The organism is Pantoea sp. ARC270, from assembly GCF_003236725.1.
Classification (GTDB): Bacteria; Pseudomonadota; Gammaproteobacteria; order Enterobacterales; family Enterobacteriaceae; genus Pantoea; species Pantoea anthophila.
The window spans coordinates 1-57,671 of sequence record NZ_PUGA01000020.1; the positions used below are offsets into that span (position 1 = coordinate 1).

At 59.4% G+C, this 57,671-nt stretch carries 53 protein-coding genes (1 of these 53 running past the window's edge); 44 read left to right on the forward strand and 9 right to left on the reverse strand.

Annotated features, from left to right (window positions below; genetic code table 11):
* The first annotated feature begins 834 nt into the window (after window positions 1-834).
* The 24 genes from cbl (at window position 835) to CKF42_RS10920 (ending at window position 30,304) form a co-directional block, all read left to right on the forward strand.
* Window positions 835-1,794, forward strand: a complete 960-nt coding sequence (gene cbl, locus CKF42_RS10810) for an HTH-type transcriptional regulator Cbl (RefSeq protein WP_009089396.1) — start codon at window positions 835-837, stop codon at window positions 1,792-1,794.
* Window positions 1,795-1,954: 160 nt separating this feature from the next.
* Window positions 1,955-3,412 carry an NAD-dependent succinate-semialdehyde dehydrogenase gene (locus tag CKF42_RS10815; RefSeq protein ID WP_111208170.1) on the forward strand — a complete coding sequence of 486 codons (1,458 nt, stop codon included), beginning with the start codon at window positions 1,955-1,957 and terminating at the stop codon, window positions 3,410-3,412.
* A 118-nt stretch (window positions 3,413-3,530) separates the two neighbouring features.
* Window positions 3,531-3,776: a hypothetical protein gene (locus tag CKF42_RS21065; RefSeq protein ID WP_146239933.1), complete on the forward strand. Its 246-nt coding sequence runs from the start codon at window positions 3,531-3,533 to the stop codon at window positions 3,774-3,776.
* An 80-nt stretch (window positions 3,777-3,856) separates the two neighbouring features.
* Complete coding sequence (locus CKF42_RS10820; protein WP_111208171.1) at window positions 3,857-5,326, forward strand: aldehyde dehydrogenase; 1,470 nt, start codon at window positions 3,857-3,859, stop codon at window positions 5,324-5,326.
* 28 nt (window positions 5,327-5,354) lie between these two features.
* Entirely contained in the window at window positions 5,355-6,023 is a 669-nt protein-coding gene (locus CKF42_RS10825; protein ID WP_046102145.1) for a haloacid dehalogenase type II, read from the forward strand.
* 9 nt (window positions 6,024-6,032) lie between these two features.
* Window positions 6,033-7,310, forward strand: coding sequence for an FAD-binding oxidoreductase (locus CKF42_RS10830; RefSeq protein WP_111208172.1), 1,278 nt, complete (start codon window positions 6,033-6,035; stop codon window positions 7,308-7,310).
* Between the two features lie 81 nt (window positions 7,311-7,391).
* Window positions 7,392-8,999, forward strand: a complete 1,608-nt coding sequence (locus CKF42_RS10835; RefSeq protein ID WP_111208173.1) for an ABC transporter substrate-binding protein — start codon at window positions 7,392-7,394, stop codon at window positions 8,997-8,999.
* Window positions 9,000-9,026: 27 nt separating this feature from the next.
* Window positions 9,027-9,983, forward strand: coding sequence for an ABC transporter permease (locus CKF42_RS10840; RefSeq protein ID WP_009089409.1), 957 nt, complete (start codon window positions 9,027-9,029; stop codon window positions 9,981-9,983).
* Window positions 9,980-10,831, forward strand: a complete 852-nt coding sequence (locus CKF42_RS10845) for an ABC transporter permease (RefSeq protein WP_009089410.1) — start codon at window positions 9,980-9,982, stop codon at window positions 10,829-10,831. Before CKF42_RS10840 ends, CKF42_RS10845 begins: the two co-directional genes overlap by 4 nt.
* The gene (locus CKF42_RS10850; RefSeq protein ID WP_111208174.1) at window positions 10,828-12,492 is read left to right on the forward strand and encodes an ABC transporter ATP-binding protein; all 1,665 of its coding nucleotides are present in this window, start codon (window positions 10,828-10,830) and stop codon (window positions 12,490-12,492) included. The genes CKF42_RS10845 and CKF42_RS10850 overlap by 4 nt, the downstream gene beginning before the upstream one ends.
* Before the next feature lie 56 nt (window positions 12,493-12,548).
* A complete protein-coding gene (locus CKF42_RS10855; RefSeq protein WP_046102142.1) occupies window positions 12,549-13,880 on the forward strand; it encodes an FAD-binding oxidoreductase in 1,332 nt (443 codons plus the stop codon).
* Between the two features lie 10 nt (window positions 13,881-13,890).
* The gene (locus tag CKF42_RS10860) at window positions 13,891-14,733 is read left to right on the forward strand and encodes a GNAT family N-acetyltransferase (protein WP_058958296.1); all 843 of its coding nucleotides are present in this window, start codon (window positions 13,891-13,893) and stop codon (window positions 14,731-14,733) included.
* A complete protein-coding gene (locus CKF42_RS10865; protein WP_046102140.1) occupies window positions 14,733-15,659 on the forward strand; it encodes a glyoxylate/hydroxypyruvate reductase A in 927 nt (308 codons plus the stop codon). Before CKF42_RS10860 ends, CKF42_RS10865 begins: the two co-directional genes overlap by 1 nt.
* A 1-nt stretch (window position 15,660) precedes the next feature.
* Window positions 15,661-16,794 (forward strand): M20 aminoacylase family protein, encoded by a 1,134-nt coding sequence (locus CKF42_RS10870; protein WP_046102139.1) that lies wholly within the window; start codon window positions 15,661-15,663, stop codon window positions 16,792-16,794.
* Between the two features lie 113 nt (window positions 16,795-16,907).
* Complete coding sequence (gene gabT / locus CKF42_RS10875) at window positions 16,908-18,224, forward strand: 4-aminobutyrate--2-oxoglutarate transaminase (RefSeq protein ID WP_009089421.1); 1,317 nt, start codon at window positions 16,908-16,910, stop codon at window positions 18,222-18,224.
* A 208-nt stretch (window positions 18,225-18,432) separates the two neighbouring features.
* Window positions 18,433-18,945, forward strand: coding sequence for an Lrp/AsnC family transcriptional regulator (locus CKF42_RS10880; protein WP_009089422.1), 513 nt, complete (start codon window positions 18,433-18,435; stop codon window positions 18,943-18,945).
* A 293-nt stretch (window positions 18,946-19,238) separates the two neighbouring features.
* Complete coding sequence (locus CKF42_RS10885; RefSeq protein ID WP_111208175.1) at window positions 19,239-19,685, forward strand: GNAT family N-acetyltransferase; 447 nt, start codon at window positions 19,239-19,241, stop codon at window positions 19,683-19,685.
* A gap of 18 nt (window positions 19,686-19,703) precedes the next feature.
* Window positions 19,704-21,749 carry a hydantoinase/oxoprolinase family protein gene (locus CKF42_RS10890; protein WP_111208176.1) on the forward strand — a complete coding sequence of 682 codons (2,046 nt, stop codon included), beginning with the start codon at window positions 19,704-19,706 and terminating at the stop codon, window positions 21,747-21,749.
* Between the two features lies 1 nt (window position 21,750).
* Window positions 21,751-23,709: a hydantoinase B/oxoprolinase family protein gene (locus CKF42_RS10895; protein WP_111208177.1), complete on the forward strand. Its 1,959-nt coding sequence runs from the start codon at window positions 21,751-21,753 to the stop codon at window positions 23,707-23,709.
* A 62-nt stretch (window positions 23,710-23,771) separates the two neighbouring features.
* The gene (locus CKF42_RS10900; RefSeq protein WP_111208178.1) at window positions 23,772-25,559 is read left to right on the forward strand and encodes a thiamine pyrophosphate-requiring protein; all 1,788 of its coding nucleotides are present in this window, start codon (window positions 23,772-23,774) and stop codon (window positions 25,557-25,559) included.
* 96 nt (window positions 25,560-25,655) lie between these two features.
* Window positions 25,656-26,504 (forward strand): oxidoreductase, encoded by an 849-nt coding sequence (locus tag CKF42_RS10905; RefSeq protein WP_009089430.1) that lies wholly within the window; start codon window positions 25,656-25,658, stop codon window positions 26,502-26,504.
* Window positions 26,505-26,887: 383 nt separating this feature from the next.
* Entirely contained in the window at window positions 26,888-28,324 is a 1,437-nt protein-coding gene (locus CKF42_RS10910) for an amidase (RefSeq protein ID WP_111208179.1), read from the forward strand.
* Window positions 28,321-29,637, forward strand: a complete 1,317-nt coding sequence (locus CKF42_RS10915) for a cytosine permease (RefSeq protein WP_009089438.1) — start codon at window positions 28,321-28,323, stop codon at window positions 29,635-29,637. The genes CKF42_RS10910 and CKF42_RS10915 overlap by 4 nt, the downstream gene beginning before the upstream one ends.
* Window positions 29,618-30,304, forward strand: a complete 687-nt coding sequence (locus tag CKF42_RS10920; RefSeq protein WP_111208180.1) for a cysteine hydrolase family protein — start codon at window positions 29,618-29,620, stop codon at window positions 30,302-30,304. Before CKF42_RS10915 ends, CKF42_RS10920 begins: the two co-directional genes overlap by 20 nt.
* Window positions 30,305-30,366: 62 nt before the next feature.
* On the opposite strand, the gene CKF42_RS10925 is transcribed toward CKF42_RS10920, so the two are convergent.
* Window positions 30,367-32,553 (reverse strand): bifunctional diguanylate cyclase/phosphodiesterase, encoded by a 2,187-nt coding sequence (locus CKF42_RS10925; protein ID WP_111208181.1) that lies wholly within the window; start codon window positions 32,551-32,553, stop codon window positions 30,367-30,369.
* 394 nt (window positions 32,554-32,947) lie between these two features.
* On the opposite strand from CKF42_RS10925, the gene CKF42_RS10930 reads away from it, so the two are divergent.
* The 3 genes from CKF42_RS10930 to CKF42_RS10940 all read left to right on the forward strand — a co-directional run bounded on the left by CKF42_RS10930 (window position 32,948) and on the right by CKF42_RS10940 (window position 38,600).
* Complete coding sequence (locus CKF42_RS10930; protein WP_058957638.1) at window positions 32,948-34,060, forward strand: mechanosensitive ion channel family protein; 1,113 nt, start codon at window positions 32,948-32,950, stop codon at window positions 34,058-34,060.
* A 618-nt stretch (window positions 34,061-34,678) separates the two neighbouring features.
* Complete coding sequence (locus CKF42_RS10935; RefSeq protein ID WP_111208182.1) at window positions 34,679-36,238, forward strand: methyl-accepting chemotaxis protein; 1,560 nt, start codon at window positions 34,679-34,681, stop codon at window positions 36,236-36,238.
* A 760-nt stretch (window positions 36,239-36,998) separates the two neighbouring features.
* A complete protein-coding gene (locus CKF42_RS10940) occupies window positions 36,999-38,600 on the forward strand; it encodes a methyl-accepting chemotaxis protein (RefSeq protein ID WP_111208183.1) in 1,602 nt (533 codons plus the stop codon).
* Here CKF42_RS10940 and CKF42_RS21070 read toward each other — a convergent pair.
* The 3 genes from CKF42_RS21070 to CKF42_RS10950 all read right to left on the reverse strand — a co-directional run bounded on the left by CKF42_RS21070 (window position 38,530) and on the right by CKF42_RS10950 (window position 40,182).
* A complete protein-coding gene (locus CKF42_RS21070; protein WP_146239934.1) occupies window positions 38,530-39,024 on the reverse strand; it encodes a hypothetical protein in 495 nt (164 codons plus the stop codon). The two genes, CKF42_RS10940 and CKF42_RS21070, sit on opposite strands and share 71 nt — an antisense overlap.
* 407 nt (window positions 39,025-39,431) lie before the next feature.
* Window positions 39,432-39,704, reverse strand: a complete 273-nt coding sequence (locus CKF42_RS10945; RefSeq protein ID WP_111208184.1) for a hypothetical protein — start codon at window positions 39,702-39,704, stop codon at window positions 39,432-39,434.
* A complete protein-coding gene (locus tag CKF42_RS10950) occupies window positions 39,682-40,182 on the reverse strand; it encodes a DUF2778 domain-containing protein (protein ID WP_233501038.1) in 501 nt (166 codons plus the stop codon). The genes CKF42_RS10945 and CKF42_RS10950 overlap by 23 nt, the downstream gene beginning before the upstream one ends.
* Before the next feature lie 516 nt (window positions 40,183-40,698).
* Here CKF42_RS10950 and CKF42_RS10955 point away from each other — a divergent pair.
* Window positions 40,699-41,040 carry a hypothetical protein gene (locus CKF42_RS10955; protein ID WP_111208185.1) on the forward strand — a complete coding sequence of 114 codons (342 nt, stop codon included), beginning with the start codon at window positions 40,699-40,701 and terminating at the stop codon, window positions 41,038-41,040.
* Between the two features lie 269 nt (window positions 41,041-41,309).
* Here CKF42_RS10955 and CKF42_RS10960 read toward each other — a convergent pair whose 3' ends face one another.
* Window positions 41,310-42,050 carry an SDR family oxidoreductase gene (locus CKF42_RS10960; RefSeq protein ID WP_111208186.1) on the reverse strand — a complete coding sequence of 247 codons (741 nt, stop codon included), beginning with the start codon at window positions 42,048-42,050 and terminating at the stop codon, window positions 41,310-41,312.
* Window positions 42,051-42,432: 382 nt separating this feature from the next.
* On the opposite strand from CKF42_RS10960, the gene CKF42_RS10965 reads away from it, so the two are divergent.
* Window positions 42,433-42,723, forward strand: a complete 291-nt coding sequence (locus CKF42_RS10965) for a Bor family protein (RefSeq protein WP_058957645.1) — start codon at window positions 42,433-42,435, stop codon at window positions 42,721-42,723.
* Between the two features lie 130 nt (window positions 42,724-42,853).
* On the opposite strand, the gene CKF42_RS10970 is transcribed toward CKF42_RS10965, so the two are convergent.
* The 3 genes from CKF42_RS10970 to CKF42_RS10980 form a co-directional block, all read right to left on the reverse strand.
* Complete coding sequence (locus CKF42_RS10970) at window positions 42,854-43,162, reverse strand: chorismate mutase (RefSeq protein ID WP_111208187.1); 309 nt, start codon at window positions 43,160-43,162, stop codon at window positions 42,854-42,856.
* Window positions 43,163-43,284: 122 nt separating this feature from the next.
* Window positions 43,285-44,100, reverse strand: a complete 816-nt coding sequence (locus CKF42_RS10975; RefSeq protein WP_009089456.1) for a hypothetical protein — start codon at window positions 44,098-44,100, stop codon at window positions 43,285-43,287.
* 170 nt (window positions 44,101-44,270) lie between these two features.
* Entirely contained in the window at window positions 44,271-45,146 is an 876-nt protein-coding gene (locus CKF42_RS10980; protein ID WP_111208188.1) for a LysR substrate-binding domain-containing protein, read from the reverse strand.
* 102 nt (window positions 45,147-45,248) lie between these two features.
* Here CKF42_RS10980 and CKF42_RS10985 point away from each other — a divergent pair, with 102 nt between their 5' ends.
* The 15 genes from CKF42_RS10985 (at window position 45,249) to phnE (CKF42_RS11055) (ending at window position 57,324) form a co-directional block, all read left to right on the forward strand.
* On the forward strand, window positions 45,249-45,953 hold the full coding sequence (locus tag CKF42_RS10985; protein WP_046102127.1) for an SDR family oxidoreductase: 705 nt from the start codon (window positions 45,249-45,251) through the stop codon (window positions 45,951-45,953).
* A 133-nt stretch (window positions 45,954-46,086) separates the two neighbouring features.
* Window positions 46,087-46,800 carry a phosphonate metabolism transcriptional regulator PhnF gene (gene phnF / locus CKF42_RS10990; RefSeq protein WP_009089462.1) on the forward strand — a complete coding sequence of 238 codons (714 nt, stop codon included), beginning with the start codon at window positions 46,087-46,089 and terminating at the stop codon, window positions 46,798-46,800.
* Window positions 46,800-47,246 (forward strand): phosphonate C-P lyase system protein PhnG, encoded by a 447-nt coding sequence (phnG, locus tag CKF42_RS10995; RefSeq protein WP_111208189.1) that lies wholly within the window; start codon window positions 46,800-46,802, stop codon window positions 47,244-47,246. Before phnF ends, phnG begins: the two co-directional genes overlap by 1 nt.
* Complete coding sequence (gene phnH / locus CKF42_RS11000) at window positions 47,246-47,821, forward strand: phosphonate C-P lyase system protein PhnH (protein WP_009089466.1); 576 nt, start codon at window positions 47,246-47,248, stop codon at window positions 47,819-47,821. The genes phnG and phnH overlap by 1 nt, the downstream gene beginning before the upstream one ends.
* The gene (locus CKF42_RS11005; RefSeq protein ID WP_111208190.1) at window positions 47,821-48,897 is read left to right on the forward strand and encodes a carbon-phosphorus lyase complex subunit PhnI; all 1,077 of its coding nucleotides are present in this window, start codon (window positions 47,821-47,823) and stop codon (window positions 48,895-48,897) included. Before phnH ends, CKF42_RS11005 begins: the two co-directional genes overlap by 1 nt.
* On the forward strand, window positions 48,890-49,738 hold the full coding sequence (locus tag CKF42_RS11010) for an alpha-D-ribose 1-methylphosphonate 5-phosphate C-P-lyase PhnJ (RefSeq protein ID WP_009089470.1): 849 nt from the start codon (window positions 48,890-48,892) through the stop codon (window positions 49,736-49,738). The genes CKF42_RS11005 and CKF42_RS11010 overlap by 8 nt, the downstream gene beginning before the upstream one ends.
* Window positions 49,728-50,489, forward strand: coding sequence for a phosphonate C-P lyase system protein PhnK (phnK, locus tag CKF42_RS11015; RefSeq protein WP_058957653.1), 762 nt, complete (start codon window positions 49,728-49,730; stop codon window positions 50,487-50,489). The genes CKF42_RS11010 and phnK overlap by 11 nt, the downstream gene beginning before the upstream one ends.
* Window positions 50,490-51,203: a phosphonate C-P lyase system protein PhnL gene (gene phnL, locus CKF42_RS11020; RefSeq protein ID WP_111208191.1), complete on the forward strand. Its 714-nt coding sequence runs from the start codon at window positions 50,490-50,492 to the stop codon at window positions 51,201-51,203.
* Entirely contained in the window at window positions 51,200-52,336 is a 1,137-nt protein-coding gene (gene phnM, locus CKF42_RS11025; protein WP_111208192.1) for an alpha-D-ribose 1-methylphosphonate 5-triphosphate diphosphatase, read from the forward strand. The genes phnL and phnM overlap by 4 nt, the downstream gene beginning before the upstream one ends.
* Window positions 52,336-52,872 carry a ribose 1,5-bisphosphokinase gene (gene phnN / locus CKF42_RS11030; protein ID WP_111208193.1) on the forward strand — a complete coding sequence of 179 codons (537 nt, stop codon included), beginning with the start codon at window positions 52,336-52,338 and terminating at the stop codon, window positions 52,870-52,872. The genes phnM and phnN overlap by 1 nt, the downstream gene beginning before the upstream one ends.
* Window positions 52,869-53,639 carry a phosphonate metabolism protein PhnP gene (phnP, locus tag CKF42_RS11035; protein WP_111208194.1) on the forward strand — a complete coding sequence of 257 codons (771 nt, stop codon included), beginning with the start codon at window positions 52,869-52,871 and terminating at the stop codon, window positions 53,637-53,639. The genes phnN and phnP overlap by 4 nt, the downstream gene beginning before the upstream one ends.
* Before the next feature lie 79 nt (window positions 53,640-53,718).
* The gene (gene phnC / locus CKF42_RS11040) at window positions 53,719-54,549 is read left to right on the forward strand and encodes a phosphonate ABC transporter ATP-binding protein (RefSeq protein ID WP_009089482.1); all 831 of its coding nucleotides are present in this window, start codon (window positions 53,719-53,721) and stop codon (window positions 54,547-54,549) included.
* Between the two features lie 26 nt (window positions 54,550-54,575).
* Window positions 54,576-55,502, forward strand: coding sequence for a phosphonate ABC transporter substrate-binding protein (phnD, locus tag CKF42_RS11045; RefSeq protein ID WP_009089484.1), 927 nt, complete (start codon window positions 54,576-54,578; stop codon window positions 55,500-55,502).
* Between the two features lie 80 nt (window positions 55,503-55,582).
* Window positions 55,583-56,443, forward strand: coding sequence for a phosphonate ABC transporter, permease protein PhnE (gene phnE / locus CKF42_RS11050; protein WP_111208195.1), 861 nt, complete (start codon window positions 55,583-55,585; stop codon window positions 56,441-56,443).
* Window positions 56,440-57,324, forward strand: a complete 885-nt coding sequence (gene phnE / locus CKF42_RS11055) for a phosphonate ABC transporter, permease protein PhnE (protein ID WP_111208196.1) — start codon at window positions 56,440-56,442, stop codon at window positions 57,322-57,324. Before phnE (CKF42_RS11050) ends, phnE (CKF42_RS11055) begins: the two co-directional genes overlap by 4 nt.
* On the opposite strand, the gene CKF42_RS11060 is transcribed toward phnE (CKF42_RS11055), so the two are convergent.
* A protein-coding gene (locus CKF42_RS11060; RefSeq protein WP_111208197.1) for an ATP-binding protein crosses the window boundary here: on the reverse strand, window positions 57,278-57,671 show its end. The gene runs 2,210 nt beyond the window's last position; 394 of the gene's 2,604 nt are visible here — the last part of the coding sequence; its start codon lies off the right edge, out of view; its stop codon occupies window positions 57,278-57,280. The genes phnE (CKF42_RS11055) and CKF42_RS11060 overlap by 47 nt on opposite strands.

Below are 57,671 nucleotides of genomic sequence, written 5' to 3' on the forward strand. Positions count from 1 at the left end.
CCCCTTAACAATCCCGGCGTCCGGCAGCCTCCGCGCCCCGCGTTGCGGGGTGCCTTCGTCACGCCCTGCGGCCGACGGACCGTCCGGACTCGCCATCCCTGGCTCGTGCCGTCCTTTCGCCGACGTCCTGTCGGCTCATCCTGGCCTCCGGTTGTTCCTCAGCGCGTCGGATGCCTCTCCCACACCCCCGTCTTTGATATCTTCGTTTTTCCTGAATGGAGCGTTGTCTGCTGGCCTGAAGGCTAAGGCAGTCTCATTAACTCACCGCAATAAAAGAGCCACATTAAGAGAAGAGATAACAGCGGGGGAGGGAGGCCGTCTGAGCCGCTGAGCGGATGAGGGATTTCAGGACGAGCGACAGGGATGTCGCGAAGAGGCAGGGTCGCGCCAGGGATGGCGCGTCCTGCCGGTCCGTGAGAAATCCGGAAGAAGCGAAGGGACCGCGAAGCGGCGGTGAGGCAGGCCGGAGCCCGGGGTCAAGGGGGCGCGGCGACTGGCGCCCCCTTGTCGGTCGCCTGCAGAGGCGAAGCTGAAACTGCCCAACCTGTTGGGCGAACGAAACCTGCTCAGACTCAACCCGCGCAGCGAACCCCATTAGTCCCAGCTACCCGGCGAACGAAACCTGCTCATATCCCGTTCGCTGCGCGACCCCACCACGCAACGAACACCACTAAAACCCGCCCTGCCAGGCCAATCTTCTCACCGCATTCACGCACCGAACAACCCCACCCCTTTATTCCCTAAAGTCATAAAGCCAAATTTTTTAGTATTTCCCGTTATCAATAATAGTTCTTACCATCACAGAATCAGATTATGTAAAGGGAGGTAAATACCGTGAATTTCCAGCAGCTTAAAATCATCCGCGAGGCGGCCCGCTGTGAATTTAATTTAACGGAAGTCGCTAACACGCTTTTTACCTCCCAGTCGGGTGTGAGTCGGCATATCCGGGATCTGGAAGATGAACTTGGCGTGGAGATCTTTATCCGCCGCGGTAAACGTCTGCTGGGGATGACCGAGCCGGGTAAGGCGCTGCTGACCATTGCCGAACGCATCCTGGATGAAGCGGGCAAAGTCCGCCGCCTGGCCGATGTGTTTACCAATGAAACCAGCGGTATCCTCACGATCGCCACCACCCATACTCAGGCGCGCTACAGCCTGCCGAAGATCATCAAAGCGTTTCGCCAGCTCTATCCGAATGTCCGGCTGGAACTCAATCAGGGCTCCCCACAGGAGATTGTATCGATGCTGCTGGCGGGGGAGGCGGATGTCGGCATCGCCAGTGAGATGCTGGTTAACAACAGCAGCCTGGCGGCCTTTCCCTGGTTCAGCTGGCACCACGCCTTACTGGTGCCGAAAGGGCATGAGCTGGTGCAGAACCAGCCCGTTTCGCTGAGCACCCTCAGCCGCCATCCCCTTATTACCTACCGGCAGGGCATTACCGGCCGTTCCCGGGTGGATCGCGCCTTCCAGAGCGCCGGTCTGAAACCGGACATCGTACTCAGCGCTCAGGACTCCGACGTGGTGAAAACCTACGTTAAGCTCGGATTAGGCGTCGGGATTCTGGCCGACCAGGCGTGTGAAACCGAAGAGAGTGAAGAGCTGGTGCGCATTGATGCCACCCATCTGTTCGATGCCAGTACCGTCTGGCTCGGCCTGAAGCGCGGTCAGCTGCAACGCAACTATGTCTGGCAGTTTCTGGAACTCTGCAACGCCAACCTGTCACTGGAGGAGATCAAGCGTCAGGCGCTCTCGTACAGCAGCGACGACGAGCCGGTTATCGACTTCCAGATTTAATCACTCCGCGCATCCGCCTGGATGCGCCGGGTTTCCCCCACGGCATAAAATTTCGAAAGCCTGCTTAAAACCTCTTCGCCAGCCTCTCTCTCACCCTGAAACAACATCCTGCACTCACCGGGCGCGATAAAGTGGAAGCAGCTCACTACAGGGGGATGTTATGTCGCAACTTCAACTCAACGACAGCGATCTGCTGCGCCAGCAGGCGCTGTTTGCCGGATGCTGGCAGGATGCGCAGCAGGGGGCCACGCTGCCGGTTACCAATCCCGCCACGGGTGAAACCCTAGCGACGATCCCGGCGCTGGGATATGCCGAAACGGAGCAGGCCATTGCTTTTGCGGAAACGGTACGCATCAGCTGGGGCAGGACGCCCAATGCCAGCCGTGCCGCGCTGCTGGAGAAGTGGCATCAGCTGATTATTGAGAATGCCGATGACCTGGCAATCATCATGACCGCCGAACAGGGTAAACCGCTGGCAGAAGCCAGAGGTGAAGTGCTGTACGGGGCCAGCTTTGTGAAATGGTTCGCCGAAGAGGCGCGCCGCATTTATGGCGATACCATTCCCGCGCCCAGCGATGACCGCCGCATTCTGGTGCTGAAACAGCCGGTCGGCGTGGCCGCCGCGATTACGCCGTGGAATTTCCCGATTGCGATGATCACCCGCAAGGTAGCGCCTGCGCTGGCGGCTGGCTGTCCAATCATCGTCAAACCTTCAGAACTGACGCCGCTCTCCGCGCTGGCGCTGGCCGTGCTGGCAGAGCGCGCCGGTTTCCCGTCCGGGGTATTACAGGTATTAACCGGCCTGCCCACGGAGATTGGCGCGGCCCTGACCGGGAGCCGCACGGTGCGCAAAATCTCCTTTACCGGCTCTACCCGGATCGGGCAGTTACTGATGCAGCAGAGCGCCGACAGCATCAAACGTCTGAGTCTGGAGCTGGGCGGAAACGCACCGCTGATTGTCTTTGAGGATGCCGATATCGAGGTTGCGGTGGCCGGGGTCATGCTCAGCAAATTTCGCAACGCCGGACAGACCTGCGTCTGCGCCAACCGTATTCTGGTGCAGCGCAGCATCTATGCGCGCTTTACCGCACGACTGCTGGAGGCGGTCGCCACGCTGAAAGTGGGCGATGGTTTTGCGCCTGACAGCACCATCGGCCCGCTCATCAATGACCGCGCGGTGGAAAAAGTGAATGGTCACATTGATGATGCGCTGAGCCAGGGCGCCACCCTGCTGACCGGCGGCATCAGCCAGGGCAACGGCACCTTTGTACAGCCTACGGTTCTGGGGGAGGTGACCGACTCGATGCGCATCGCACATGAGGAGACCTTTGGCCCGGTCGCACCGCTGTTTATTTTTGACAGTGAAGAGGAGGCGATCGCCATGGCGAATAACACGCCCTATGGTCTGGGGGCCTACTTCTTCACCGAGAACAACCGGCGGGCGTGGCGGGTCGCGGAAGCGCTGGAGTTCGGGATGGTCGGCTTCAATACCGGTGCGATCTCACTGGAAGTGGCTCCCTTTGGCGGCGTGAAACTCTCCGGCATTGGCCGGGAAGGATCACGTTACGGCATTGACGAATATCTGGAACAAAAAACGTTTCATATCGGCAGTCTGTGAATAAAGAGTAATTAAACGCCAGCCGGGTCATCCGGCTGGCGTTTTTTTTGGCGGCGATTCCGGATAATTTTTTTGGCGTCAACGTATCGGGTTTAAAACATAAGAAATGATTCGGGATGTGAAGCGCGTCAGTAAACCGGCGGGGCAGGCTGCAGTTAATCACCTGCCTTGCCCGGAATATCCGCTTTGGTGCAATTTCCGTGCAGGCTGCACCAGCAGAGCGCAGGATTTTTGTGAAGTAAATCATCTGTTTAATTGTTCGGCAATTCCGCAAAAAATCATCCGGCAATACGGCAGAAAATTTTTTTGCGCTGTTTTAAACGCATTTTTATTTTTTGCCCGGCTGGCATACTTTCTGCATTAGCTTATTACCCGCGCAGAAATCGGCGGCTGAAAAACGAATTAACCAGCAACTGATGGGTGTAACAAATAAGGAATTATTCCATGTTAAGTTTCGACCCTGAAAACGTTTCTCTTCCGGCTGGCCATTATATTGGCGGCCAGCACGTGCAAGGCCAGGGTGCCCTGTCTGAGGTTAAACGCCCCTCAGACGGCCGGGTCTATGCGCAGCTACGGGACGCCACGCCAGAAGATGTCGATCACGCCGTGACCGTGGCGCATCAGGCGCTGAAAACCAGCGGCTGGTCAGGCTGCGCGCCACGGGAACGTGGTCGGGTTCTGCGCCGCTGGGCAGATCTGATAGAGCAGGATCCCCTGCTGGCCCAGCTGGAAGCGCTGGGGTCGACCCGACCCATCAGCGACGTGGTGCAGCACGAAATCCCTTTCACGGCCGAAGCGATTCGCTTCTATGCGGAATGCGCCGACAAATACAGCGGCGATCTCTTTCCCACCCGCGACAGCAGCCTCGGCATGCTGATCGCTGAACCCTATGGCGTGATCGGCGCGATTACCCCGTGGAATTTCCCGTTGTCGATGGCGTCGTGGAAATGCGGTCCGGCGCTGGCGGCGGGCAATGCGGTGGTGCTGAAGCCGTCTGAACTGACGCCGTTCTCCACCGTGCGCATGGCCGAACTGGCGATTCAGGCGGGCTTACCGGCCGGGGTGCTGAACATCGTGCAGGGCAGTGGGGCGGTCACCGGCAGTGCGCTGGTGAAACACCCGCTGGTGCGCAAAGTCTCGTTTACCGGCTCGACGCAGACCGGTGCCCGCATCATGAGCGACGCGGCACAGTTCGGCATGAAACCGGTCACGCTGGAGCTGGGCGGCAAAAGTCCGCAGCTGGTCTTTGATGATGCAGGCGACATTGAGGTGCTGGCCCAGCGCATTCTGCGCGGCTTCACCGCTAACGGCGGTCAGGCCTGTGTGGCAGGCACCCGCCTGATTGTGCAGCGCAACATCGCCGATCCGCTGGTTGAGCGGCTGGCGCAACTCTGCCGGGAAGTGAAACCGGGCGTCACCTGGCATGAGAGCAGCCGCTACGCGCCGCTGATTGATGCGCGCCAGGGCAACAAAGTCAGCTCGGTCATTGAGGCGGCGAAAGCGCAGGGCGCCGAGGTGATTGTCGGCGGCGCGCGTTTTGCCGACACCGACGAGGGCTGGTTCTGGCAGCCTACGCTGCTCAGCCACGTCACCCAGGATAACCCGGCGGTGCAGCAGGAGATCTTTGGCCCGGTGCTGACGGTGCAGACCTTCGATGATGAAGAGCAGGGACTGGCGATGGCGGCACATGCGATCTACGGCCTCTGTGCCGGGGTGCACACGCTGAGCCTGCCGCGTGCGCTGCGCGCCATGCGCGCCATTGACGCCGGCACCGTCTGGATCAACCGCTATGGCCGCTCCGGTGACTTCATCATCCCCACCGGCGGCTTTCTCGGCTCCGGCATTGGAAAAGATTTAGGGCGTCAGGCGTTTCAGGCCTGCCAGCGCCAGAAGAGCGTTCTTATCGATTTCTAAGCACAACTGACGACTATGAGGGTGTGACATGGCTCTGTTTAAACCGAAATTTATCACGTTCGACTGTTACGGCACGCTGATTCGCTTCGATATGGCCGGCGCCGCGCAGCGCTGTTTCAGCGACCGCGTCGACCCGGCCGACATGGACGCCTTTACCCGGGACTTTTCAGCCTACCGGCTGGATGAAGTGCTGGGTGCATGGAAACCCTACTACGACGTGGTCAGCAATGCGATTCAGCGCACCTGCAAAAAATGGGGCGTTCGCTGGGAGAAAGCCGACAGCGACTTTATCTACACCGACTGCGCGAGCTGGGGCCCCCATCCCGACGTGCCGGCCGGTCTGGCGAAAGTCGCCGAAGCGTTTCCGCTCGTGCTGCTTACCAACTCAATGAAAGATCTGATCCCGCATCATATCCCGCGTCTGGGCGCGCCCATTCACATGACCATTACGGCGGAAGAGGCGGGTGCCTACAAACCGCAGATGAAGGGCTTCGAGTACATGCTGGATAAGCTCGGCTGCGGCCCGGAGGAGATCCTGCACGTCTCCTCCAGTTTCCGCTATGACCTGATGACCGCACACGATCTCGGCATCAAAAACAAAGTCTGGGTCAATCGCGGCCATGAGCCGGCAAACCCCTACTACGGGTACACCGAAATCAACGACATCGGCGGCCTGCCTGGCGTCGTCGGACTCTGAGGACCCCCCATGAAACTGGAATCGTTCTGGCAGGCCACGGCTCCCGCCTTTACCGGTGCCGCCCGCGAACCGCTGCCGGCCCACGCTGACGTGGTGGTGATCGGCGGCGGCTTCACCGGCGTCTCGGCGGCGCTCAGCCTGGCGCGCAGCGGGATCAGCGTTGTGCTGCTGGAGAGTGGCGAGGTCATGAGCCAGGCGTCGGCGCGCAATGGTGGCCACTGCAACACCGGTGTGGCGCAGAACTTCGCCGCGCTGGTAGCCAGTCAGGGCCTGGAGCAGGCCAGCCGCTTCTACCGGGCGTTTGACGATGCCGTGAGCTATGTGCGGCAGCTGATCCAGGACGAAGCGATCGACTGCGACTTCCGGCTGTGCGGCAAGCTCAAGCTCGCCAGCAAAGCGTCACATATGGCCGGATTGCGGGAGGCTTATGAACTGATGCGCCGCACCATTGACCCGGAGATCGCCCTGCTCGACAAAACGGCGGTGCGTGACGAGATCGCCAGCGATGACTTTCACGGTGGCCTGCTGCAGCAGCGTGGCGGTCAGATGCACATGGGCAAGTTTGGAGTCGGTCTGGCCGAAGCGGCCGCCCGCAGCGGCGCAAAAATTTTCCCCCATCACGCCGTGACGAAATTAGAGCGGCTGAAGGGGTATCAGCACCGGGTCCACACCGCGCAGGGCTCGCTGCTGGCGGATAAGGTGCTGATGGCGACCGGCTGCTCCAACGTCGGTCCCTTTCCCTGGTTTCAGCGCCGCATCGTGCCGGTCGGCAGCTTTATTGTGGTGACGGAAGCGCTGGATCCGGCGCTGCTGCAACAGGTGCTGCCGCAGGACCGCACCTACGTCACCTCCCTGAATATCGGCAACTACTTCCGCACCACCGCCGATCGCCGGCTGGTGTTTGGCGGGCGCGCCCGGTTTGCGGTCAGCAATCCCACCTCGGACTCCCGCAGTGGCGAGATCCTGCGCCGGGCGATGACGCAGATGCTGCCCCAGCTCGGCCAGGCGCAGGTGGACTACTGCTGGGGCGGCATGGTCGATATGACGGCCGACCGTCTGCCTCACGCCGGTGAACAGGATGGCGTTTTCTACTCGCTGGGCTACAGCGGTCACGGCACCCAGATGTCGGTCTGGATGGGGCGGGTCATGGCCGACCTGCTGGCTGAAAAAGCGACGGACAATCCCTGGCAGCGTGAGACATGGCCCGCGCTGCCCGGTTATCACGGTAAGCCATGGTTTTTACCGCTCGCAGGACTCTATTACAAAGCAAAGGATCGCCTTTCATAACCCCCGTCGGAGGCTGGCTGCCAGGTTGCCAGCACCGTCAGAAAATGATCCCCGGTTCGCCTGACTATTGAGGGTACAGAGATGAGTAAATTTGATAATAACGACGCTGATGCGGTAAATCCGGCACTGACGCGCATGATCACTGAAGGCACACTGTCACGCCGCAGCCTGATGAAAATCCTCTCCGCGGGTGCGGTGATGAGCAGCGGCCTGATCGGTTTTTCCGGGGCAGCACAGGCGGACGATAAGCCCGTGAAGGGCGGTAAACTGCGCGCGGCGATGTCGAATGCGTCGGCCACCGACACACTCGACCCGGCCAAAAGTAACAACAGCGCCGACTATACCCGCCAGTTTATGTTTTACAGCGGCCTGACCGAGCTGGATAAAAATCTGATGGTGCAACCGGCCCTGGCGGAATCGGTGGAGTCGGGCGATGGCGTCACCTGGCATATTAAGCTGCGCAAGGGCGTGACCTTCCATGACGGCAAACCGCTGACCGCTAAAGATGTCATCTACTCACTTAGCCGCCACAAAGATCCGGCTATCGCCTCCATCGCTTTCAAGCTGGCCGACCAGTTCAAAACCTTCACCGCGGTCAATGACAATGAGGTGCTGCTGGAGCTGAACAGCGCCAACTTCGATGTCCCTTACATGCTGGCCACGCCGCCGTTTTTAATCGTGCAGGATGGCACCAAAGATTTCAGCAAAGGGATCGGCACCGGGCCATTCATCTGCAAAGCCTTTATGCCCGGCGTGCGCGCCATCGGCACGAAAAATCCCAACTACTACAAGCCGGGCCTGCCGCACCTGGATGAGGTGGAGCTGATAGGCGTCACCGACGGTGCCGCGCGCGTCAATGCGCTGATGTCGGGCGATCTGCAGATCGTCGCGGCCATGACCGCCGCCGACTGCAAGCGCATCAAAGCCAGCAGCGACTTCGGCGTGCTGGAGAGTAAATCGGGGATGTACACCAACCTGATTATTCGCACCGACGTGACGCCGGGAAGCAACGAAGATTTTGTGCTGGCGATGAAATATCTGCAGCCGCGCGAAATGCTGGTGAAAACGGTCCTGCAGGGCTACGGCGACGTCAGTAATGACACCCCGGTGCCACCGTGGCATCCGCTCTACAACGCCGACCTGAAACCGCGCCCGCTGGATGTGGAAAAGGCGAAATTCCACATCAAAAAAGCCGGGATGGCCGGGTCAACGGTGGAGATCGTAACCACGCCCAACATTGAAGGGGCGACCGAAGGCGGTCAGATGATCCAGCAGATTGCGCGCGGGGCCGGGCTCAACATCAAAGTGCGACGTGTGCCGTATGACGGCTACTGGTCGTCGCACTGGACTAAAGATCCCGTGGGATATGGCTCGATTAACCCGCGTCCGACGCTCGACATGCTCTTCTCACAGTTTTATCTCTCTACCGCGCCGAGCAACGAGTCGGGCTGGAAGAATCCGCAGTTTGACCAGCTGGTCGTGGCGGCACGGGGGGAACGCGATCAGGCGAAACGCAAGCAGATGTATGGCGATATGCAGACGCTGATCTATGACCACTGCGGCACCCTCATCCCGACCTTTATCAGCTCCACCGATGGCTACAGCAAAAAGGTCAAAGGAGTGGAAGCCTGGCCGTCGGGCATGATGATGGGGTATCGCTTCCATGAGTTTGCCTGGCTGACCGCCTGATCCGGAACCTGAGTAAGGAGAACGCCGATGAACCGATATATGCTGTTCCTGATTGCCCGGCGAACCGGTGCCGGCATCCTGACGTTGCTTATCGTCTCGGCGGTGGTGTTTTTCATCACCAGCCTGCTGCCGGGTGACGCGGCGCAGATGATCCTCGGGCAGAACGCCACGCCAGAGACGGTGGCGGCGTTACGGCAGCAGCTGGGGCTGGATCAGCCTTTGCTGATGCGTTACGTCCACTGGCTGACAGGCATGCTGCAGGGCGATTTCGGCACCTCGTTTGCCAGCCATCTGCCGGTCGCACAGCTGGTGGCCCAGCGCATTCCGGCGACGTTTGAACTGGCGGGCATTACCACACTGATCTGCGTGCCGCTGGCGCTGATCATCGGCATCATCGCGGCGATGAATCGCGGGTCACGGCTCGATCGGGCGCTGGTTATCGGCACTATGGCGACGGTCGCCGTCCCGGAGTTTCTGGTGGCGACGGTCGCGGTGCTGATTTTTGCCGTCAGGCTGCACTGGGTGTCGGCGATGTCGTTCGGCAGCCCGGACAGCGACCTGCTGAGTTACCTCAAAGCCTATGCGCTGCCGGTGCTGACGCTCTGCTGTGTACTGGTGGCGCAGATGGCCCGGATGACGCGGGCGGCGATCATCAATCAGCTCGACAGCCCCTATCTGGAGATGGCGCGGCTGAAAGGGGTGTCACCGCTCAGAGCCGTGCTGCGTCACGCCCTGCCTAACGCGGTTGGCCCGATTGCCAACGCGATTTCACTCAGCCTCTCCTATCTGTTTGGCGGGGTGATCATCATCGAAACCATCTTCAGCTATCCCGGTCTGGCCAGTCAGCTGGTGGATGCCGTCAGCAACCGCGATCTGCCGGTGGTGCAGCTCTGCGTCATGCTGTTCGCCGCCTGCTATCTGGTTCTGCTGCTGCTGGCCGACATCCTGACTATCGCCTTTAACCCGAAATGGAGAAGCGCATGAATACTCTTCTGCTGCCCTGGCGTTTCTTACAGTCACTCTCCTGGTCTGGCCGGATGGGACTGCTGATCTCCCTGTTCTGGCTGCTGATGGCGCTGTTCGGCACCGCGCTGGCCCCGCACAGCATCGACGATATCGGCGGCGGGCCGCTGATGGGCGGGCTGACGGCGGACAACCTGCTGGGCACCGACTATCTCGGCCGCGACATGCTGAGTCGCATTCTCTATGGCGCGAAGTTCTCAATCGGTCTGGCGCTGAGCGCGGCGCTGCTCGCCAGTCTGGTCGGCACGCTGCTGGCGCTGCTGGCGGCGGTCACGGGACGCTGGCTGGAGGAGTTGCTGGGCCGCGTCAACGATGCGCTGCTGGTGCTGCCGGGAAAAGTGCTGTCGCTGATGATCGTCGCCGTCTTTGGCTCGTCGCTGCCGATGCTGATCCTGACGGCGGTCTTTACCTACTGGCCGGGCGCATTCCGTATCGCCTTTGCCATGGCCAGCTCGCTGCGCAGCATGGACTACGTCCGCGCCTCACGACTGCGGGGCGAAAGCCGCTGGCATATCGCCATTCACGACATATTGCCTAACATGGTGCACCCGATGCTGACCGACTTTGGCCTGCGCTTTGTTTACATCGTGCTGCTGCTCAGCGGCCTGAGCTTTCTCGGCCTGGGCGTGCAGCCACCCTATGCCGACTGGGGCACGCTGGTGCGTGAAAACATGCAGGGCCTGTTTGACGGCTCACCGGCGGTGCTGATGCCCGCGCTGGCAATTGCCAGCCTGACCATTGGCGCCAACCTGTTTATCGACAGCCTGCAGGCGATGCGTCCGCTGACGCTGGCGAAGGAGGGAGCATGAACGTGACACCCCATACGGCCATGCCGGTGATTTCGGTCGATAAACTGCGCGTCACCGCTCAGACCGATCGCGGCGAAGAGATTGACCTGGTTTCCGACATTCACTTTACCGTGCAGAAGGGCGAGGTGCTGGCGCTGATTGGCGAGTCCGGCTCGGGTAAAACCACCATCGCGATGGCCCTGATGGGCTACGCCCGCAGCGGCTGCCGGATTGCCGGGGGCAATATTCACGTCGCCGGCACCGACGTCAGCAGCCTGACGCCAGGCCAGCTGCGCGCCTTTCGCGGTAATAAAGTGGCTTATATCGCTCAGAGCGCCGCCGCGTCGTTTAATCCGGGCATGAAAATCCTCGATCAGGTGATTGAGCCGGTGGTCATTCACGGCACCCTGACCCGCAAAGCGGCGCGGGAAAAAGCGATTGGCCTGTTCCGTGAGCTGGCACTGCCCAATCCGGAGAGCATCGGTGACCGCTATCCGCATCAGGTGTCAGGCGGTCAGCTGCAGCGTCTGATGACGGCGATGGCGCTGATTGGCGACCCGGACGTGGTGATTCTGGATGAACCCACCACCGCACTGGATGTGACTACCCAGGTTGAGGTGCTGAAAGCCTTTCGCCGGGTGGTGGTGCAGCGCGGCGTCACCGCCATTTACGTCAGTCACGATCTGGCGGTCGTGGCGCAGATGGCCGATCGGATTCTGGTGCTGCTGCGCGGCAAAATGGCGGAATATGGCACCACCGCACAACTGATTGGCGCGCCACAGGCGGAGTACACCCGCCTGCTGATGGATGCGGCGCGCCAGAAAGAGCGGCCCAGCAGCTGGTGTCCCGCGGCGGCCGATATTCAGCCGCTGCTGGAAGTGCGCGATCTCTGCGCCGGTTATGGCCCGCGCGACAGGGAGGGCCACCCGAAGGTGCGCATCCTGGAAGACGTCAACCTCAGGCTATGGAAAGGGCAGGCGATTGGCATTATCGGGGAGTCCGGCTCGGGCAAAACCACGCTGGCGCACGCCATCGCCGGGCTCAACGCCCCGAGTCACGGCCACATCCTGTTTAACGGTCACTATATCGCGGGCGATATGCAGAAACGCCCTGACAACGAGCTGCGACGCATTCAGTATGTGTTCCAGATGGCGGATACCGCCCTGAATCCGGCTCACAGCGTTGAGCGCATTCTGTCGCGTCCGCTGACGCTGTTTCATGGTCTGAGCGGTGCGGCCCGTCAGCAGCGGCTCAATCAGCTGCTGGATCTGGTGCAGCTGCCGCGCAGCGTGCTGGGACGGCGTCCCTGGGCGCTGTCGGGCGGCCAGAAGCAGCGCGTTAATCTGGCGCGCGCGCTGGCGGCTGAGCCCGATCTGATTCTGTGTGATGAGGTCACCTCGGCGCTGGACACCGTGGTGGCGGCCGCCGTGCTCGACCTCATCAGTGAACTTCGCCGGGAGCTGGGCCTCTCCGTAATCTTCATCAGCCACGACATGCATGCGGTGCGCGCCGTGTGCGACGAGATTGTGGTGATGAAAAGCGGGCGCATCGTGACCCAGCTGGCCCGCAGCGACTACGACAAGCCCACCAGCGAGCTCTACTTTGAGCGGCTGAAACGCGCTGTGCCGGAGCTGCGTCAGGGCTGGCTGGACGAGCATGAAGAGATTTTGAAAGCAGAGTAGGTGGCCGCTGGCGTCATGGCGTGCTCCTTTTCATTTACAACAGAGGTCGTTTTGTTATGCCTGCACCGATTCGTTATGTACAGGACAGTACGGACTTTCCCGACGCCGCCGATGTGGTGGTGATTGGCGCCGGTATTGCCGGGGCCGCCGCCACCTGGGAACTGGCGAAGCAGGGCGTTAAGGTTGTGCTGATCGAAAAAGGCCTGGTGGGGGCCGAGCAGTCGAGCCGCAACTGGGGCTGGTGTCGTCAGCAGAACCGCGATGAGCGGGAGCTGCCGCTGATCATCTATGCCCTGCAACGCTGGGGGGAGCTGAACGCGGAAACCGGCGAAGAGCTGGGATTCCGTCGCAGCGGGCTGGTTTACGCCACGCGGGAAGAGTCAGACATCGCCGCCTGGGATGCCTGGATCCAGATGGCTAAGGGGTATGGCGTCAACAGCTCGATTCTGACTGCTGAGCAGGCAAAAGCGATGACGCCCGGCAGTACCACCGCCTGGCGGGGCGGCCTCTCAGCGCCGACGGATGGCCATGCGGAACCCCGCCTGGCGGCGCCGGGCCTGGTGGCGGGCGCGATGAAAAAAGGTGCGCTGCTGTTTCAGCAGTGTGCGGTGCGCGGGCTGGATATCGCCGCGGGTCAGGTCAGCGGCGTCTGGACCGAACGCGGGCTGATCAAAACCAGCCGGGTGATCTGTGCCGCCGGGGCCTGGACATCCATGTTCTGCCGTCGTCACGGCATCGATCTGCCGCTGGGCAATGTCATCGGCACGGCCTTCCGCACGCAGCCGATAGAGCAGGCGATTGCGATGCCGCTCTATACGCCGGGCTTCGCCTGCCGCCCGCAGATGGACGGCAGTTATACCGTCTCGGTATCGGGGCGCGGACGGCTGGAGCCGGGTGCGCAGGGGCTGCGTTATGCCCGCCAGTTCTATCCGACATTTAAAAGCCGCCGCAAGAATCTTACCCTCAACCTTGGCCTGTCGCCCTTTTTCAAAGGCCCCGAAGCGATGGGGCGCTGGGCCTTTGATCGCCCGTCGCCATTTGAGCGGGTGCGCATTCTCGATCCGGCGGCAGACAGCCGAATCGTGGAAGAGGGGCTGGCCGCGATGCGCCGTGAATATCCGGCGCTGGCGAATCTCAGGCTGGCCCAGGCGTGGGGCGGCATGATCGACAGCACGCCGGACGCCATTCCGGTGATCTCCACCGTGGCGAAACTGCCGGGGCTGGTGCTCTCGGCGGGCTACAGCGCGCACGGTTTTGGCATCGGGCCGGGTGCCGGACGCCTGGCGGCCGATCTGGCGACCGGGGCCACCCCGATTGTCGACCCTGCCCCTTATCGCTACAGCCGTCTGGTTGACGGCAGCGGATTAGACACCCCAGGCATGATGTAAGGAGAACGCAATGAGCCTGACACTACGCGCAATGACGCCAGATGATATCGAACAGTGCTACCGCATGACGCAGGCGCTGAAGTGGCCCCACCGACGCGAAGACTGGCAGCTGGCGCTGCAGCTGGGCGAAGGCACGGTGATTGAAGAGCAGGGCAGAGTGATTGGCAGCGCCGTGCTCTGGCGCTGGGGCGAACACGCCGCCACGCTGGGACTGGTGATTGTGGATAATCAGCAGCAGGGGCGGGGCCTCGGCAAACAACTGATGCTGGCGCAGCTGGAAAAAGTCCCGGACGGCAACGTGCGGCTGCACGCCACCGAAATGGGCAAAGGGCTGTATGAAAAGCTCGGCTTTGTCAGCTGCGGCGAGATCCGCCAGCACCAGACCCGCGCACTGGCGTCACTGCCCGACGTGGTGATCCCGGCCGGGCTGCATCTGCGACCGGCGACACTGGCGGATCACGCCGCGCTGGTGAAGCTGGATCAGCAGGCGCACGGCATGCATCGTCCGGCGCTGTTCGACCATCTGCTGGGCGACTGTGAGACCCTGCTGTTACAGGACGATCAGCAGCAGATTCAGGGGTTCGCCAGCCTGCGCCGGTTTGGACACGGCTGGGCGATTGGGCCGGTGATCGCCGCGGAGCTGCCGGTGGCACAGGCGCTGGTGGCAACCCTGATGCAGCCACTGCAGGGCCAGTTTCTGCGTATTGATACCGATGCCAGCCTGCCGCTGGCCAGCTGGCTCAACACCCTCGGGCTGGATCAGGTGGATGCGCCGACCACGATGGTGCGGGGCACCCCCTGGACGCCGCAGGGGATGCAGGCCTTTGGCTTAATGACCCAGGCGATGGCCTGATGCATATCGTCTATAAATCGGAACCGGAGCGGGGACGGATCTGGCAGCGCTGGCTGGCGGAGCATGCCCCCGACATTCAGCTGCATATCTGGCCGGAGACCGGCGATCCGGCAGAGGTTGAGGCGCTGGTGGCCTGGCAGCCCCCCGCCGATATTCCGGCGCTGTTTCCCCGGCTGAAACTGCTGTTTTCTGTCGGCGCCGGCGCCGATCAGTTTGACTTCAGCGCGCTGCCGCCCGATCTGCCGGTCATCCGAATGATTGAGCCGGGCCTGACGCAGGGCATGGTGGAATATGTCACCTTCGCGGTGCTCGGGCTGCATCGTGACATGCCACGCTATCTTCATCAGCAACGCCAGCAGCAGTGGCAGCCGCATCAGGTGAAGCCTGCGGCTCAGCGGCGGGTGGGCGTGATGGGGCTGGGCGAACTCGGTCAGGCAGCGCTGCAGCAGCTGGTCGCACTGGGGTTTGACTGCGCTGGCTGGAGCCGCACACCGCGCCACGTGCCCGGCGTGCGCTGCTGGCACGGTGCCGGAGATCTGGCGGACTTTCTGGCGCACAGCGAGATTCTGGTCTGTCTGCTGCCGCTGACCGACACCACGCAGGGTCTGCTTAATCGCACCCTGTTTACGCAGATGCCGCAGGGTGCGGCACTGGTGCAGGCCGGGCGCGGTCAGCAGCTTAATCATGACGATCTGCTGCAGGCGCTGGCGAGCGGCCAGCTCCGCGCCGCCGTGATTGATGTCACCGACCCGGAGCCGTTACCGCCTGACCACCCCTTCTGGCACCATCCCGCCGTGTGGCTGACGCCGCACATCGCCAGCCAGACACAGAATGAGAGCGCCATTGCGGCGTTGCTGGAGAACCTGCGCCGTTATCAGCGTGGTGAGCCGCTGCACGGTCTGGTCGACCGCTCACGAGGATATTGAGATGGAACATTTAGTGGCACTGCGCCGCGAACTGCATGCGCACCCGGAACTCGGTTTTCAGGAGCACCGCACCAGCGACAGGGTGGCGAACTTTCTGCAACAGCTGGGAATTGAGGTGCATCGTGGCATCGGCCAGACCGGCGTGGTCGGCATCCTGAAAAAGGGTAACAGCGAGCGGATGATTGGCCTGCGCGCCGATATGGATGCCCTGCCGATGCAGGATCAGAGCGGCACCGCCTGGCAGAGCAGCGTGACGCAGGTCAGTCACGCCTGCGGCCACGACGGTCACACCGTGATGCTGCTGGGTGCTGCAGAAAAACTGGCGCGCGACGTCAGTTTTGACGGCACCGTCTGCTTCATCTTCCAGCCCGCCGAAGAGGGGCTGGCGGGTGCGAAGGCGATGATCGACGACGGGCTGTTCAGCCGCTTTCCCTGTGAGGCGGTCTACGCCATTCACAACTGGCCGGAACTGCCGCTGGGCCAGGTGCAGACCCGGCCCGGCCCGATCATGGCGGCGGCAGACCGCTTCGATATCCGGGTGCTGGGCGGGGGAGGCCATGCCGCTCAGCCCCACCTGACCCGCGATACCCTGCTGGCGACCAGCGAGCTGGTGGTTCAGCTGAATACCCTGGTCTCACGCGCGCTCGACCCCTGTGAAACGGCGCTGCTCACCGTGACCCGGATGGAGGGCGGCTTTTCCCACAACATGATCCCGGCAGAGGCGAACATCACCGGTACGGTGCGCACCTTCAGCCCGACGGCACAGGCGACGATTGAAGCGCGGCTGCGTCAGATGGCGGAACATGTCACCGCCGCGCACGGCCTGCATGCTGAGGTGCGCTATCTGCGCTACTACCCGGCAACCCTGAACAGCCCGGATGAGGCGCAGTTCTGCCTGCACGCGCTGAAACAGGCGGGCATCGCCGCTGAGATCGCGCCGCAGCCCGCGCTCACCTCCGAAGATTTCGCCTTTATGCTGCAGGCGCGGCCCGGTGCCTATCTCTGGCTGGGGTCTGCGCCCTGCAGGCCGTTACATCACGCCGCCTACGACTTTAACGATGCGCTGATCCCGCATGGCGTTAACGTGTTTGTCACCCTGATTCGTCAGGCGCTGGCAGAGAAATTTCCCTGCTGAAAGCAGCGGGATTTTGACAGGAAATGCCGCTGCCTGCGGAATTACGGCAGCGTCGGAAACCAACAGGTTGCGATACTTGAGCCAACCGAACGTTACGTGGATGAGGGTTTAAAATGCAGAATGTCATGGCAGAGCAGCAAGCATACTCCGATAACAACCTGTTACTGGATGCACGTGAGCAGAACGTGCCGCGTGGCGTCGTCACCGCGCATCCGCTGGTGATCGAGCGCGCCAGAGGCAGTGAAGTATGGGACGTGGAGGGCAATCGCTATCTCGACTTTGTCGGCGGCATCGGCGTGCTCAATGTCGGTCACAATCACCCGGCGGTGGTCAACGCCGTGACCCGCCAGCTCGGTCTGGTCTCGCACGCCTGTTTTCAGGTGGTGGCTTATCCGGGCTACATCGCGTTAGCGGAGCGGCTGAACCGGCTGGTAGGCGGAGACGAAGCCTACAAGAGCGTCTTTTTCACCAGCGGCGCCGAAGCGGTAGAAAACGCGGTGAAGATTGCCCGCGCCCACACGCAGCGCCCCGGCATCATCGCTTTTGACGGTGCATTTCATGGCCGCACGCTGCTGGGTGTCACCCTGACCGGCATGTCCGCCCCTTATAAACAGAACTTTGGCCCGTTCCCTGGCGAGATTTACCGGCTGCCTTTCCCCAATCCGCTGCATGGCATTACGGAGGCGGATTGCCTCAAGGCGCTGGAGCAGCTGTTCGCAGTGCAGATCCTGCCTGAGCGGGTGGCAGCGATCATTATCGAGCCGGTGCAGGGCGACGGGGGCTTCCTGCCTGCAGGCCCGGCCTTTATGCAGGCGCTGCGCCGCATTACCAGCCAGCACGGCATTCTGCTGATTTGTGATGAAGTGCAGTCCGGCTTCGGACGAACCGGCACCATGTTCGCGTTCCAGCAGCTGGGCATTAAACCGGATTTGATCACGCTGGCGAAAAGCCTGGGCGGCGGCCTGCCGATTTCCGGTGTGGTGGGACGGGCGGAGATCATGGACGCGCCAGCGCCGGGCGGACTGGGCGGCACCTACGGCGGCAATGCGCTGGGGTGTGCGGCGGCGCTGGCGGTGCTGGATCTGTTTGAGCAGGAGAACCTGCTACAGCGTTCCTGCCAGCTCGGTGAACAGCTCAATGCCCGGCTGCGGCAGCTGGCGGATAAATATGCCTGCATCGGTGATGTGCGCGGCGTGGGCTTTATGCAGGCGGTGGAAATCCTCGATTTCGAAACCGGCCGCCCGGATGCGGCCCTGACGCAGAAGATCCTCGACAGCGCCTGTCAGGAAGGACTGCTGCTGATCAAGTGTGGTCTGCACCGTAATACTATCCGTTTCCTGGCCCCGCTGGTGACGACCGACTCCCAGCTGGAAGAGGCGCTGCATATCTTCGATATTGCGCTGGCGCGTGCCACAGGCCGTCTGGGTTAAACTGCGATTCCTCATTGATTTTATTGAAGTAATTTAAAAACCTCCTGCTGGTATAACCACTGCGAAGCGCTGGCGCATTTACCGTAAAGCGTGATATATCTTCCGGAGGTTCTGAACATTTGCTTAAGCGCCTGGCCCGTCAGGCCAGGTTATTGCCAGCCTGCAATACTGACGCCTGATGGGCCAGGCTCTGACAATGAGGGGTGCTATGAACGGCTTAATGAAACTCGACCGCATCGACATCAACATTCTGGTGCAACTCCAGAAAGATGGCCGTATCAGCAACGTTAACCTCGCCGACGCAGTAGGCCTTTCCCCCAGCCCCTGTCTGCAACGGGTCAAACGTCTGGAACAGGCTGGTTTTATTACCGGTTATGAAGCCCACATCAATCTCACCCGCATTACCGATTCTGTGACGGTCTTTACCGAAGTCACGCTGTCGGGCCATCGCCGCGAAGATTTTATGAAGTTTGAAACGGCGATGCGCAGTGTCGATGAGCTGATGGAGTGCCATCTGATCACCGGCGGCTACGACTATCTGCTGCGCTTTATTACCCGCAGCATTGAACATTACCAGGAAGTGATTGAGAAAATGCTGGATGCGCAGATCGGCATCGACAAATATTTCAGTTATATCGTGATCAAATCGCCCATCATGAAAAGCAGCGTGCCGTTGCGTTCACTTATCGACAAGCAGAACTCTGTCGAACTCGGGGCGTAGTGACCAGAGCCGGGGGCCGATCCTCTGCGCTTTTCACGGCAGAGGGTCACTACCGGCATTCACCGCACCCGGCGCAGACCGCGCTCCGGGAGCTGTGCAGACCTGCACGCTTTACCCGGATTTTTCCCTTACCCGCCCGTTCACTCTGCATCATGCATCGGCCTGACTCCCCTCAGCATAAAATTTCTTCCCGGCGCAAAATTCAGTCGCTGCATCCGGTTTCAGGGCGCGCTTCAGCCTCAGCCGATCAGCGAACCCCCTTAGACTGTTTTTAACCGTTATCAGGAGTTGTTATGAGCTCATTACTGATTGCTGACCAGCAGTGGCAGCGCGATGCGTTCACCGTCTCCACCGACCGTCAGCGGCTCGACCTGGCGTGGATTCACCACCAGCTGGCGGAGAAGTCCTACTGGGCACAGGGTCAGCCGCGCGAGAAAACCCTGCGGGCGATCGCCGGTTCGCTGCCGTTTGGCCTCTATCACCAGCAGGCGCAGATTGGCTTCGCCCGTCTTATCACCGATTACACCCGCTTGGGCTGGCTGTGCGACGTCATCATTGACGAAAACTGGCGTGGACACGGACTGGGCAGCTGGCTGGCGACCTGCGTCCGTGATCATCCGGAGCTGCAAACGGTGCATCGCTGGATGCTGTCGACCCAGGATGCGCATCAGGTCTACCAGCGTCTCGGCTGGCGTGTGGTGCAACACCCCGGGACGCTGATGGAATTTCCCCCTCCCTGACTCAGGAGTTAACCCGAGATGCGATACCGCGTAGGCGTGGATATTGGCGGATCCTTTACCGATTTTGCCGTGCTCGATCAGCAAACGAACCAGATTCATACCCTGAAAGTCCTGTCGCGCCCGGATCAGCCCGGCAGTGAAATCACCACCGGGCTGGCGCAGTTTCAGCAGCGTCAGGGGATCGACCCCGCGGAGATTGGCTACTTTACCCACGGCACCACGGTCGGCATCAACGCGGTGATCCAGCGGCGCGGCGTGCGGCTGGCGCTGTTCGCCACCGAGGGCTTCTGCGATGTGCTGGAGCTGGCCCGGCTGAAAATTCCCCATATCCATGACCTCTTTTCGCGGCGTCCTGCACCGCTGATCTCGCGCGACCGGGTTTTTGCCATCCGTGAACGCATGGACGCGCAGGGCAGGGTACTCCAGCCGGTGGACCGCCAGAGCGTACTCGACGCTATCGCGCAGGCGCGCGCTGCGGGCTGCCAGGGCATCGTGGTCTCCCTGCTGCACAGCTATCGCAACCGGCACAATGAAGCAGCCGTGAAAGCGATTATCAATGAGGAGGCACCCGAGCTGCTGACCTCCTGTTCTGCCGACATCTGGCCCATTATCCGCGAATATGAACGCACCATTACCGCGACCATCAACGCCTACGTGCAGCCGATGGTGATCCACTACCTTGAATCCTTTGAGCAGGCGCTACAGCGGCTCGGCGTGCAGCCGCCGCCGCGCATCACCAAATCGAACGGTGGCGTCATGGGCGTCGACCAGGCGAAACGTGAATGTGTGCAGATGGTTCTCTCCGGCACCGCATCCGGGGTCATCGGGGCCAGCTATCTCGCCAGCGCCTGTGGGTTCGGCAACATTCTCAGCCTCGATATCGGCGGCACCAGTGCAGACGTGGCGGTGATCATCGACGGCAACGTGGCGCAGGGCAACGGTGAAATCATCGGGGATTTCCCGATCTACATTCCCTCCGTGGCCGTTACCTCGGTGGGTCAGGGCGGCGGCTCGCTGGCGTGGATTGACGGGCAGGGCGTGCTGCAGATGGGCCCGGACAGTGCCGGATCGCTGCCGGGCCCGGTCTGCTTCGGGCGCGGCGGCACGCAGCCGACCGCCACCGACGCCTTTGCCGCCTGCGGCATGATGGGGCACGGCGCGCTGGGCTACAACGCTGTCGCCGTCGATGTCGCGGCTGCCTGTACCGCCTGGCAGCCGCTGGCCGATGCCCTCGGTCTGACGGTTCAGGAGACCGCGCAAAACGCCATTGAGCTGGCCATCTCCGGTATGTACAGCGACACCAGCGGCCTGCTGTCACGGTTCGGCCTCGATCCGCGGGAATTCTGGTTCCTCGCCTTTGGCGGTGCCGGGCCGATGATGGGCTGTTTCCTGGCCCGTGAACTCAACCTGAAAGGGGTGATTGTGCCGCCGACGCCCGGGGTGCTGTCGGCGCTGGGCGGGCTGGTGGCTGACATCCGTAATGACTTTATCCGCACCCTCTACAGCGATCTGACTCCCGCCCTTGCCGACACCCTGGCCACGGAAGCGCAGGCATTGCAGCAGCGCGCCTGCGACTGGCTGGCTGAGGAGCACGGCAGCGCGATGCCTTACAGCCTGCAGTTCAGCGCCGATATGCGCTATCAGGGGCAGTCGTTTGAGATCGACGTGCCGCTGGAGCCAGGCTGGCTGACGCAGGCCGATTTTACGGCGCTGCATGACGCTTTCGATCGCCAGCATCAGCAGCTGTTTGGTCACTGTGATCCGCAGGCCCCGGTGCAGCTGATTAACCTGCGGCTGGTGATCACCTCACCGACGCAGAAACCGGTTATTGCCCCGCTGGCCACGGCGACGGAACCGGTGCCGGTGCTGAAGCAGACGGAAGCGTGGATTGACGGGGCCTGGCATCAGGTTGATCTGGTGCTGCGGTCCGGGCTGCGCGCCGGCCATCAGCTCAGCGGCCCGGCCATCATTGCTCAGGATGACTGCACCACCTGTGTGCCGCCCGGCATGGGCGTCACGGTCGACACTTTTGGCAACCTGCTGATTACGGCGAACGAGGCATAACATGGCGATTGACGGACGTAACTTACAGATCCTGGCGAACTACTGCGCTGCCGCCGCCGATGCGATGGCCTTTACGCTGATGCGCACTGCGCACTCCACCTTCGTTAAGGAGACGGAAGATTTCTCCTGCCAGATTGTCAGCCGCAGCGGGCTGGCGTTTGCCTCACCCCGCAGTTTTGGTGCGCCCTGGTACAGCGGCATCGACTATGCGCCGGTGCTGGCGCTGATAGAGGAGTATGCCGAGGGGGACATCTGCATCACCAACGACGCCTACGCCGGAAACGTCGCGACCCACTCCCCCGACATCCACATCTGGAAACCGGTGTTCCACCAGGGCGAGATTGTCTGTTTCGTGGTGGGACATATTCACAACACCGATGTCGGCGGGGCCGTGCCCGCCTCGCTGTCGCGTTCGCTGATCGACATTGTGCAGGAGGGGATTCGCATCCCGCCGCTGAAGATCATGCGACAGGGTCAGCTCAACGAAGAGGTCGCCAGCATCATGCGGCTCAACGTGCGGGTGCCGGACCAGAACTGGGGTGACTTCAAGGCACAGCTGGCCTCGGTCAACGTGGGCGAGCGGAAAATTCACGACATTATTGCCCGCTTTGGCATCGACGATTTCCTGCAGGGCATTGAAGGCATTCTGGATTACGCCGAGGCGCAGGCGCGCACGATCATCGCGACCATTCCCGACGGTGAATACTTTTATGCCGACTACGCCGATGAGGATGGCGAGGGGGGCTATCCCTGCCGCATCGCCGTCACGCTGCGGGTGCAGGGCGATCGGCTTGAGCTGGATTACACCGGCAGCGACCCGCAGCTGGCCTCGTCGCTGAACATGCCCACGGGCGGACGGGAGCGACATCCGCTGGCGCTGGTCGGCGTCACCTATGTGCTCTCCACGCTGGATCGCTCCCTGTTGCTTAACGCGGGCACACTGCGGCCTACGCGCGCCATTCTGCCGCCAGGCACGGTCATGAACTGCGAGGCGCCCGCTGCGGTAGGCATGCGTTCGCTGACCTGTGCGCTGTCTCAGATTGCCACCGTCGGCGTCTTCTCACTGGCGATGCCCGACCGTCTGCCCGCCAACTCGCCCGGTGGCAACTCGATCATGAATATCCGCACCCAGACGCACAACCGCAGCGTGGTGGCCTCGCTGGGCCCGGTGGGCGGCGGTGCAGGCGGCACCCCGCGTCACGATGGCCCTGACGGCTCCGGCGGTCTTTCCGCCTTCCTGAAAAACACCCCGATTGAGATTAACGAGGCAGAAGTGCCGATCCGTTTTCACCGCTACGGCCTGGCGCAGGACAGTGCCGGGGCGGGTCACTATCGCGGCGGCCTGGCGACAGAGATGGCGTTCGAGATCTTCTCGCCCAACACCACGATTACCGCGCGCAACCGCAACCGCTCGGTCTTCGCCTCGGCGGGGGTGGTGGGCGGACAGAGCGGGGCGCTCTCCCACTTCCAGACCCGGCGCAACGGCGAGGTCATCCGGCATGGCAACACCGATGTGATCCACTGCCAGCCGGGGGACGTGGTCGAAGTCCGCGGGCCGGGTGCCGGGGGCTACGGGTTGCCGTCACAGCGCGATGCGGAGGCGGTCCTGCAGGATGTGCGCTGCGGTTACCTCAGCCTCGACGCCGCCAGGGCGCAGTATGGCGTGGTGGTGGTGAATAACCGCGTGGATCGGGTCGCGACTGAGCAACTGCGTGCTGCCATGCCGCAACGGGTCACGCACCATTTTGAGCATGGCGAGGCGCGTCAGCGCTTTGAAAAACTCTGGACACCGCAGCGCTATCAGTCACTGACCACCTTTCTTGCCGCCGCGCCGGTCAGCTGGCGTCACTTCCTGAAAACCCAGGTTTTCCGGGCGGTCGCAGAGGCAGGCGAAACGGCGGACATGGCGCAGATATTCAGTGATTTGCGTCAGCGCTACCCGGCTATGGCGAACAATTAACGGCGATGGCGCATCGTCGACTACGCTTTAAGTCTGCATGGACTACAAGGGGAACCGCGACGATGAGCATGAAAACCAGTGATTTTTTTGTCCAGCGCCTGAAAGAGTGGGGTGTGAGCCGCATTTACGGCTATCCGGGGGACGGGATTAATGGCGTGCTGGGGGCCATCCAACGCGCGAACGCCAAAGGGGACGGCATCGAATTTATTCAGGTGCGGCACGAAGAGATGGCCGCCTTTATGGCGGCCGGTCACGCGAAATTCACCGGTGAGCTGGGTGTCTGCCTCTCAACCGGCGGGCCGGGTGCGACCCATCTGCTGACCGGGCTCTATGACGCAAAAATGGACCATGCGCCGGTGCTGGCGATTGCCGGACAGGCGGAAGCGACCGCGCGCGGGGCCAGTTATCAGCAGGAGATGAACCTGGACCGCATCTTCTCGGATGTGGCGAACTTCGTTCAGGAAGCCGCCACCCCGGCGCAGGTGCGTCACCTGCTTGATCGTGGCGTGCGGATTGCCAAAGCGCAGAATGGCGTGGCGGTGGTGATCCTGCCGAAAGACATTCAGGATGAAGCCTGGCAGCCGCCGCAGCACCTGCACGGCTTCACCCACTCCGGCAGTGGCTATCAGCGGCCGAAAGTGATCCCCTATGAGGAGGATCTGCAACGCGCCGCTGAGGTGCTCAACGCCGGTAAAAAAGTGGCGATTCTGATCGGGGCAGGCGCACGCAATGCCGCTGTCGAGGTGGTGCAGGTCGCCAATGTGCTGGGGGCCGGTGTGGCAAAAGCGCTGCTGGGCAAAGATGTGCTGCCGGACGATGCGCCCTTTGTGACCGGCTCGATTGGCCTGCTCGGCACCAAACCCTCATCCGATTTAATGCAGAACTGCGACACCCTGCTGATGATCGGCAGCGGCTTCCCCTGGACCGAATTTCTGCCGGAGGAGGGCAAGGCGCGAGCGGTGCAGATCGATATCGATCCCGCCATGCTCGGCCTGCGCTACCCCAGCGAAGTGAATCTGCACGGCGATGCGGCAGAAACCCTGCGCGCGCTGTTGCTGCTGCTGGAGCACAAAGAGGATCGCAGCTGGCAGGAAGGGATTGCGGTTCAGGTGCGTGACTGGTGGACGCTGATGGAGGAGCGCGCGATGGCACCGGCGAACCCGGTCAATCCGCAGCGGGTGGTGTGGGAGATGTCCCCGCAGCTGCCGGACAACGCCATTGTCACCTCTGACTCCGGTTCCTGTGCCAACTGGTTTGCCCGCGACTATCGCGTCAAACAGGGGCAGCGGGCCTCGCTCTCCGGCGGGCTGGCCTGCATGGGCGCGGCGGTGCCTTACGCCATTGCAGCGAAATTTGCGCACCCGGATAAACCGGTGGTGGCGCTGGTGGGTGACGGCGCCATGCAGATGAACAACATGGCTGAACTGATCACCATCCAGAAATACTGGCAGCAGTGGGCAGATCCGCGCCTGATCGTCTGCGTGTTTAACAACGAAGATCTCAATCAGGTGACCTGGGAGCAGCGGGTGATGGAGGGCAACCCCCGATTTGACGCCTCGCAGCAGGTGCCGGACGTGAAGTACGCGGAATTTGCCCGCTCGCTGGGCATGGTCGGTATTTTCGTGGATAACCCTGACGACCTCGCGGGGGCCTGGCAGCAGGCGCTCAGCGCCGATCGCCCGGTCCTGCTTGAGGTGAAAACCGATCCGGAAGTGGCGCCGCTACCGCCGCATATCACCTTTAAACAGGCAAAAGCCTTTATGGCCTCCATGGCGAAGGGCGATCGCGGCGCAGCGCAGATCATCAGCGACACCGCCAGCCAGCTTTTTCATAAAAGCACGAAGGGCTAAGCCAGGCGATGGCGCCTCGCTAGCCTTATCTGTCTCTCCCCGGATACGTTCGTATCCGGGTCTTATCGCTTCATCAAACGCAACAGGAGTCCTACTATGGCGGCTCAATCAGGCCCAGTCTGGTTTATATCAGGATGTTCGACCGGTTTTGGTCGGGAACTGGCGCAGCAGACTATCGCGCGAGGTTTTAACGTGGTGGTGACGGCCCGGAACCTGTCGGCCGTGGCCGATCTGGTGGAAGGTCATGATAATGCGCTGGCGGTCGCGCTGGATGTCACGCAGCAGGCGAGTATCGATCAGGCGGTGCAGGCGGCCATCGGTGCGTTCGGAACGATTGACGTGCTGGTGAACAACGCCGGTTACGGCTATCAGAGTTCGATTGAAGAGGGGGTGGAGAGCGAAATCCGCGCCCAGTTTGACGCTAACGTCTTCGGTCTGTTTGCCCTGACGCGCGCCGTGCTGCCCGCGATGCGCCAGGCGCGCAGGGGGCACGTTATCAACATTACCTCGGTGGCCGGATTGATCGGCTTTGCCAGCTCAGGCTATTACGCCGCCAGCAAACATGCGGTGGAGGGCTGGTCCGATGCGCTGGCCCAGGAGGCCGGGCCGCTGGGCATTCATGTTACCTGCGTCGAGCCAGGCCCGTTCCGCACCGACTGGGCCGGACGCTCGCTGCATCAGACGCCAAGCACGCTGCCGGACTATGCAGAGACCGCCGCCGCGCGAATGAAAGCCACCGCCGACTACAGCGGCACGCAGAAGGGCGATCCGGCACGCGCCGCCGCAGCGATGATCGCAATTACTGAACATGATCATCCGCCCCGGCATCTGGTGATGGGAGCCTGGGGCCATGACGCCGTGACCAGCAAACTCAAAGAGCGGCTGGCGGAGATTGAGGCGTGGAAACAGACATCGGTGGAGACCGATTTTCCGGAATCGCAGTGAGTTGCAGGTGGCATGAAGCCGCTGCGGTTAAACCAGAAGCGATTTAAAAACAGGAAAGGCCCGTATATGGGCCTTTAAGCGCTAATCGGGGATGTTAGCTTCCTGCCTTTCGCGTGCGTTCAGTTCTTCTAGCTTACCAGGCACGCCAGACCCTCAAACACCTCTCTGCCAGACCATTCACCAGTCACGCCCCCTTATCGCGCAGACCTGCGCCATCATCGTGCTGAAAAAATAAACAGGCAAGCCCGTCCGCCACCATAAGAATTCGATCTTGTATCCCAGGCCGTATTCCATCTGGCATCCCTGCTTCAGAGCGCCCGGCCTGGTGTCAGCTGGCACGGTTCATGCACTACCTGACGGGTACAATTCTGGCGAGGTAATCCATGTTTGACTCCTTATTAGACGAAGATGCCACCACGATGGCCGCACTTATCCGCAGCGGGGAGGTGTCAGCCTGCGAGCTGACCGGGGCCGCACTGGAGCGACTGGCGGAACGGGAACCGGCAATACAGGCCTTTTGTACCCCCACACCCGAACTGGCGATGGCGCAGGCCAGGGCGCTGGATGCCCGTCGCGCTCGCGGAGAGACGCTGGGCGCGCTGGCAGGGGTGCCGCTGGCGGTGAAGGATTTGATCTGCACGGCCAGTGTCAGAACCACCTCCGGTTCGGCGGCTTACCGGGATTTCGTGCCGGAAGAGGATGACATCACGGTGGAACGCCTGCTGGCCGCCGATGCCATTCTGCTGGGTAAAACCACCGCACCGGAGTTTGGCTACAGCGCGGTCGGGCACAATCCGCTGTTTCCGTCGCCGCGTAATCCCTGGAATACTGAGATGACGCCCGGCGGCTCCAGTGCCGGCTCCGGTGCGGCCGTTGCGGCGCGGCTCTGCCCGATTGCGCTGGGCAGTGATGGGGGCGGATCGGTTCGCATTCCGGCGGCGCACTGCGGCATCTTTGGTTTCAAGGCGTCGATGGGGCGGGTGCCGCTCTGGCCCGGCTGCCGCGATGAACGCTATCCCGGCGTGTCGAGCTGGGAGTCGCTGGAGCACATCGGCCCGATGACGCGCACCGTGCGCGATGCCGCCCTGATGATGTCACTGATGGCGGGCCCGGACATGCGGGATCGTCACTCCATCCCCTGCAGCGACGTTGACTGGCTGGGCGCGCTCCGGCAGCCAGCCAGCAAACTGCGCATCGCGTTCAGCGCAGACCTGGGTTATGTCGCGGTGGACCCGGAAGTGCGGGCGGTGGTCAGTGCGGCCGTGCAGCGCTTTGCCGCTGAAACCGGCGCGGAACTGGAGTTGGCCGATCCTGGCTTCAGCGATCCGGCCGCCGCTTTCGGTGCGCTGGTGGCGATGGAGAGCGATCTTACCGGCATGCGTCAGATGATGGCGGAGCAGGGCAGCGCCATGTCACCCCATCTGATCGCCATGCTGCAGCGTGAGTGGCGGGCGGAAAACTTCACTGACGCCATCGCGGTGCGCAAAGCGGTCAGCAACAGCCTGTGGCGCTTTATGCAGCATTACGACCTGCTGATCACTCCGACGCTGGCAGTGCCGCCGTTTCCGCTGGGAAGCCAGGGGCCGGAAATCATTGCGGGGCGCATGGTCCGCAGCGATCACTGGCTCTCATTCTGCTATCCGTTCAACTTCACTGGTCAGCCCGCGGCGTCGGTGCCCGCCGGTTTTACCGCCCGCGGCCTGCCCGTGGGTCTCCAGATTGTCGGACGGCATCTTGATGATGCCTTAGTGCTGGCTGCCAGTGCCGCTTTCGAGCGCATTCAGCCGTGGAATCACCTTCAACCGGGAATCACACAATGAAAACATCGTCTTCACCTGCGCTGGAGCAGGAGTTTGAACACCAGCCGGTGCCAGTGTCGCATCGTCACTCCACCCGCTCGGTCTCGGCAGTCTGGTTCGGTTTTCCGATGATCCTCACCAATGCGTTATTTGGCGGCATCATCACCTGGCATCTGGGCTTCTGGCCTGCACTGATCGCCATTCTGCTGGGAAATCTGGTGCTGTTCGCCTATGTCGGTGCGCTGAGCTGGTTCGCCGGCAACAGCGGCATGAATTTCGCCCTGCAGGCCCGGCGCACCTTTGGCAGCAAAGGTTATATCCTGGTCTCCGGTTTTCTCTCGACGGTGGTGATCGGCTGGTATGCCTTTCAGACCGGCCTCACCGGCACGGTAATTAATCAGACCTTTGGCTGGAACGCGCTGGCGGTGACGGCCTTTGCCATGCTGCTCTACACCGGCATTACCTTTCTGGGCGTGCGGGCGCTGTCGGTGCTGGGGATGATCGCCGCGCCGCTGTTTGTGGTGCTCGGCATCGTGGCGCTGTGGCTGATAGGGCGGGATCATGATTTCGCCGTCGTCACGCAGTGGCAGGGCAGCGCCAGCGCGGCGGGTGCCATGAGTATGGGCACCGCGGTCACGATGGTGGTCGCCGGTTTCGCCGACTCCGGCACCATGACCGCGGACTTTACCCGCTGGTCGAAGAATGGCCGCTCGGCGGTGATCGCGGCTTTTTCCGCTTTCCCGGTTGCCAACGTGATCTCCTACCTGTTCGGCGTGGTGATTGTGGCGGTGGGCGCGGCGGTTGACCCGCTGACCAACGGCGGAAACTTCCTGCCGATGCTGATGGGCCACAGCGCGTTTCTCTCGGTGGTCGCCTGTCTGTTTGTCTTCATTAACCTCGGATCGGTCTGCACACACTGTCTTTACAACGGCGCGGTGGGATTCAGTCATCTCTTCAGCAGCAAAATGCGGCTCTGGACGCTGATTCTGGGTGGCATCGGCGGCGTGCTGGCACTGGCGGGAGTCTGGTCTTACTTCCTGGAGTGGCTCAGCCTGCTGGGCATCGTGGTGCCGCCGTTTGGCGCGGTGATGATCGTGGATTTGATCTTCATGGCGCGCATCAGCGAACAGCGTCCGGCACAGCGTTTTCGCGGTACCGCGTTCGCCGCCTGGGCGATTGGCAGCCTCTGTGCGGTGATCGCTCATGTGGCCTTTCCGCAGTTCGGTGAAGCCGTCATTGGCCTGGTCACGGCCGCCCTCAGTTACAGCCTGATTAGCAAACTGCGCATGCCGCGCCCGGAAATGGAGAACAGTCATGCCCGACTACAGCGTTAATTCCACCCCCTACGCCTGGCCGTTCGATGGCCATTTTACCCCGGCTGACACTGCCCTGATCATCATTGATATGCAGACCGACTTCTGCGGCGTGGGTGGCTATGTCGATAGCATGGGCTATGACGTCAGCCTGACCCGTGCGCCCATCGCCCCGCTGCAGCAGGTGCTGGCCGCGATGCGTGCGCGGCAGTTTCCGGTTATTCATACCCGCGAAGGGCACCGGCCCGATCTCAGTGACCTGCCAGCCAATAAGCGCTGGCGGTCGCGGCGGATGAATGCCGGGATTGGCGATGTGGGGCCGTGTGGCCGCATTCTGGTGCGGGGTGAACCGGGCTGGGAGATTATCCCGGAGCTGGCGCCGCTGCCGGACGAAGTGGTGGTGGATAAGCCGGGCAAAGGCTCGTTTTACGCCACCGATCTGGAGCTGATTCTGCGCAGCCGCGGCATCCGCAATCTGATCCTGACCGGCATCACGACGGATGTCTGCGTTCACACCACGCTGCGCGAAGCCAACGATCGCGGCTTTGAGTGTCTGGTGCTCTCCGACTGCTGCGCGGCAACTGAACGGCGTCACCACGAGGCGGCGCTGAGCATGATCCATATGCAGGGCGGCATTTTCGGCGCGGTCGCCTCGTCTGCGGCGCTGCTGGACAGCCTGGGCGCTTAGCGATCTGACTCTGATACGGATAGCCCGGGCGCACCGATGCGTTCAGGCTATCCTTCCGGCCGTTACGCCTGCGGCGTCGTCTCTGGCGCGGCGGAGGTCATCAGCGCCGCAAGCTGATCGGCGGGCACCGCCTGACTGAAGAGATAGCCCTGCAACTGATTACAGCCTGCATCCGCCAGCGCCGACATCTGTCCCGGCGTCTCGACACCTTCCGCCGTCACCATCAGGCCCATGGCATGCCCCAGTTTCACCACCGACTCCACAATCGCCACGGAATTTTCTGCCACGCCCAGCGACTGGGTGAAAGAGCGATCGATTTTGATTTTATCGACCGGGAAGGTACTCAGATAGTTAAGGCTGGAGTAGCCGGTGCCGAAATCATCCAGCGCAATGCGGAAACCCGCTTCACGCAGCGCCACGATAATCGCGCGCGCCTCCCGTTCATCCTCAATCAGCACGCCTTCGGTGATCTCCAGCTCCAGACGCCTCGGGTCGCCGCCGTGCTGGCTGACAATCGCCATAATCCGCTCGACAAAGCCCGCCGATCGGAACTGCACGGGCGAGACGTTGACCGCCACCAGCAGCGTCGGGAAACGCTGCTGCGTGGCACAGGCTTCAGCGAGCACCCACTCACCCAATGGCATAATCAGGCCGGTCTCTTCGGCAATCGCAATAAACTCACCGGGTGCGATCAGGCCGCGTGTCGGGTGGTGCCAGCGCAGCAGCGCCTCAATGCCGACCATCTGCTGACCGCCGATATCCATCAGCGGCTGATACCACACCTCCAGCCCCTGACGGCTCTGCAGCGCCGAGCGCAGATCCGCTGCAATCGCCTGGCGGGTGCGCACCGACTCATCCATCGCCCGTTCAAACTGCCGATATTTGCCACGCCCGCCGCTTTTGGCTTCATACAGCGCGATATCCGCTTTGCGCATCAGCTCCAGCCGATCGATACCGTCTCTGGGCGCGAGGGAGAGCCCGATACTGGCACCGCTCCATACCTCGCTGCCAAACAGCGTCACTGGCAGGGCCAGCTCGTCGACGATGCGCTGGGCCAGACTCTGCGCCTGGCCCAGGTTTTCGACATCCGGCATCACCACAATAAATTCATCACCCCCGATGCGTCCCACGGTGTCGCTGGCGCGCACGATCCGGCTCAGGCGCTGCGCCACGGCGATGATCAGCTCATCGCCAGCGTGATGACCATAGGTGTCGTTGATGGTTTTGAAGCGGTCGAGATCGATCAGCAGCAGGGCCACCCGCTGATCGTGACGCGTCGCCAGCGCCAGTGCCTGCGTCATGCGCTCTTCAACCAGCGCGCGATTGGGCAGACCGGTCAGCACATCATGAAACGCCAGATGCTGTGCCTGCGCCTCTGAGGCGCCGAGCCGCAGCATCGACTGCGACAGGCTGACCAGCGAATGCCAGAGCCGCCACACCATATAGAGACACAGCAGGGAGATCGCCAGCACCGCCAGCCCGGTTGAGGGGCCGATGGTCCGCAGCATCTGTGCACCGGGACGGGAGGGGACCCACTCCAGATACCCCACCGGATCGCCCGCCTGCGCCACCAGCAGATAGCGCGCTGCACTGCCTGGCTGCGCTGTGCCGTCCGTGAAGTGCAGGTCCTGAAGCTGATTGCGTTCCGCCAGGCTCGCCAGATAGCCATCATCCAGAAATTTCAGGCTCACCAGCCGGAAACGGGGCAGGGTGCGGCTCTCCTGCTGAATATTGCCGACGGCCAGGGCGGCGGCACGGTTCGTGACCCGTGCATAGTCGGCCCTGTCCGGGCGCGCCGGATCGGTGACCAGCGTACTCTGCAACACCTCACCCGCCAGCAGATCGCTATCCGGCGCAGCGACCGGCTGGCCCTCGCGCCAGACTCTGAAGATCTGGTTCTGCTGATCCAGCACCATAATCAGCTGATGTCCGAACATTTCGTAGAGCCATTCATCGATGTTCTCATCCAGCCAGCGGTCGCTGTTGCTCGCTGAGAGGTGCTGCTCAAGCGGCGCCCAGCGCGACAGGCTGTGCAGCTGGCGCAGATGTTCATTCAGGCTCTGCGAAAACGAGGCTTCAATCATCCGCTGCTGTTGCTGCCGGGCTTCGGCGTTAGTGAGCGAGGTGCCGATAAACAGCGCCGTGCCGGCACCCGCAAAGGTGAGCAGCAGGATGGCGACCAGCGGTACCAGCACTTCACACAGAAAACTGCGGCGGAAATCAGCAGAAAGTTTAATGCTATTAATCATATTGTTGTTTTTCTCAGCGACGGCGGGGCACAGTTTAAAATTAGCAGACAAGACTCTGTCGTCTACATTTAGCGGGGGTTATAGTGAGTACGGCAGCAATTTTTGTTGTCCCAAAGGAACGAAAAGGGTCAGAAAAGCGAAACGGTTATATCAGGCGGGTTAATGATATTGGCCAGGGCCGCAGGCAACTTCTGTCACTGTCCGCCCTGGCTGAAAAGCAAAAGAGGCGCATCAGGGGCGCGGGCTGCCGAGGCTTTTCCTGTCAACTTTGCAGGTATGGTTCATACTTGAACCCATTGATTGTATTACAGACGGATGACCGTGAAGACAACGGTTACTGCATGTGTCACTTATCTGACAACCCGGTGTTGTCAGCTTACTAAAAGGGAAAATAATGCCATTGTTATTCGGTGAGTTATCTGGTTTCCCGTCATGGGTACCTGTTGTATTACTCGTCTCGCTTTCATTTGTACTGGGTTTCCTGGGCCGTCTTATCCTGCTCGCGTTTATCCGCTACTGGCAGAGTCGCGACAGGAAGCTGTTCAAATCGCTGGAGAAGCACCTCAGTGGGTCGATGTTCTTTTTCATCCCGTTATTAATGATCAATGTGGGTCTTAATTACATTAACTTCCATCCTGACTCGCTGGATTTAATTACCAATATCATCAATGTCTTTATTATTATGTCGTTTTGCTCGGTATTAATACGCCTGACCAATGTGGCGCAGGATATGCTTTATATCCGCTACGACATCAATATCTCTAATAATCTGCGCGCGCGTAAAATCCGCACACAGATTATCTACGTCAAAAAAGTGGTTATTGTCATTCTGGTGTTATTCTGCCTGTCGCTGATTCTGCTGAGTTTCCCGAGCGTGCGTAAATTTGGCACCACCATCCTGGCAGGGGCCGGTGTGGCGGGGATTATCATAGGTTTTGCGCTACAGAAGTCGCTGGTCAATCTGTTCGCCGGTATCCAGATCGCCTTTACCCAGCCGATTAAAATTGATGATGCGGTGGTGGTAGAGAAAGAGTGGGGCTGGATTGAGGAGATTAACCTGACCTATGTGGTCGTGCGGATCTGGGATCTGCGCCGCCTGGTGCTGCCAATCACCTACTTTACCGAGAATCCGTTCCAGAACTGGACGCGCAACAACGCTCAGATTCTCGGTTCGGTCTTTCTCTATGTGGACTACTCAATGCCGCTTGAGCCTCTGCGGACGCACTTTGAAAAGGTGCTGAGCGAAACCCGACTCTGGGATGGGGAAACTCAGGTGCTTCAGGTGACCGATACCACCGAGAAAACCATGACCATCAGGATGCTGATGACCGCGCAGAACTCACCAATCGCCTTTGATTTACGCTGCTATGTGCGGGAAAAGATGATCGAGTTTATTCAGCAGAACTACCCGGAAAGCCTGCCGCAGGTAAGGGCATCGCTGACGGATAGCGGGCGTGAGAAGGGAGAGAGAGGAGTGGCTGAGCAGGTTTCAGGCATGGCGGACTGAGTGTTTTGAGCGCTCCAAGGTGATCGTCACCCCTGAATGACACAAATGAGCCGTAACAGGCTCATTTGTGCCTTCTGGGTGCTTCGGGTGCAGATACCTGAGTGGCGGTGCAGAAAATTCACATCAGGCGGATGCACATCCCGTGGATAGCGGACGTTCGTAAGGGTGTTACAGAGCGTAGCCACAGAACAGGTGCTGTTAGCAGGGTTGTGTCTGCTATGAGCGAGAAGCAGATTCTGGCAGTGTTTCCTGAGCCTTTCGAACGAAGTCAGTCATATACATTTTATTAATTTGCCAGAAACCACCCAGAGTAAACGTCTGCTTACATACAGATATTTAAATACATACCTTCGTTACATTTCAAAGCGTTTTTCTTATTAAGAGACTGGGTTACTGTAAAAAAACAAATCTTCAAAATTTTATCCTGCCTGCACGTAAAATACCTTCGCATTTATTTTTAATAAGAATGTAACAAATTTAATTTAAAGATAACAATAAAGTAATTCGGTTGTTTTATCAGCATTTTCTCAAATTAATAGTGCATTCATCTCATCAGAAAAAGCTAATGTTACCAGTAACGCTGCCGATAGAAATTTTATCTTTTAGAGGGAGATTAAAATGTCGGTCATCAGAAAATTTAAACTTTCAAGAGTACTGCTCACCAGTGGCATATTCATCATCGTTATTCAGCTTTGCGTAGGATTAGTATTTCTCAACTATTTAAAGTCTGACAGAGATAATTTCAGAAACGCTGACGTTGTGAGTAAAAAAGTACGGCTTTTGAGCGACATCTGGACGCAGTTAAACGAGGTGAGAGCAGATACTAACCGGATTGCTCTGTGGTTGATAAAAGATGGTCCGGGCAGTGAAAAAGTAAATTATTTTATTGCCCATGGAGAAAAGATCCTTAGTCAGTCCAGAAAAGATTTTTCCAGCTATCAGCAACTGGCTGATATCAGGGGAGTGCCAGAAGATATACAAAAATCTCTCCAGAAAAGCTTTCAGGCATATTCAGCCATTTTGCAGCAGTCGTTAAATAATGGCTATAAGAAGGATGCCAACCTTATGTTCTCGATTAATGCCGGCCCCTATAAGGATAAAATGCAAAGCGATTATGATGCATGGCGAAGCAGGGTGGCAGATATCAGCGTCCATATTTCCGAAAAAAGCAGCGAGACTTACTCTAAGGTGACTGTGTTTTTCTATGGAATGATAATTTTCAATCTCATATTTATTTTCGGACTTATCAGGGTGTTTAAAAACGTGCTTATCCAACCCCTGTCACAGGTTTATGCGCAACTGGAACGTATTCAGTCAGGCGATCTTACCAGTGAGGTTAAAACAGAATTCCCTCGCAAAACTGAAATAGGGGGATTATTCTTTAAACTCAGTGAGATGCAGTCAGGCCTTATCAGGGTAATTTCCGAGATAAAAGAGGGGTCACTGAATATTGTCAAGGGTATCAGTGAGGTGAGTTCAGGCAATAACGAACTTTCAGCCCGCACGGAACAGCAGGCAGCGTCTATTGTTCAGACAGCATCCAGTATGGAGGAAATGACTGTGGCGGTTAAAAATAACGCGCAAAACTCTGCTGATGTCTCTGAACTGATTAACGACACCAGAACAAAGTCTGAACAGGGTAAATCCGTAGTCCTGTCACTGTCAGACAGGTTGAAAACCATGCAGGAAAAATCGTCAAAAATTAATGATATTACCGGCATTATTGAAAGCATCGCTTTTCAGACCAATATCCTGGCACTGAATGCGGCCGTTGAGGCAGCCAGGGCGGGCGAGCACGGCAAAGGATTCGCTGTCGTAGCCGGAGAAGTCAGGAATCTTGCGCAAAAAAGCTCATCGTCAGCGAAGGAAATCAGCGATCTTATTAGCGATTCAGTAACGGAAATTGAAGAAGGTGCAAAGCTATCTGATGTCGCTCAGGATTCAATTTCAGGCGTTTATGATGCGATACTGGAGATACATGATGTAATGCACAACATCAGAACCGCTACGGATGAGCAAAGCAAGGGGCTTGAGCAAATCAATATTGCTATCTCTGAACTTGACACTGTTACCCAAAAAAACTCTGCGCTGGCTGAAGAGACCTCATCAGCAGTAATGCTTGTTGAGAGTGAAACCGTGAATCTGAATCGTGTGGTTGATTCATTCAAAACCGGCTAATTCGATATGTCGCTTAACGAATAAATCAGATGGCGGGATATTCAAATGCTGAAAACAAGTTTTGAATATCCTCCCTTTACCTCAATAGTGATATTTATATTAAGACTTCTCAGCGCCTGTTTGCTGCCTGACGGCCGTTTCCGGCACCTTTCCCTGTTCGTATCTTAAAAAGACGTCCCTGATGATTCCGGCATGTTTGCATTACTACGCGGTAAGATCTGTTCTACGCGGATTAGTAAATGCAATGCTGGAAACATCCGCTTCTGTCTTGGACAGACCGTTGCGCCGCAACGGCCGCTATGAGCTTTTTGTGGTCATCACGCTCGTCTTTTTTACAGCTTTTACAGGGGTTACAACTTCAGTAAGTTCTTCGTCAGACCTGCCGGCTTTAAAGATCGCAACGGCCTGACGCAGAAGGAAAGCTTGCTCCTCAAGGGAAGCCGCCGCGCTGGCAGAATGTTCAGCCAGCGGACTGATGGGGTTTGAGGCTACGGAACAAAGCCCATTTCCGTATTCCGGTCTCGGATACTCAGGCGTACGGGCAGCTTGGAAACTCCATGGTGGTTCCGGTTTTTATTGCTGTGGAGCAGCTACTTTTGCCGCTCATCGAACAACATCTTAGCCAAAAAACTTAGCGTCACAGGGCCATAATTTTTTTTAAGGCCGCGCATTATGCTGTTTTGCGCTGAATCGCGTCCGCTGTCACCAAATTGTCATGCCCACTCCCAATACTCTTTTTTATTTTTTTTGGGGCCGTTAGATGTCACTCCTTTCTGTAATCTCGTTACCGCTACGTTTACGCATGCGTCTTACCTGGCGTATGCCGCTTTGGCTCACCAGCCTTCGCAGCCAGTTTTTGCTGTTTATCGTGCTGTTTTGTTTACTTCAGTTCGCGGGCGTACTGCTGCTCAGTAATCACGTTAATCAGACGCAAATTTCACTTGAGCAAGGCAATCAACTGCGGGAAAGGTTGGCCCTGCTGGATAAAGCACGTATCGAGTTGCTCACCGCCAGTGATAACAGCCACCGCGCCGGTATCTATTTAATGCAGGATCAGCAAAGCGGCTCGGTCGATAGCTGGAAAAGTCTGGCGGCCGCCTCCAGGGATTCGTTAACAAAAGCCCAGTCGCTGTTCACCGCCTACCATGCTAAAGCGGACAGCCCCCTGGCTCAGGACTTCGCGATGTTAGCGGAAGGTTTGCAAGAGCAGTTGAAAGGGTTAGCGGCCAATGACATTAATGCCTTTTTTATTGTGCCGATGCAGGCATTCCAGCAGCAGTTTAACGATGCCTGGTTCAGCGAGCTTGAACAGGCCAACCATCAGTTGAGCAGCGTGAATCAACTTACCCTCAGTACACTGAAGCAGAGCCGCAATATGTCGCTGTTCGTCAGTGCCATTTTGATGGCGCTACTGGTGCTGGCCTCCAGCCTGCTGATGCGCGGCGTGCTATTGCCGCTTCGACGAGCCAACCGACAGCTGGAACAGATTGCAACAGGCGACCTGATACCGAACCATGACACGCCGGGTCGCCAGTGTTTAGAGACGCGCCAGCTGTTTCAGTCGATCGAATCGATGCGCTTCGGTCTGCAGCAGATTGTCAGTGACATTAATAATGTTGCGGTCAGCGTGGCGGCCGGTGCAGAAGATATGCAGCAGCATAACGAACAGTTCATGCAGCAACATCAGGCGCAGAATGCCAGCTTCCACTATCTGTCACAGCGTTTATACCGCGTGTCTGAAGAAGTCGAAATTGGTGCACAGCTCTCGCAGCAGGCCACACAGGAGGCGCAGTCAGCTGATGCTCTGATGCGCAATTGCGTCGCGGAAGTCGACAATATGGAACTTAAAATGCAACAGATCGTTGCTGCCTCGGGCGATATCGCCGGGATTGTCGCCATGCTGGATAGTCTGTCAATGCAAACCCGATTACTGTCGTTAAATGCCGCCATTGAATCCGCTCACGCCGGAACGTACGGCCGCAGTTTCTCCGTTGTCGCCAAAGAGATGGGACTGCTGTCGCAAAAGAGTGGTGAATCAACACGTCAGATTGATGGTTTAATTCAGCACACTCAGCAGCATGTGAATGATGGTTTTGACAAAGTTAAGGCGCTGGAAGTGCTGTTCACGCAAATCAGTGGCGCGGTTTCGGGGGTAGTAACACAGTTGGATGAGTTACAGCAAAATAGCATCGCGCAAAGTCATCGCGTCAGTAAAATTGCGCAAGAAGTGGTGGAGATGAGTAACCAGCTGCAGCAAAACGAAGCGCTCAACGCCCATCAGGTCAATTCTGCTACGCAATTGCGTGAACTCTCTGATCGCCTCGCGCAGCGGGCACAGCAATTCCGCGTCGATGCAGCTTAAGTGCAGAGATAAAAAGCTCGTGAATGACGTAATACCTGTCAGTTAAGAGCTTACTGGGGGCCGCGACAGATAACGTTGCGGCCTCTTTTTTACTGCCCTGGGGTAATGTCGCGTTGTTCTTTCCGGCAGCGCCAGCCCTGAAGCCATCGCCATTATCTCTTCTATTATTCGCGGTATTTTCCCCCGACAGCAGGCTCAGCTGACTTCTCAGATAAAGTGCAGATTTCTTAAAAAGGGGCTTCAAACACCCGGCCGTCCGACGGAGACCAAGGGTATCAAAAGCCATCACCAGAAAGTCCGGCACGCCATCAGTCACCTCCAGAGCATATCCCACCGGCCTCTTCACGCCGTACTGCGCGATATAAAACTCATAACCGCCCGGTACGCCGTACAGCAGGCCACCGTTGAAGCCGTTAATTTTCACATCGGGACGGGTGGGGGAGCAGCAGACGCATATAAAATTCAGCCGTGTCTTCCGCGATGGTATCACTGCAGACCGGGTTCCAGCATTTACTCAGGGCAGTCCCATCACGCCTTACCAGTCAAAATGCTTTCGCTTCCACAGGCTATTTATCAGTAAGCGTCGCATATTGACCGTGTTCACACTCGTATGGAGGTGTGTCAGCTCAGACTTTAGCTGACAGGTTTTGTTGATTTGGCACAATTAATCAGTGAGGGGCTGTTGTGAGCGAAAAGCGGACGTCAAATGATAGCAGCAGGGACGTTCTGCCATAATAAATATAACAACCCGCTCGCGAACCCTTTTTGGTATTGCTTTTTCAGACAAAAGTGCAGGGCAGTATAAAACCGCCGTTTTTTACTGCAAGCCGCCTATCCACGTTTTACTTTTTTAATTGCCATTTTAACTAACCAATATATGGCTAAAGCGTAAAACGCGATAACGATCAAAAGGGAAAAGAACGTAACCGGATCCGTACCAGCTTCGTATACGTCATCCTGATAACTGCTGAAAATTTGGTGAGAATGCTCAACGAGCCACGCCGTCAGCGGATAGAGTGGCATCCCGTAACGCGAAACCATAAAGGCTACAATAAAGCAGACGAAAAAAACCGCTGCTTTTCTAGCGAATTTTGCAGTTTGCAAAGTTACTTTCTCCCTGAACGTCAACATAGCCGTATGCCATCAGGCTGTTTCTCGAACCCGGCACGCGAATTTTTTTTCTCCGGAGCAGCGCCTGTCTTACCGTATAGAAATCAGTACGCCGTACGAAGGTGATACACCCTTCACTTTCTCCGGAGCCGTCTGGACGAAGAGGATGCAGGCGGAAACCGCCGCGGGCAACGCCATTGATGAAGATGGAATCACTCATCGTTTCCGAATTAAACAGCGCAAACCACTCTGAATGATTTGAGCTGTTCCAGGTGTCGACGGCCCATCCTCTGATCCGGTTAGCGATACTGCCTTCAGGACGCGGAACTATCCAGTAGCGCCCGATCGGAATGGCACTGTCAGGCTTGTAGGTACAATTTGGATCATTGGTATAAGGCTTTTGGCCGGAAAAGACCGGAAAGGTACCTATGCCGTAAACGTGCAGCTTTGCCTCGCCACCGCCCTTAGTCAGATCGTCTTAGCTCATTCTCGTTAACTGCATTAAACGCTCCCTGTAGGTTATAAGGCAAGCCAGTGAACCGGGCATTGCTATTATTCCTTCACAGAGAAGTTAACGGGCAGGCTGGCGCTTATCAGCCAGAGTTCTTCTGCGAGCCAGACAGCGTTATTTATCATAAGACTACTTGCCGCACTCCGTCAGGGCGCCCCGGCGCAATCCTGAACACAAATACTCACGTCCACTTCTGGCACAACGCGGAATTCGGCAGGCTAGTGTCCGTTATGAGCGATCTGCGGACGTTAGCCGTAACTCTCACAACTGATGTTGAATGACTAGATTCGTAATGACTAAATCAAAGTGGGGAAGGTCACTGTCGCTCTGTCCGAGTAATCTTTTTTGACTACAAGTATATCTGATCATTAAAGTTGGCTGACCTCGTATTGTTTGGTGCATACTCACAACATAAATCTTAGGCTTTAGCTTAAACATTTCTAATAACGGTAATATTCATAAAAAATGGAGGTGTTCATGGGCTGGGAACTTCATATCGTAAGAACAGAAAATTGGTTTGATAGTGCAAATGAGCCAATTAAGAGTGAAGAATGGCTTCAACTTGTTGATAGTGATGAAGAATTATCAATAGATAAAAAGAATGGTGATTTCTTTGCTACATGGAATGTCCATCAGCCACATGATCAACCCTGGCTTGAATGGTGTGATGGGCGAATTTACACTAAGCAGCCCTGTGAGGCCCTGTATTGTAAAATGTTGCAGATAGCGAGCAAGCTCGATGCTTTCGTTGTCGATGATGACGATCGCAAATATTTATTACCGAGTGATTTGAGAAATCCATCCTGGGCTAGTTTATAGGCTGACACTGTAAAGAAAAGCTCTTTATGGCGTAAGTTAATTTCAAAGTTATTTCCATAATAATTAAAGCTTAGTGGCATTAATAAATGCGTAAAGGTTCGATTACTTACTCAGTTTTTTCTATTAATATTTTATGCTGTTTGTAGATGTACAAGTTGTATCTTTCAGTTGACCTGCGAATCATAATTAGCATATCTCAATGTCCGCTTTTGGCACAAAGCGGACATTATTCGGTTGATTTCAACTAATTTCCTGAAACCCGCTAACAATCAGTAATGAATCAGCCCGCCATCTACAGAATACTGGCCGCCAGTAACGTAGGATGCGTCATCGGATAGCAGAAAAAGCGCAACTGCAGCGGCCTCTTCTGCTGTTCCTACGCGGCCCAAAGGAACCTGGCTTAACACAAACTCTTCGAACTGCTGACGCGACGTCTCTGGCATAAAATGCCTGAAGTTAGTTTCAATCGGACCCGGCACCAACGTGTTGGCGCGAATACCGCGTTCAGCCAGCGCAGATGCCCAACTTTTGACCATGGCAATAACGGCACCTTTCGTCGCTGCATACAGGCTCGTCATTGCCGCACCTTCATATGCCGATGAGGATGACGTTACCAGAACGGATGCGCCAGAATTAAGCGATTTGGAAAGCGCGGCCAGCTGTAGCATCGGACCGCGCACATTAGCATTCATCATATGATTGAAAGAGTCTGCAGTGACAGATTCCGGAGAGCCTACCTCTGCAAAGCCAGCATTAAGCCATAATCCATCAAGTGAACCCCAGCCTCTGATAGCTTCCCCCAGTCCGTTTATGTCAGCTTCGCTTGCAGCATCACTTTTCAGAATAAGCGATGTCGCAGGAAGTAAGCCGCGTGCACGTTCAAGCCTTTCTTCATTAAGCCCTGTAATGGCTACGTGGCCACCTTCAGTAACAATACGCTGAGCGCCTGCCAGCCCGATGCCACTGGTGCCGCCCGTGATCAGTATACGTTTACCCTGAAATCTACCCATGCTTACTTCCTTTATTTAGCTGCGGAATCAGCATTTACCTTACGTAATAAAAACACTATCAGTCATCTGTTTCATTACGTAACCATGGGAATGACAGGATTGCTGCGTGGACGCCCGCTTCTGGCACGAAGGGACTTATGAACAAGCCAGTGTCCGTTATAAGCGAAAAGAGCACATCTGTGGCTGTTATTACACTTAGATAATTTGCTTGCATAGGCTTGTATTCATTTACAGGGAGCATGTCACTGCGGCGAGCGAGAAGCACAGTCCTCATTCAAAAATATTTCTAATGTTTTCGTTTTCGCTGTCGATAACCTGATGGCTGGCTGAGTGATGATTTCACTCAGCATTTATTTGTACATTTCAAACGATAAGGATATTTATGAACAAGCTTTGTGTTGCGGCGCTGTTGGCTCTGAGTTTAACCGGCTGTGCGCAGCAGACTTTCGTAATGAAACAGAATCAGGTTGGCGCGGCGACGAAAACCACCAGCCAGCCGTTCTTTGTTTCAGGTATCGGTCAGCGCAAGAGCATTGATGCGGCGCAGGTCTGCGGCGGCCAGGAAAAAGTCAGTCGGGTTGAAGTGCAGCAGACCTTTGTTAATGGCTTACTGGGCGTGGTGACGTTTGGTATCTACACGCCACGTGAAGCGCGCGTTTATTGCGCCATCTGATCATGCCTGAGGCCGGTTCGCCGGCCTCATTCTGCGCCCGTCATTAAACGATCAAGCTGCTGATAACGGTCGCCATGTTCGCCCCATCAGACAGCCTCTGTCCCGGTAATGACACGAACGCACGCAGGGATTAATTCACCGGGTCAGGTGGGTTGTTGCCGATCTGCGCATGGTGCGCAAGTTCATACTCGATGAACGCCTCAATCATGCTCCTGTACACCTTCGCAATAATGACCTCAGGAAGTCCTTTCTCCGCCGCGAGTCGGCAGACTTTATCAATGACCTGCTGCACCCGGTCTGGTGCGCGCACTGCGGCGTGATCGGCTTTGAACGTTGCCGCAGCTTTCACACATTCAGCACGCTGAGCAATCATGCTCACCAGTTGAACATCGATCCGATCAATCTCTTTTCTGACCTCTTCAAGTGTAGCGAACATCATTTTTGCACTTGTGAACTAGTACGATAGTTCGCAAAGATACAGCATATGTCGGCTGAAAACCAGCGGCAACGGGAAAAGGTAAGCCCGTCAGGCTTACCCCTCATTACCCGGCTCAGGCCACGTTATTGCGTCAGCGAGAAGCCCGCGTCAAAATGGTTTGCCTTGTTATTGAACTGCTCGATCCGGGTTGCCAGCTGTGAAATATGGTCATAGCTGATGCGTTTGAAAAAATCATTATCACCGCTGTTGTGCACCAGCTGCGTGAAGGCGGATAACCAGCCGGCGCTGCTCGCTGTGGTGTCAGTGATGCTGAGCATGGCATCCCGTTCTTTCTGCGTGGCATGCTCACCGTGACTGATGCTATCCAGCTGTTGCTCAAACTGCGTGACGCCTGCCGTGTCGCCGTACTGGCGGGCGATATCCAGTGAGCGCTGGGTCAGATCCTGCAGGACAGCATCCTGTGCAGAGGCCTTATCTGACACAAATTTTTCCACTTCACGGTAACTCTCAGCCTGCTGATCCGCAGGAACAAATCGCTCAACCAGTTTATTTAACATGCCCTGGGTGACGGCCAGATCCATTGAAAGCGTTGTGGAGTTACCGGAGCCGGTATAGGAGTGCAGGGCATCGGAAATCAGTCCGGACATATCGGTTTCAGAAAGAGAGGAGTGGGACTGTAAAGCGGAAAACCAGGTATCGATATCGTTGGTAATGCCGTTCGTCGTGCTGCTGTTTTTTTCGATAGTGCTGTTGCGTATCTGAATCACTTCTTTCAGGTTTTTATCTATTGCCTCCTTGCTGAGCTGTGTGGTCGAAGAAGGGGCATCTGCAATCAGCCTGTTTACCGTCTCCCGGGCAAGCGGAATAGTTTTGGGCATACTCTCCTGCTTGCTGAAAACGTCACTCTCTTTAAACCCGTTATCGATTGAGCTAATCATTACTCTCTCCATGTTGTGTGAAAGAAGCCTGATAATAATATCGGGTGTTCATAAGAAAACTTGACGCTTAACGGACAGAAGAGGGAAGCAGATTTCATCTGTTCAGTCAGTGATTATCTGTGATCAACGGATAATCAGAAGGTTAACGCGTTTAATCGGCGATGTGCGGTTCAGGGACATTCGCCGAGATGATCCAGGCACCATTCCCACACCGCCTGCGCAGCCCTGCCAGGCAGATCCGTGCGTTTGCGCACCAGATAGTAGTCACCTGCGCTATCGCCCGCGTCAGCCACCACAACCAGCCGACCCGCTTTGATATCGGCATGCACAAAAGCCCGGCTCGTCAGCGCCACGCCCTGTCCGGCCATCGCGGCATCCAGTGCAAGGGTGGTCTGGTTAAAGCGGGCGCCGGGCAGCTTTCCCTCCTGCTGCAGGAAGCGTGGCCAGCCGTCATGCGCGTCATGCAATAGCGGAAGCGACGCGATCTGACGGGCTGTCAGCGGCAGGCTGAGCCCCTCCAGAAGATGTGGGCTGGCAACGGCGATCAGATGCTGACGAAACAGCAGCGCGCTCTCCAGAGTCGCGGGCAGGGCGGTTCGAGACAGCCGCACCGCGATATCTACCTGATCACGGGAAAAATCGGACAGGGCCTCGGTGGCGACGATGCGCAACTCAATGTCAGGAAGGTCTGCCTGAAGCTGGCCCAGCCGGGGGATCAGCAGTCTGGCGGCGACGGTCGGCGTCACGCTGATCGTCACCACATCCGGGCGCGCCAGCAATCGGTCCGTTGATTCGACCAGCATATCAAACGCGCGCGTCACGTCAGCAAGCCAGGCTGCCCCCTGCGGCGTCAGCGCAAGCCCGCGCGCAAGCCGGTTGAACAGGCGGATGCCCAGATGATCTTCCAGTGCGCGAATCTGCTGCGCAACCGCCCCCTGCGTGACGCCCAGCTCCGCCGCCGCCGCCCGGAAACTCAGCTTCCGGCCAGCGGCTTCAAACGCCCGCAGGGCATTCAGTGAGGGCAGACCGCGACGTGAGAGTGGCATAGTTATCCTGTAGTTTTTCTACATGCTCGGAGGTTTATTTATCGCGCGATAATACACCGCTTTCCTGCGAAGATGCGTTTTTCACAGCAAAAGGAGCAAAAGATGACCGCAGAAAAAGTCGCCATCATTACGGCTGGTGGATCGGGCATGGGCGCAGCCGCCGCGTGCAGGCTGGCGGATGAGGGATACCGCGTCGCAATCTTATCCTCTTCCGGTAAGGGCGAGGCGCTGGCGCGGCAGCTGGGGGGGATCGGTGTGACGGGTTCCAATCAGTCACAGGCGGATGTGCAGCAGCTGGTAGAGCAGGTCATGCAGCGCTGGGGACGGATTGACGGCCTGGTCAACTCGGCGGGTCATGGCCCACGAGCCGACATTCCCGATCTGACGGATGACGCGTGGCAGACAGGCATGGAGGTCTATTTCCTCAGCGCTGTGCGCATGGCGCGTCTGGTGGCGCCAATCATGGCAGCCCAGGGCGGCGGGGCCATCGTCAATATCTCTTCGGCGTGGACCTTTGAGCCGACAGAGATGTTCCCGACCTCCGCCGTGTTTCGCGCCGGTCTCGCCAGCTTCACCAGACTCTTTGCCGACCGCTATGCCGCGGACAACGTCCGGATGAACAACGTGCTGCCCGGCTGGATTGATTCGCTGCCCGCCACCGACGAACGCCGCCAGAGCGTGCCGATGAAACGCTACGGCAAGGCTGAAGAGGTGGCCGCCACGATCGCCTTTCTGCTGTCCGAAGGTGCCGCCTACATCACCGGCCAGAATATCCGGATTGATGGGGGACTGACCCGCAGCGTCTGACACGCCACTCCCACATTCACCGCACCTTCACCCCGCCGTCACGCTGCTGTCATCTGAAGCCGTCAAGGTAACGCCATCCCGCAGTGATTTTTCACTGCGTTCCCACTCCGTAACCCGTGAGGATTTCATCGTGATGGAGTTATCCAGACATCCGACCACTGTCTACCAGGCGGTTGCCGCGCAGCTGGAACAGGCGCTGAAAGAGCGTTACCGCTGCGGCGACTATCTGCCTTCCGAACAACAGCTGGCCGACCACTACGAAGTGAATCGCCACACCCTGCGCCGGGCCGTCGATGAGCTGGTGCAGAAAGGGCTGCTGCAACGCCGTCACGGCGTGGGCATCCTGGTGCTGATGCGCCCGTATGACTATCCGCTGCATGCCCAGGCGCGCTTCAGTCAGAACCTGCTGGAGCAGGGAAGTCACCCGACCAGCGAACGGCTGCTGGCGGTGCTGCGTCCGGCCAGCAGTGACGTGGCCAGTGCGCTGGGCGTGAAAGAGGGCGACAACGTCATTCATCTGCGCACCCTGCGCCGCGCCAACGGCGTGCCGCTCTGCCTGATTAACCACTTCCTCGCCGACCTCAGCTGGTGGCCGCAGCTTCAGCGCTTTAACAGCGGCTCGCTGCACGACTTTCTGGTGGAGCACACCGGCAAGCAGCTGGTGCGCACCCAGACCCGCATCAGCACCCGCCGGGCGCAGGCGAAGGAGTGCCGTCAGCTGGATATCGCACTCCATGCGCCGCTGCTCTGCGTGCGGACCCTGAACAAAACCGCAGATGGTGCGCTGGCAGAATACTCCGTCAGCCTGACCCGCGGTGACATGATCGAACTGACTCTGGAGCACTGATGGAACAGCAAACGGATCGCCAGCGCTGGCTGTCGGTGCTGGCACACAGCAACGCCGCGCGGCTTGAAGCGCACTGGCAGGCGCTGAATCTTCACCCCGAGTTTACCCTGATCCGCCCGGCCGAAATCGGCATGACGCGGCTGCAGGCGCGAATGGGGGCCACCGGGAAACGCTTTGTGATGGGTGATGCCACGGTGACCCGCGCCGTGGTGCAGCTGAGCGACGGCACCCTGGGATACAGCTACCTGTTAGGACGCGACAAAGCGCACGCCGAGCGCTGCGCCCTGCTGGATGCACTGTTGCAGCAGCCGGAAACCCGGCCGCTGCTGGAAGAGAAGATTATTACCCCGCTGGCGGCGTGGCGTGAAGAGCAGCGACAGCTGCGCGCGCGCGAAATCGCCAGCAGCAAAGTGGATTTCTTTACGCTGGTTCGCGGAGATAACTGATGACTTTACTGGCTAGTTTTAACCACCCTGTTGCGGACGCGCAGCGCGCCTTTCGCCGCATCCTGAAGGCGATGAGTGAACCGGGCGTGATGGTCTCGCTGCCGCTGCAGCAGGGCTGGGGTGCGCTCTCGCCGGCGGCCACGGCGCTGCTGCTGACGCTGGTCGATCAGGAGAGTCCGGTCTGGCTGGATGCGAAAATCGACAACGAACAGCTGCGCAACAATCTGCGCTTCCATACCGGCGCGCCGATCACCACCCGGCAGGATGCGCCTTTTGCCCTGAGCCATGCGGCGGCGCAGCCCGACCCGACGGCGTTTGCGGCGGGGGATAACCTGTCACCGGAAAAAAGCACCACGCTGATTATCGAAGTGCCCTCGCTGAATGGCGGTCTGACGCTGCGACTCTCCGGCCCCGGCCTGCGCGAAACCCGCGCCATTGCGCCGCAGCTGCCGGAGAGCGTGCTGGACTATCTGCGCACCCGGCCGCATCCGTTTCCGCAGGGCGTGGATCTTATCTTCACCTGCGGCGAAGCGATCATGGCCGTGCCGCGTACCACCGTTGTGGAGGTGTGCTGATGTATGTCGCGGTAAAAGGGGGCGAAAAAGCGATTACGCATGCCCACCAGCTGCAGGCCGATCTGCGCCGTGGCGATCGGACCGTGGCTGAACTCGGCTGCGATCAGGTGGCGCAGCAGCTGGGTCTGGCGGTGGATCGGGTGATGACCGAAGGGGGGATTTACGATCCGGAACTGGCGGCGCTGGCGATTAAGCAGGCCAGCGGCGATCTGGTCGAGGCAATTTTTCTGCTGCGCGCCTATCGCACCACGCTGCCACGGCTGGCGGAGAGTCGCCCGCTGGCGACCGGGACGATGCGTATCGAACGCCGCATTTCGGCGGTCTATAAAGATCTGCCGGGCGGCCAGGTGCTCGGCCCTACCTGTGATTACAGCCACCGTCTGCTCGACTTCACGCTGCTGGCTAATGGCGAAACGCCTGCCGCGCCGCGGGACGATCGGCCGGTCGCGGAAAGCTGCCCGCACATGTTCAGCATGATGAGCCGCGAAGGGCTGGCGGCCGCGGAGGAGGATGACGGCAGTGAGCCGACCGATATCACCCGCGAACCGATGGCGTTTCCCGCCTCGCGCGCGGCACGGCTGCAACAGCTGGTGCGCGGCGACGAAGGCTTTCTGCTGGCGCTCGGCTACTCGACGCAGCGGGGCTATGGGCGCACCCACCCGTTCGCCGGGGAGATCCGCACCGGCTATGTCAGCGTCAGCATCTGTCCCGAAGAGCTGGGCTTTGAACTGGAGATTGGGGAAGTGCTACTGACCGAGTGTGAGATGGTCAACGGCGTGGCCCACCGCGAAGACGCCGCGCCGCACTTTACCCGGGGTTACGGGCTGGTGTTTGGCCGGGCGGAACGCAAGGCGATGGCGATGGCGCTGGTGGACCGGGCGCTGCAAAGCCGCGAACAGCAGGAGCGCGTCACCAGCCCGGCGCAGGATGAGGAGTTTGTGCTGTCGCACGCCGACAACGTGGAAGCGGCAGGCTTCGTCTCCCATCTCAAGCTGCCGCACTACGTCGATTTTCAGGCGGAGCTGGCGCTGCTCAAACAGCTGCAGGATGACTATCAGGAGCGCAACCATGGCTGAACTCACGGGTTACAACAACGGTTATCTCGATGAGCAGACAAAACGCACTATTCGTCGCGCAATCCTGAAAGCGGTGGCGATCCCCGGCTATCAGGTGCCGTTTGCCGGGCGCGAGATGCCGATGCCTTACGGCTGGGGCACCGGCGGCATCCAGATCACCGCCAGTGTGATTGGCGATCAGGATGTGCTTAAGGTGATTGACCAGGGGGCTGATGACACCACCAATGCGGTGTCGATCCGCCACTTCTTTCAGCGGGTCAGCGGTGCGGCCACCACCGAACGCACCAGCGATGCCACGCTGATCCAGACGCGTCACCGCATCCCGGAAACGCCGCTGGAGGAGGATCAGATCCTGATTTTCCAGGTGCCGATCCCGGAGCCGCTGCGTTTTATCGAACCGCGCGAAACCGAAACCCGCCTCCTGCATGCGCTGGAGGAGTACGGCATCATGCAGGTGAAACTCTATGAAGATATCGCCCGCTATGGCCATATCGCCACGACTTATGCGTACCCGGTCAGGGTCAACGGCCGCTACGTGATGGACCCGTCACCCATCCCCAAATTCGACAACCCGAAAATGGACATGATGCCCGCGCTGCAGCTGTTTGGTGCCGGGCGTGAAAAGCGCATCTACGCGCTGCCGCCTTACACCCGCGTCGAAAGCCTCGACTTCGACGATCACCCGTTTACCGTGCAGCAGTGGGATGAACCCTGCGCGCTGTGCGGCTCGCGCCACAGCTATCTCGATGAGGTGGTGATGGACGATCAGGGCACGCGGATGTTTGTCTGCTCCGACACCGACTTTTGCCACCAGCAGCAGGAACAGCAACATGCACAGTGAACAGCCGCTGCTTGCGGTCAGCCAGCTCACCCATCTTTATGCGCCGGGCAAAGGGTTTGAGCAGGTCAGCTTTGATCTTTATCCCGGCGAGGTGCTGGGCATCGTCGGCGAGTCCGGCTCAGGTAAAACCACGCTCCTGCACAGCCTCTCGGCACGCCTCGCACCGCAGCAGGGCACGCTTCTCTATCAGGGGCGCAACCTCTGGCAGATGAGTGAAAGCGAGCGCCGTCACCTGCTGCGTACCGAGTGGGGCGTGGTGCATCAGCATCCGATGGACGGCCTGCGTCCGCAGGTCAGCGCGGGCGGCAACATCGGCGAACGGCTGATGGCGACCGGTGCGCGGCACTATGGCGACATCCGCGCAACGGCGAGCCGCTGGCTGCAGGCGGTGGAGATTGACCCCGGCCGCATCGACGATCTGCCCACCACCTTTTCCGGCGGCATGCAGCAGCGTCTGCAGATCGCCCGCAACCTGGTGACGCAGCCACAGCTGCTGTTTATGGATGAGCCGACCGGCGGGCTGGATGTCTCGGTGCAGGCACGCCTGCTGGATCTGCTGCGCACCCTGGTGCGGGAGCTGAACCTGGCGGTGGTGATCGTCACCCACGATCTCGGCGTGGCGCGCCTGCTGGCACATCGTCTGCTGGTGATGAAACAGGGGCGGGTGGTGGAGAGCGGTCTGACCGACCGGGTGCTTGACGATCCCCATCATCCTTACACACAACTGCTGGTCTCTTCGGTGCTCAATTAAATGACGACTATCAATCCGCGTCTGCAGGTCGGAAACCTGTGTAAAACCTTTGTGCTGCACAACCAGAACGGCGCGGCGCTGCCGGTGCTGCACAACGCCAGCCTGACGGTGGGCGAGGGCGAATGCGTGGTACTGCACGGTCACTCGGGCAGCGGCAAATCGACCCTGCTGCGCACGCTTTACGGTAACTATCAGCCCGACAGCGGCTATATCCGGGTCGCACATCAGGGGGAATGGGTCGATATGGCGCAGGCCCCGGCGCGGCAGATTATCGCGCTGCGCCGCGACACGCTGGGCTGGGTGAGTCAGTTTCTACGGGTTATCCCGCGCGTGCCGACGCTGGAGATTGTGATGCAGCCACTGCTGGAGCGCGGCGTCGACCGCCGGTTCTGCGAAGCGCGCGCCGCCGACCTGCTGAGCCGGCTCAACGTGCCGCAGCGCCTCTGGTCGCTGGCACCGTCCACCTTCTCCGGCGGAGAGCAGCAGCGGGTGAACATTGCGCGCGGCTTTATCGCTGACTATCCGGTGCTGCTGCTGGATGAACCCACCGCCTCCCTCGACAGCGTCAACAGCGCGGCGGTGGTGAGTCTGATTGAAGAGGCGCGCGCCCGGGGTGCCGCCATTGTTGGCATTTTTCACGATCGGGCGGTGCGCGAGCAGGTGGCCGATCGGCTGCATCTGATGCACCCCATTGAGACAGGAGCGCAGGCATGATCATCAACAATGTCAGACTGGTGCTGGAAAATGAGGTCATCAGCGGGTCGCTGGAGTTCCGCGATGAGCGTATCAGCAGCTTCAGCGAAACCCGCAGCCAGCAGCCGGGCGCGCTGGACGGCGAGGGGGCCTGGCTGCTGCCGGGGCTGGTGGAGCTGCACACCGATAACCTCGACAAGTTTTTCACCCCGCGACCCAAAGTGGACTGGCCTGCGCATTCGGCGATGAGCAGCCACGATGCGCTGATGGTCTCCAGCGGCATTACCACCGTGCTGGACGCCATTGGCGTCGGCGATGTGCGCGACGGCGGTCACCGGCTGGAGAATCTCAGCAGGATGATCGACGCCATCCGCGACAGCAACCGCAAAGGGCTGAACCGCGCCGAGCATCTGCTGCATCTGCGCTGTGAACTGCCGCACCCGACCACCGCGACGCTGTTTGAGGCGCTGATGGGCACGCCGGAACTGGCGCTGGTCTCGCTGATGGATCATTCGCCGGGGCAGCGGCAGTATGCGTCGCTGACAAAATATCGCGAATATTATCAGGGCAAATACCAGCTGAATGACGCGGAGATGGATCAGTTTGAGCACGAGCAGCTCACGCTGGCGGCGGCCTGGTCGCAGCCCAATCGTCAGGCGATCGCCGGACTCTGCCGGGAACATGGCATCGCCATTGCCAGCCACGATGATGCCACCGCCGCGCATGTGGAGGAGTCCCACGCGGCGGGCAGCCGCATCGCCGAATTTCCCACCACCCTGGAGGCGGCACGCGCCTCGCGCTATCGCAACATGCAGGTGCTGATGGGGGCGCCCAACATCGTGCGCGGCGGCTCGCACTCCGGCAACGTCGCCGCCTGGGAGCTGGCGTCTCACGGCCTGCTGAACATTCTCTCCTCCGATTACTACCCGGCCAGCCTGCTGGATGCGGCATTCCGGCTGGCTGAGGATGAGCGCAACACGCTCGGCACGGCGCAGGCGATTGCGCTGGTCACCTGCAATCCGGCCCGCGCGCTGGGGCTTGAGGATCGCGGGGTGATCGCCGAAGGGTGTCGCGCCGATCTGGTGCTGGCGCACACCGCACATGGCTACCCGCATGTGCGCCACGTCTGGAGCAAAGGCCGGCAGGTCTACTGATGGCGCGGCTGATCTGGCTCACCGGTCCCTCCGGCTCAGGCAAGGATAGCCTGCTGGATGCGCTGCGGGCGGCACCGCCGCCGCGCCTGCTGATCGCCCATCGCTATATTACCCGCGCAGCGGATGCGGGCGGTGAAAACCACGTGGCGCTGACCGAGGCGGAGTTCGCCCGCCGCGCGGCGCTGGGGCTGTTCGCGGTGAGCTGGCAGGCGCACGGTTTCAGCTATGGCATTGGCTGTGAGACGGAGCAGTGGCTGCTGCGCGGACAGAACGTGGTGGTCAACGGGTCGCGGCTGCATCTGGCGCAGGCGCAGGCCCGCTTCGGTCCGCAGCTGCTGCCGGTCTGCCTGCAGGTCACGCCTGCGGTGCTGGCGGCGCGCCTGCGCCTGCGCGGACGGGAAGATGAGGCGGCAATCGCCCGGCGACTGGCGCGCGCCGCCCAGCCGCAGCCCGATGGCTGCCTGATCCTTAACAACGATGGCGCGCTGGCAGAGACCGTCCGGCAACTGCGTCAGATAGTGGAGGCGGCGCAATGAAACTCACTTTTCTCGGCACCGGTGGGGTGACCGCCGCGCCGCTGCCGGGCTGCGACTGCCGTGCCTGCCAGCGGGCGCAGCGCCATAGCGATTACGCCCGTGCGCCCTGCAGTGCGCTGATTGAGACCGGGCGCGAGCGCATCCTGCTGGATGCCGGCCTGCCACTGCTGGCGTCGCGCTTTCCGCCCGGATCGCTGACGCGTATTCTGCTCACCCACTACCACATGGACCATGTGCAGGGACTGTTTGCGCTGCGCTGGGGGCGGGGGGCACCGATTCCGGTCTGGGGGCCGCCCGACCCGCGCGGCTGTGACGATCTCTATAAACACCCCGGCCTGCTCGACTTTCGTCCCGCCTTAACCCCGTTTGTGGCACACGCCTTTGGCGAGTTACAGGTGACGCCGCTGCCGCTTCAGCACTCGAAGCTGACGCACGGCTATCTGTTCGACTGGCACGGTCACCGGCTCGCCTGGCTGTGTGACACCTGCGGGCTGCCCCCCGATACCGCCGACTTTCTGCGCGGTCAGCCGCTGGATCAGCTGGTGATCGACTGCAACGACCCGCCGTCTGCCAGACCGCGCAACCACAACGATGTCACCCAGGCCCTGGCCATTGTGGCGCTGCTGCGGCCGCGCCAGAGCTGGCTGACCCATCTCAGTCATGAGATGGACAACTGGCTGGCGGAAAATCCGCTGCCGGAGGGGGTGCAGGCCGCGCGTGACGGCCAGACGCTGCTGTGCGGCGCGCACTGGCCTGTCACAGTTTGATCATCTGACTGTCATCCCGCTTTCATCGTGCCACGCCTTAATAACCGGCAGAACGCAATCAGAGATGACGGAGAACAGCATGGCACAGGCACTTCTGAAAACGGTGGTCGACCACGATCGGCCCCCGGTCAGTTTCAGCGGACAAAAAGTGTTGTCGGTGCAGGGATTGAGCAAAACCTACGGTGACACGCCGGTGCTGGATCGGGTCAGTTTCGATCTCCATGCCGGTGAGCTGGTGGCGGTGATCGGCCGCTCCGGTGCCGGGAAATCGACGCTGCTGCATATGCTTAACGGCACCATCAGCGCGACGGCGGGGGCGATTATCAGCCTGCATAAAGGGGAAGCCGAGCGTAACGTGGTCACCCTCAACAGCCGCCAGATGCGGGAATGGCGCAGCCAGTGCGGCATGATCTTTCAGGATTTCTGCCTGGTGCCGCGCCTCGACGTGCTGACCAATGTGCTGCTGGGCCGCCTGAGCCAGACCAGCACGCTGAAGTCCTTTTTTAAAATCTTCTCCGACCACGACCGGGCGCACGCTATCGAACTGCTGCAGTGGATGAACATGCTGCCGCAGGCGCTGCAGCGGGCAGAGAATCTCTCCGGCGGACAGATGCAGCGGGTGGCGATCTGCCGGGCGCTGATGCAGAACCCCCGAATCCTGCTGGCCGATGAGCCGGTGGCGTCACTCGATCCGAAAAACACGACGCGCATCATGGATGTGCTGCGGCAGGTCAGCGAGCAGGGCATCAGCGTGATGGTCAACCTGCACTCCATTGAGCTGGTGAAACGCTACTGCACCCGGGTGATAGGCATCCAGCGCGGCGTGGTGCTGTTTGACGGTCATCCTTCCCGACTGACTGACAGCCTGCTGCAACAGCTGTACGGCGATGAACTTAACCAGATCCATTAACTTCCACAGCAAGAGAACAACTCCGAATGAAACTGACTTCTTTAGCACTACTGATCGGCGTTATGGCGTCGGGTGTCAGCGCAGCGGATGCGCCAAAACAGCTGAATCTGGGGATTCTGGGCGGTCAGAACGCCACCCAGCAGATTGGTGATAATCAGTGCGTGAAGACCTTCTTTGATAAAGAGCTGGGTGTGGATACTCAGATGCGCAACGCCTCTGACTATTCGGGCGTGATTCAGGGACTGCTGGGCGGCAAAATCGATATGGTGCTGAGCATGTCACCCGCCTCTTTCGCTTCGGTCTACCTGCAGGACCCGAAAGCGGTGGAGGTGGTCGGCATCGTGGTGGATGACAAAGACAACTCACGCGGCTACCACTCAGTGGTGATCGTCAAAGCGGACAGCCCCTACAAAAAGCTGGAAGACCTGAAGGGGAAATCGTTCGGCATGGCCGATCCGGACTCGACCTCCGGCTTCCTGATGCCGAATCAGGCGTTCAAGAAGATGTTCGGCGGCTCGGTGGATGACAAATATAACAACACCTTCTCCAGCGTCACCTTCTCCGGCGGCCATGAGCAGGACATTCTGGGCGTGCTGAACAACCAGTTTGACGGCGCGGTCACCTGGACCTCGCTGGTGGGCGACTATAACAGCGGCTACACCTCGGGCGCGTTTGGCCGCCTGATCCGCATGGATCACCCCGACCTGATGAAGCAGATCCGTATCATCTGGCAGTCGCCGCTGATCCCCAACGGTCCGGTACTGGTCAGCAACAAACTGCCTGCCGACTTTAAAGCGAAAGTGGTGGCGGCGATTAAAAAGCTGGATAAAGACGATCACGACTGCTTCGTGAAAGCGGTGGGCGGTAAGCAGCATATCGGCCCGGCCACCGTTGCCGACTATCAGAGCATTATCGATATGAAGCGCGACCTGATGAAAGGCAGCCGCGGCTGACGAACCTTCCTGACTTCCCCGCCTCGCGGGGAGAGCGGGACGCGGCCAGCGTCCCGCTGCTTTCACGCCGGAGATCCCCCTTGACCGACTTCGAACACTATTACCAGCGCATCCGCCGTCATCAAAAACGTGACACGCTTATCTGGTCACTGCTGCTGGTCACGCTCTATCTGGCGGCGGGCAGGGTGGCAGAATTTAATCTGCTCACCGTCTGGCAGTCGCTGCCGCACTTCTTTGACTACCTGCATGAGATCCTGCCGGTGCTGCATCTGCCGCTGCTGTTTGCCGACGGCAAAACAGAAGGCTCGCTGGCCTACTGGGGCTACCGTCTGCCGATCCAGCTGCCGCTGATCTGGGAAACCCTGCAGCTGGCACTGGCGGCGACGCTGCTGGCGGTGGGGCTGGCGGCGGTGCTCGCCTTTTTCGCCGCCGACAATACGCAGACGCCGGTCAGCGTGCGGATGGCGATTCGCGCCTTTGTCGCCTTTCTGCGCACCATGCCGGAACTGGCGTGGGCGGTGATGTTTGTCATGGCGTTTGGTATCGGGGCGATACCCGGCTTCCTGGCGCTGGCGCTGCACACGGTGGGCAGCCTGACCAAGCTCTTTTATGAGGCGATTGAGTCCGCGTCGGATAAGCCGGTGCGCGGCCTGGCCGCCTGCGGAGCCAGTAAACTGCAGCGGATGCGCTTTGCCTTCTGGCCGCAGGTGAAACCCGCCTTTCTCTCCTACAGCTTTATGCGGCTGGAGATTAACTTCCGCTCCTCCACCATCCTCGGGCTGGTGGGGGCGGGCGGCATCGGCCAGGAGCTGATGACCAACATCAAACTCGACCGCTACGACCAGGTCAGCATCACCCTGCTGCTGATTCTGATTGTGGTGTCGCTGCTGGATACGCTGTCCGGTCAGCTGCGTCGTCGTGTCACAGGAGAGCGCGCATGATCCGTTCCGTTCCCGCCATCGCGCAGCTGAAGCAGCAGCATCGCGAGCTGTTTGCCGCGCAGCCGCGCTATCTGCGTCGTCTGGCACTGATAGCGCTGGCGCTCCTGCTCTACTACCTCTATTTCTTTTCGGTGTTCGGGCTGGAGGGATCGCGCCTGCTGGCGGGCTGCCAGCAGCTGGGGCGCTACTTTCTGCGGATGTTTGTCTGGCATGACTTCATGAACTGGCCCTTCAGCTACTATCTGTCGCAGGTCGGGATCACCCTGGGGATCGTGTTTGCCGGTACGCTGACCGCCTCGCTGATTGCGCTGCCGCTGTCGTTCCTGGCGGCGCGCAACGTGATGCACGATCGCGCCGCGAAGCCGCTGGCGTTTCTGATGCGGCGACTGTTCGACCTGCTGCGCGGCATCGACATGGCGATCTGGGGGCTGATTTTCGTTCGTGCGGTGGGCATGGGGCCGCTGGCCGGGGTGCTGGCGATTATCCTGCAGGATGTCGGCCTGCTCGGCAAACTCTACGCCGAAGGGCATGAGGCGGTCGAACGTTCACCGGGCCGCGGGCTGGGGGCGGTGGGCGCTAACAGCCTGCAGAAACACCGTTTCGGCATTTTCACCCAGTCCTTTCCGCAGTTTCTGGCGCTGAGCCTCTATCAGATCGAGTCCAACACCCGCTCTGCGGCGGTGCTCGGCTTTGTCGGCGCGGGCGGGGTAGGCCTGGTCTACGCCGAGAATATGCGGCTCTGGAACTGGGATGTGGTGATGTTCCTGACGCTGATACTGGTCGGGGTGGTGATGATCATGGATATGATCTCCAGTCGCCTGCGCAAACGCTATATCACCGGGAAGCCGGTGCCGCTGTGGCAGCCTGCTGCGCGCGATTAAGCCGTTCGCTGCGCTGCCAGGCGCGCTGTAACGCCAGCACCAGCTGCGCCTGCTGCCAGGGCTTGCCCAGCCGCTCACACAGCGGCAGCGTGACCGGCTGGTGGCGCAGATCCTGACCGCTGATTAACAGCGTGGCGAGATGCGGCCAGTTCTGCTGTGCCTGACGCACCACCTCCGCCCCGTTGATCTCGCCGGGCAGCATCAGGTCGCTGATCAGCAGGTCGATATCGGGTGTCTGGCGCAGCAGCGCCAGCGCCGCTTCGCCGTCGCCACACTCCAGCGTCAGATAGCCCAGCTGGTGCAGATGTTCACACAGGGTCTGCCGCACCGCCGGTTCATCATCCAGC

Coding starts and splice junctions, on each gene's coding strand:
- phnM (WP_111208192.1), top strand. CDS start 51,200: ATGATCATCAACAATGTCAGACTGGTGCTGGAAAATGAGGTCATCAGC.
- CKF42_RS10940 (WP_111208183.1), top strand. CDS start 36,999: ATGTCACTCCTTTCTGTAATCTCGTTACCGCTACGTTTACGCATGCGT.
- CKF42_RS10855 (WP_046102142.1), top strand. CDS start 12,549: ATGCCTGCACCGATTCGTTATGTACAGGACAGTACGGACTTTCCCGAC.
- CKF42_RS10815 (WP_111208170.1), top strand. CDS start 1,955: ATGTCGCAACTTCAACTCAACGACAGCGATCTGCTGCGCCAGCAGGCG.
- CKF42_RS11010 (WP_009089470.1), top strand. CDS start 48,890: ATGGCTGAACTCACGGGTTACAACAACGGTTATCTCGATGAGCAGACA.
- CKF42_RS10840 (WP_009089409.1), top strand. CDS start 9,027: ATGAACCGATATATGCTGTTCCTGATTGCCCGGCGAACCGGTGCCGGC.
- CKF42_RS10970 (WP_111208187.1), bottom strand. CDS start 43,162: ATGATGTTCGCTACACTTGAAGAGGTCAGAAAAGAGATTGATCGGATC.
- CKF42_RS10920 (WP_111208180.1), top strand. CDS start 29,618: ATGCCCGACTACAGCGTTAATTCCACCCCCTACGCCTGGCCGTTCGAT.
- CKF42_RS10830 (WP_111208172.1), top strand. CDS start 6,033: ATGAAACTGGAATCGTTCTGGCAGGCCACGGCTCCCGCCTTTACCGGT.
- CKF42_RS10860 (WP_058958296.1), top strand. CDS start 13,891: ATGAGCCTGACACTACGCGCAATGACGCCAGATGATATCGAACAGTGC.
- CKF42_RS10825 (WP_046102145.1), top strand. CDS start 5,355: ATGGCTCTGTTTAAACCGAAATTTATCACGTTCGACTGTTACGGCACG.
- phnF (WP_009089462.1), top strand. CDS start 46,087: ATGGAGTTATCCAGACATCCGACCACTGTCTACCAGGCGGTTGCCGCG.
- phnP (WP_111208194.1), top strand. CDS start 52,869: ATGAAACTCACTTTTCTCGGCACCGGTGGGGTGACCGCCGCGCCGCTG.
- CKF42_RS10895 (WP_111208177.1), top strand. CDS start 21,751: ATGGCGATTGACGGACGTAACTTACAGATCCTGGCGAACTACTGCGCT.
- CKF42_RS10980 (WP_111208188.1), bottom strand. CDS start 45,146: ATGCCACTCTCACGTCGCGGTCTGCCCTCACTGAATGCCCTGCGGGCG.
- CKF42_RS10935 (WP_111208182.1), top strand. CDS start 34,679: ATGTCGGTCATCAGAAAATTTAAACTTTCAAGAGTACTGCTCACCAGT.
- phnN (WP_111208193.1), top strand. CDS start 52,336: ATGGCGCGGCTGATCTGGCTCACCGGTCCCTCCGGCTCAGGCAAGGAT.
- CKF42_RS10880 (WP_009089422.1), top strand. CDS start 18,433: ATGAACGGCTTAATGAAACTCGACCGCATCGACATCAACATTCTGGTG.
- CKF42_RS10965 (WP_058957645.1), top strand. CDS start 42,433: ATGAACAAGCTTTGTGTTGCGGCGCTGTTGGCTCTGAGTTTAACCGGC.
- CKF42_RS10925 (WP_111208181.1), bottom strand. CDS start 32,553: ATGATTAATAGCATTAAACTTTCTGCTGATTTCCGCCGCAGTTTTCTG.
- CKF42_RS10915 (WP_009089438.1), top strand. CDS start 28,321: ATGAAAACATCGTCTTCACCTGCGCTGGAGCAGGAGTTTGAACACCAG.
- gabT (WP_009089421.1), top strand. CDS start 16,908: ATGCAGAATGTCATGGCAGAGCAGCAAGCATACTCCGATAACAACCTG.
- phnG (WP_111208189.1), top strand. CDS start 46,800: ATGGAACAGCAAACGGATCGCCAGCGCTGGCTGTCGGTGCTGGCACAC.
- CKF42_RS10835 (WP_111208173.1), top strand. CDS start 7,392: ATGAGTAAATTTGATAATAACGACGCTGATGCGGTAAATCCGGCACTG.
- CKF42_RS10845 (WP_009089410.1), top strand. CDS start 9,980: ATGAATACTCTTCTGCTGCCCTGGCGTTTCTTACAGTCACTCTCCTGG.
- CKF42_RS10930 (WP_058957638.1), top strand. CDS start 32,948: ATGCCATTGTTATTCGGTGAGTTATCTGGTTTCCCGTCATGGGTACCT.
- CKF42_RS10900 (WP_111208178.1), top strand. CDS start 23,772: ATGAGCATGAAAACCAGTGATTTTTTTGTCCAGCGCCTGAAAGAGTGG.
- CKF42_RS10865 (WP_046102140.1), top strand. CDS start 14,733: ATGCATATCGTCTATAAATCGGAACCGGAGCGGGGACGGATCTGGCAG.
- CKF42_RS10850 (WP_111208174.1), top strand. CDS start 10,828: ATGAACGTGACACCCCATACGGCCATGCCGGTGATTTCGGTCGATAAA.
- CKF42_RS10955 (WP_111208185.1), top strand. CDS start 40,699: ATGGGCTGGGAACTTCATATCGTAAGAACAGAAAATTGGTTTGATAGT.
- CKF42_RS11005 (WP_111208190.1), top strand. CDS start 47,821: ATGTATGTCGCGGTAAAAGGGGGCGAAAAAGCGATTACGCATGCCCAC.
- CKF42_RS10905 (WP_009089430.1), top strand. CDS start 25,656: ATGGCGGCTCAATCAGGCCCAGTCTGGTTTATATCAGGATGTTCGACC.
- CKF42_RS10820 (WP_111208171.1), top strand. CDS start 3,857: ATGTTAAGTTTCGACCCTGAAAACGTTTCTCTTCCGGCTGGCCATTAT.
- phnC (WP_009089482.1), top strand. CDS start 53,719: ATGGCACAGGCACTTCTGAAAACGGTGGTCGACCACGATCGGCCCCCG.
- CKF42_RS10870 (WP_046102139.1), top strand. CDS start 15,661: ATGGAACATTTAGTGGCACTGCGCCGCGAACTGCATGCGCACCCGGAA.
- phnK (WP_058957653.1), top strand. CDS start 49,728: ATGCACAGTGAACAGCCGCTGCTTGCGGTCAGCCAGCTCACCCATCTT.
- phnL (WP_111208191.1), top strand. CDS start 50,490: ATGACGACTATCAATCCGCGTCTGCAGGTCGGAAACCTGTGTAAAACC.
- CKF42_RS10960 (WP_111208186.1), bottom strand. CDS start 42,050: ATGGGTAGATTTCAGGGTAAACGTATACTGATCACGGGCGGCACCAGT.
- phnH (WP_009089466.1), top strand. CDS start 47,246: ATGACTTTACTGGCTAGTTTTAACCACCCTGTTGCGGACGCGCAGCGC.
- CKF42_RS10975 (WP_009089456.1), bottom strand. CDS start 44,100: ATGATTAGCTCAATCGATAACGGGTTTAAAGAGAGTGACGTTTTCAGC.
- CKF42_RS10885 (WP_111208175.1), top strand. CDS start 19,239: ATGAGCTCATTACTGATTGCTGACCAGCAGTGGCAGCGCGATGCGTTC.
- phnE (WP_111208196.1), top strand. CDS start 56,440: ATGATCCGTTCCGTTCCCGCCATCGCGCAGCTGAAGCAGCAGCATCGC.
- CKF42_RS10890 (WP_111208176.1), top strand. CDS start 19,704: ATGCGATACCGCGTAGGCGTGGATATTGGCGGATCCTTTACCGATTTT.
- phnD (WP_009089484.1), top strand. CDS start 54,576: ATGAAACTGACTTCTTTAGCACTACTGATCGGCGTTATGGCGTCGGGT.
- CKF42_RS10985 (WP_046102127.1), top strand. CDS start 45,249: ATGACCGCAGAAAAAGTCGCCATCATTACGGCTGGTGGATCGGGCATG.
- CKF42_RS10910 (WP_111208179.1), top strand. CDS start 26,888: ATGTTTGACTCCTTATTAGACGAAGATGCCACCACGATGGCCGCACTT.